This window comes from Hephaestia sp. MAHUQ-44 (assembly GCF_023806085.1).
GTDB lineage: Bacteria > Pseudomonadota > Alphaproteobacteria > Sphingomonadales > Sphingomonadaceae > Sphingomonas.
The window spans coordinates 1-57671 of record NZ_JAMSLX010000005.1 but is presented as its reverse complement, the minus strand read 5'-3'; the positions used below and the strand labels follow the sequence as shown (position 1 = coordinate 57671).

At 65.8% G+C, this 57671-nt stretch carries 53 protein-coding genes (1 of these 53 running past the window's edge); 36 read left to right on the top strand and 17 right to left on the bottom strand.

The window, feature by feature from the left end:
- The 6 genes from nagZ to tatC all read left to right on the top strand — a co-directional run.
- Nucleotides 1-828, top strand: partial view of a beta-N-acetylhexosaminidase gene (gene nagZ, locus NFE57_RS06910; RefSeq protein WP_252134849.1) — the 3' portion only. 186 nt of this gene lie to the left of the window's left edge; the window shows 828 of its 1014 coding nt (coding positions 187-1014); the start codon falls outside the window, past its left edge; it ends in the stop codon at nt 826-828.
- A gap of 212 nt (nt 829-1040) precedes the next feature.
- Nucleotides 1041-1766: a segregation and condensation protein A gene (locus NFE57_RS06905; protein WP_252134848.1), complete on the top strand. Its 726-nt coding sequence runs from the start codon at nt 1041-1043 to the stop codon at nt 1764-1766.
- Nucleotides 1763-2341, top strand: a complete 579-nt coding sequence (gene scpB, locus NFE57_RS06900; protein ID WP_252134847.1) for an SMC-Scp complex subunit ScpB — start codon at nt 1763-1765, stop codon at nt 2339-2341. The genes NFE57_RS06905 and scpB overlap by 4 nt, the downstream gene beginning before the upstream one ends.
- Before the next feature lie 27 nt (nt 2342-2368).
- On the top strand, nt 2369-2617 hold the full coding sequence (locus NFE57_RS06895) for a twin-arginine translocase TatA/TatE family subunit (RefSeq protein ID WP_252134846.1): 249 nt from the start codon (nt 2369-2371) through the stop codon (nt 2615-2617).
- 50 nt (nt 2618-2667) lie between these two features.
- The gene (gene tatB / locus NFE57_RS06890; protein WP_252134845.1) at nt 2668-3120 is read left to right on the top strand and encodes a Sec-independent protein translocase protein TatB; all 453 of its coding nucleotides are present in this window, start codon (nt 2668-2670) and stop codon (nt 3118-3120) included.
- Nucleotides 3117-3890, top strand: coding sequence for a twin-arginine translocase subunit TatC (gene tatC / locus NFE57_RS06885; protein ID WP_252134844.1), 774 nt, complete (start codon nt 3117-3119; stop codon nt 3888-3890). The genes tatB and tatC overlap by 4 nt, the downstream gene beginning before the upstream one ends.
- Nucleotides 3891-3974: 84 nt before the next feature.
- Here tatC and NFE57_RS06880 read toward each other — a convergent pair whose 3' ends face one another.
- From NFE57_RS06880 to NFE57_RS06870, 3 genes are all read right to left on the bottom strand, one after another.
- On the bottom strand, nt 3975-4109 hold the full coding sequence (locus tag NFE57_RS06880; protein WP_252134843.1) for an entericidin A/B family lipoprotein: 135 nt from the start codon (nt 4107-4109) through the stop codon (nt 3975-3977).
- Between the two features lie 298 nt (nt 4110-4407).
- Nucleotides 4408-5994, bottom strand: coding sequence for a sensor histidine kinase (locus tag NFE57_RS06875; protein ID WP_252134842.1), 1587 nt, complete (start codon nt 5992-5994; stop codon nt 4408-4410).
- 11 nt (nt 5995-6005) lie between these two features.
- Nucleotides 6006-6176: a NepR family anti-sigma factor gene (locus NFE57_RS06870; protein WP_252134841.1), complete on the bottom strand. Its 171-nt coding sequence runs from the start codon at nt 6174-6176 to the stop codon at nt 6006-6008.
- Between the two features lie 245 nt (nt 6177-6421).
- On the opposite strand from NFE57_RS06870, the gene NFE57_RS06865 reads away from it, so the two are divergent.
- The 3 genes from NFE57_RS06865 (at nt 6422) to NFE57_RS06855 (ending at nt 8151) form a co-directional block, all read left to right on the top strand.
- Complete coding sequence (locus NFE57_RS06865; RefSeq protein WP_252134840.1) at nt 6422-7228, top strand: response regulator; 807 nt, start codon at nt 6422-6424, stop codon at nt 7226-7228.
- Between the two features lie 50 nt (nt 7229-7278).
- The gene (locus tag NFE57_RS06860; RefSeq protein ID WP_252134839.1) at nt 7279-7416 is read left to right on the top strand and encodes a hypothetical protein; all 138 of its coding nucleotides are present in this window, start codon (nt 7279-7281) and stop codon (nt 7414-7416) included.
- Nucleotides 7417-7515: 99 nt separating this feature from the next.
- A complete protein-coding gene (locus NFE57_RS06855; RefSeq protein WP_252134838.1) occupies nt 7516-8151 on the top strand; it encodes a sigma-70 family RNA polymerase sigma factor in 636 nt (211 codons plus the stop codon).
- A 20-nt stretch (nt 8152-8171) separates the two neighbouring features.
- Here the strand turns inward: NFE57_RS06855 and NFE57_RS06850 are convergent, their stop codons facing one another.
- Nucleotides 8172-8357, bottom strand: coding sequence for a hypothetical protein (locus NFE57_RS06850; RefSeq protein ID WP_252134837.1), 186 nt, complete (start codon nt 8355-8357; stop codon nt 8172-8174).
- A gap of 86 nt (nt 8358-8443) precedes the next feature.
- Between NFE57_RS06850 and NFE57_RS06845 the strand changes: the two genes are divergently transcribed.
- The 6 genes from NFE57_RS06845 to xth all read left to right on the top strand — a co-directional run bounded on the left by NFE57_RS06845 (nt 8444) and on the right by xth (nt 14898).
- On the top strand, nt 8444-11119 hold the full coding sequence (locus NFE57_RS06845) for a bifunctional [glutamine synthetase] adenylyltransferase/[glutamine synthetase]-adenylyl-L-tyrosine phosphorylase (RefSeq protein ID WP_252134836.1): 2676 nt from the start codon (nt 8444-8446) through the stop codon (nt 11117-11119).
- Nucleotides 11119-11589, top strand: coding sequence for a peroxiredoxin (locus tag NFE57_RS06840; RefSeq protein ID WP_252134835.1), 471 nt, complete (start codon nt 11119-11121; stop codon nt 11587-11589). The genes NFE57_RS06845 and NFE57_RS06840 overlap by 1 nt, the downstream gene beginning before the upstream one ends.
- Entirely contained in the window at nt 11586-12383 is a 798-nt protein-coding gene (locus NFE57_RS06835) for a ferritin-like domain-containing protein (protein ID WP_252134834.1), read from the top strand. Before NFE57_RS06840 ends, NFE57_RS06835 begins: the two co-directional genes overlap by 4 nt.
- 108 nt (nt 12384-12491) lie before the next feature.
- The gene (locus tag NFE57_RS06830) at nt 12492-13685 is read left to right on the top strand and encodes a M23 family metallopeptidase (RefSeq protein ID WP_252134833.1); all 1194 of its coding nucleotides are present in this window, start codon (nt 12492-12494) and stop codon (nt 13683-13685) included.
- 67 nt (nt 13686-13752) lie between these two features.
- Nucleotides 13753-14079: an iron-sulfur cluster insertion protein ErpA gene (gene erpA / locus NFE57_RS06825; protein ID WP_252135056.1), complete on the top strand. Its 327-nt coding sequence runs from the start codon at nt 13753-13755 to the stop codon at nt 14077-14079.
- A 48-nt stretch (nt 14080-14127) separates the two neighbouring features.
- Complete coding sequence (xth, locus tag NFE57_RS06820) at nt 14128-14898, top strand: exodeoxyribonuclease III (RefSeq protein ID WP_252134832.1); 771 nt, start codon at nt 14128-14130, stop codon at nt 14896-14898.
- A gap of 48 nt (nt 14899-14946) precedes the next feature.
- Here the strand turns inward: xth and NFE57_RS06815 are convergent, their stop codons facing one another.
- From NFE57_RS06815 to NFE57_RS06805, 3 genes are read right to left on the bottom strand one after another with little or no spacing between them, the layout of a single operon-like run.
- Nucleotides 14947-15402 carry a cytidine deaminase gene (locus NFE57_RS06815; RefSeq protein ID WP_252134831.1) on the bottom strand — a complete coding sequence of 152 codons (456 nt, stop codon included), beginning with the start codon at nt 15400-15402 and terminating at the stop codon, nt 14947-14949.
- Nucleotides 15399-16076, bottom strand: a complete 678-nt coding sequence (locus NFE57_RS06810; RefSeq protein WP_252134830.1) for a glycoside hydrolase family 25 protein — start codon at nt 16074-16076, stop codon at nt 15399-15401. Before NFE57_RS06810 ends, NFE57_RS06815 begins: the two co-directional genes overlap by 4 nt.
- Before the next feature lie 4 nt (nt 16077-16080).
- On the bottom strand, nt 16081-16563 hold the full coding sequence (locus tag NFE57_RS06805) for a UPF0262 family protein (RefSeq protein WP_252134829.1): 483 nt from the start codon (nt 16561-16563) through the stop codon (nt 16081-16083).
- A 112-nt stretch (nt 16564-16675) separates the two neighbouring features.
- Between NFE57_RS06805 and NFE57_RS06800 the strand changes: the two genes are divergently transcribed.
- Entirely contained in the window at nt 16676-18193 is a 1518-nt protein-coding gene (locus NFE57_RS06800) for a replicative DNA helicase (protein ID WP_252134828.1), read from the top strand.
- 49 nt (nt 18194-18242) lie between these two features.
- Here NFE57_RS06800 and NFE57_RS06795 read toward each other — a convergent pair whose 3' ends face one another.
- The 6 genes from NFE57_RS06795 to NFE57_RS06770 form a co-directional block, all read right to left on the bottom strand.
- On the bottom strand, nt 18243-19004 hold the full coding sequence (locus tag NFE57_RS06795) for a phosphoadenylyl-sulfate reductase (protein ID WP_252134827.1): 762 nt from the start codon (nt 19002-19004) through the stop codon (nt 18243-18245).
- On the bottom strand, nt 18997-19422 hold the full coding sequence (locus NFE57_RS06790) for a DUF934 domain-containing protein (protein ID WP_252134826.1): 426 nt from the start codon (nt 19420-19422) through the stop codon (nt 18997-18999). The genes NFE57_RS06795 and NFE57_RS06790 overlap by 8 nt, the downstream gene beginning before the upstream one ends.
- Entirely contained in the window at nt 19415-21049 is a 1635-nt protein-coding gene (locus tag NFE57_RS06785; RefSeq protein WP_252134825.1) for a nitrite/sulfite reductase, read from the bottom strand. The genes NFE57_RS06790 and NFE57_RS06785 overlap by 8 nt, the downstream gene beginning before the upstream one ends.
- Nucleotide 21050: 1 nt before the next feature.
- The gene (locus NFE57_RS06780) at nt 21051-21347 is read right to left on the bottom strand and encodes a DUF2849 domain-containing protein (RefSeq protein WP_252134824.1); all 297 of its coding nucleotides are present in this window, start codon (nt 21345-21347) and stop codon (nt 21051-21053) included.
- Nucleotides 21344-22132: a uroporphyrinogen-III C-methyltransferase gene (cobA, locus tag NFE57_RS06775; protein ID WP_252134823.1), complete on the bottom strand. Its 789-nt coding sequence runs from the start codon at nt 22130-22132 to the stop codon at nt 21344-21346. Before cobA ends, NFE57_RS06780 begins: the two co-directional genes overlap by 4 nt.
- A 115-nt stretch (nt 22133-22247) precedes the next feature.
- Nucleotides 22248-23492: a TetR/AcrR family transcriptional regulator gene (locus NFE57_RS06770; protein ID WP_252134822.1), complete on the bottom strand. Its 1245-nt coding sequence runs from the start codon at nt 23490-23492 to the stop codon at nt 22248-22250.
- 167 nt (nt 23493-23659) lie between these two features.
- Here NFE57_RS06770 and NFE57_RS06765 point away from each other — a divergent pair, with 167 nt between their 5' ends.
- The 6 genes from NFE57_RS06765 (at nt 23660) to NFE57_RS06740 (ending at nt 30725) form a co-directional block, all read left to right on the top strand.
- Nucleotides 23660-24937 carry an acyl-CoA dehydrogenase family protein gene (locus NFE57_RS06765; RefSeq protein WP_252134821.1) on the top strand — a complete coding sequence of 426 codons (1278 nt, stop codon included), beginning with the start codon at nt 23660-23662 and terminating at the stop codon, nt 24935-24937.
- Nucleotides 24938-24971: 34 nt separating this feature from the next.
- Nucleotides 24972-26051 carry a Zn-dependent alcohol dehydrogenase gene (locus tag NFE57_RS06760; RefSeq protein ID WP_252134820.1) on the top strand — a complete coding sequence of 360 codons (1080 nt, stop codon included), beginning with the start codon at nt 24972-24974 and terminating at the stop codon, nt 26049-26051.
- A gap of 9 nt (nt 26052-26060) precedes the next feature.
- On the top strand, nt 26061-27116 hold the full coding sequence (locus NFE57_RS06755) for a phosphotransferase family protein (RefSeq protein WP_252134819.1): 1056 nt from the start codon (nt 26061-26063) through the stop codon (nt 27114-27116).
- A gap of 24 nt (nt 27117-27140) precedes the next feature.
- Nucleotides 27141-27938: an SDR family NAD(P)-dependent oxidoreductase gene (locus tag NFE57_RS06750; protein WP_252134818.1), complete on the top strand. Its 798-nt coding sequence runs from the start codon at nt 27141-27143 to the stop codon at nt 27936-27938.
- Between the two features lie 82 nt (nt 27939-28020).
- Nucleotides 28021-29151: a glycosyltransferase gene (locus tag NFE57_RS06745; RefSeq protein WP_252134817.1), complete on the top strand. Its 1131-nt coding sequence runs from the start codon at nt 28021-28023 to the stop codon at nt 29149-29151.
- A gap of 170 nt (nt 29152-29321) precedes the next feature.
- Nucleotides 29322-30725, top strand: coding sequence for an NAD(P)H-dependent flavin oxidoreductase (locus tag NFE57_RS06740; protein WP_252134816.1), 1404 nt, complete (start codon nt 29322-29324; stop codon nt 30723-30725).
- A gap of 134 nt (nt 30726-30859) precedes the next feature.
- Here NFE57_RS06740 and NFE57_RS06735 read toward each other — a convergent pair whose 3' ends face one another.
- A complete protein-coding gene (locus tag NFE57_RS06735; protein ID WP_252134815.1) occupies nt 30860-31855 on the bottom strand; it encodes a 2-hydroxyacid dehydrogenase in 996 nt (331 codons plus the stop codon).
- 131 nt (nt 31856-31986) lie between these two features.
- Here NFE57_RS06735 and NFE57_RS06730 point away from each other — a divergent pair, with 131 nt between their 5' ends.
- Complete coding sequence (locus NFE57_RS06730; protein ID WP_252134814.1) at nt 31987-32448, top strand: SH3 domain-containing protein; 462 nt, start codon at nt 31987-31989, stop codon at nt 32446-32448.
- A gap of 63 nt (nt 32449-32511) precedes the next feature.
- Entirely contained in the window at nt 32512-32907 is a 396-nt protein-coding gene (locus NFE57_RS06725; protein WP_286207715.1) for an endonuclease domain-containing protein, read from the top strand.
- An 87-nt stretch (nt 32908-32994) separates the two neighbouring features.
- On the opposite strand, the gene NFE57_RS06720 is transcribed toward NFE57_RS06725, so the two are convergent.
- A complete protein-coding gene (locus NFE57_RS06720) occupies nt 32995-34182 on the bottom strand; it encodes an acetyl-CoA C-acyltransferase (RefSeq protein ID WP_252134812.1) in 1188 nt (395 codons plus the stop codon).
- Nucleotides 34183-34447: 265 nt separating this feature from the next.
- Between NFE57_RS06720 and NFE57_RS06715 the strand changes: the two genes are divergently transcribed.
- The 7 genes from NFE57_RS06715 (at nt 34448) to NFE57_RS06685 (ending at nt 49050) form a co-directional block, all read left to right on the top strand.
- Nucleotides 34448-35857, top strand: coding sequence for a coniferyl aldehyde dehydrogenase (locus tag NFE57_RS06715; protein WP_382279982.1), 1410 nt, complete (start codon nt 34448-34450; stop codon nt 35855-35857).
- 209 nt (nt 35858-36066) lie between these two features.
- A complete protein-coding gene (locus NFE57_RS06710) occupies nt 36067-38208 on the top strand; it encodes an autotransporter assembly complex protein TamA (RefSeq protein WP_252134810.1) in 2142 nt (713 codons plus the stop codon).
- A complete protein-coding gene (locus NFE57_RS06705; protein WP_252134809.1) occupies nt 38208-42434 on the top strand; it encodes a translocation/assembly module TamB domain-containing protein in 4227 nt (1408 codons plus the stop codon). The genes NFE57_RS06710 and NFE57_RS06705 overlap by 1 nt, the downstream gene beginning before the upstream one ends.
- A gap of 165 nt (nt 42435-42599) precedes the next feature.
- Entirely contained in the window at nt 42600-44072 is a 1473-nt protein-coding gene (locus tag NFE57_RS06700) for a flavin-containing monooxygenase (protein ID WP_252134808.1), read from the top strand.
- Between the two features lie 527 nt (nt 44073-44599).
- The gene (locus tag NFE57_RS06695) at nt 44600-46036 is read left to right on the top strand and encodes an EAL domain-containing protein (protein ID WP_252134807.1); all 1437 of its coding nucleotides are present in this window, start codon (nt 44600-44602) and stop codon (nt 46034-46036) included.
- 35 nt (nt 46037-46071) lie between these two features.
- Nucleotides 46072-48591: an ATP-binding protein gene (locus tag NFE57_RS06690; protein WP_252134806.1), complete on the top strand. Its 2520-nt coding sequence runs from the start codon at nt 46072-46074 to the stop codon at nt 48589-48591.
- Nucleotides 48592-48657: 66 nt separating this feature from the next.
- The gene (locus tag NFE57_RS06685; RefSeq protein ID WP_252134805.1) at nt 48658-49050 is read left to right on the top strand and encodes a response regulator; all 393 of its coding nucleotides are present in this window, start codon (nt 48658-48660) and stop codon (nt 49048-49050) included.
- A gap of 36 nt (nt 49051-49086) precedes the next feature.
- Here the strand turns inward: NFE57_RS06685 and NFE57_RS06680 are convergent, their stop codons facing one another.
- Nucleotides 49087-49641 carry an HdeD family acid-resistance protein gene (locus tag NFE57_RS06680; RefSeq protein ID WP_252134804.1) on the bottom strand — a complete coding sequence of 185 codons (555 nt, stop codon included), beginning with the start codon at nt 49639-49641 and terminating at the stop codon, nt 49087-49089.
- Between the two features lie 112 nt (nt 49642-49753).
- Between NFE57_RS06680 and dnaE the strand changes: the two genes are divergently transcribed.
- The gene (gene dnaE / locus NFE57_RS06675; RefSeq protein WP_252134803.1) at nt 49754-53251 is read left to right on the top strand and encodes a DNA polymerase III subunit alpha; all 3498 of its coding nucleotides are present in this window, start codon (nt 49754-49756) and stop codon (nt 53249-53251) included.
- A 32-nt stretch (nt 53252-53283) separates the two neighbouring features.
- On the top strand, nt 53284-54876 hold the full coding sequence (locus tag NFE57_RS06670) for a long-chain fatty acid--CoA ligase (RefSeq protein WP_252134802.1): 1593 nt from the start codon (nt 53284-53286) through the stop codon (nt 54874-54876).
- 4 nt (nt 54877-54880) lie between these two features.
- On the opposite strand, the gene thpR is transcribed toward NFE57_RS06670, so the two are convergent.
- Nucleotides 54881-55438: an RNA 2',3'-cyclic phosphodiesterase gene (gene thpR / locus NFE57_RS06665; RefSeq protein ID WP_382279817.1), complete on the bottom strand. Its 558-nt coding sequence runs from the start codon at nt 55436-55438 to the stop codon at nt 54881-54883.
- 103 nt (nt 55439-55541) lie between these two features.
- Between thpR and NFE57_RS06660 the strand changes: the two genes are divergently transcribed.
- The 3 genes from NFE57_RS06660 to NFE57_RS06650 all read left to right on the top strand — a co-directional run bounded on the left by NFE57_RS06660 (nt 55542) and on the right by NFE57_RS06650 (nt 57439).
- Nucleotides 55542-56288: a Bax inhibitor-1/YccA family protein gene (locus NFE57_RS06660; protein ID WP_252134801.1), complete on the top strand. Its 747-nt coding sequence runs from the start codon at nt 55542-55544 to the stop codon at nt 56286-56288.
- 122 nt (nt 56289-56410) lie between these two features.
- The gene (locus NFE57_RS06655) at nt 56411-56674 is read left to right on the top strand and encodes a hypothetical protein (RefSeq protein ID WP_252134800.1); all 264 of its coding nucleotides are present in this window, start codon (nt 56411-56413) and stop codon (nt 56672-56674) included.
- A 225-nt stretch (nt 56675-56899) separates the two neighbouring features.
- Nucleotides 56900-57439, top strand: coding sequence for a hypothetical protein (locus NFE57_RS06650; protein ID WP_382279814.1), 540 nt, complete (start codon nt 56900-56902; stop codon nt 57437-57439).
- Nucleotides 57440-57671: the final 232 nt, after the last annotated feature.

Genomic DNA, 57671 nt, shown 5'->3' with positions numbered 1-57671 from the left:
GACCAGGAAGGCGGCCGTGTCGCGCGGATGCAGCCGCCCGAATGGCCGGCGTTTCCGGCCGGCCCGGCTTTCGACAAGCTCTACGATATCGCCCCGGTTTCGGGCATCGAGGCGGCGCGGGCCAATGCGCGCGCCATCGCGCTGACGCTGGCCGAGGTGGGGATCACGGTCGATTGTCTGCCGCTGCTCGATGTCGCGCACCCCGATACCACCGAGGCGATCGCCTGCCGCGCGCTGGGCCATGAGCCGATGCGCGTCGCCGCGATGGGGCGCGCGACGCTGGAGGGGCTGCGCGACGGCGGCGTGGTCGGGGTCGTCAAACATATGCCTGGCCACGGGCGCGCGCGCGTCGACAGCCATTACGATCTGCCGGTGGTCGAGGCGAGCGAAGAGGAACTGGAGATCGACCTCGCGCCGTTCCGCAGCCTTGCCTGGGCACCGATGGCGATGACCAGCCACATTATCTACAAAACGTGGGATGCCGAGCGCCCGGCGACATTGAGCCCGATCGTGATCGACGAGGTGATCCGCGGACGGATCGGTTTCGACGGCCTGCTGATGACCGACGATATCGACATGAAGGCCTTGAGCGGCAGCGCGGGCGACAAGGCCGCCGCGGCGATCGCTGCGGGATGCGATGTCGTGCTCGATTGCTGGGCGCGGATGGACGAGATGGTCGAGATCGCCGAGCGGCTGGGCGAGATGCCCGATCGATCGCGCGCGCGGCTCGACGCGGCGATGCACGGCGCGGGGACGCGGCGCGGGGATGGAGTCGATGACCTCGAGGCGCTGATCGCGCAGCGCGACGCCCTGCTGGCGCTCGCCTGAGGGGCGCGAAGTTGACAAAGTTTACAGTCGCGAAGGGGTAGCGCCGACGGCGGCGGATCGCTGCGGTGGAGGGGATCGGCGATGTCAAAGAACGGCATCACCCTGCCATGAACACGGGCTTGTAGGACAGCGGAAAAGGCACGCAGCCGCACAGCGGCGGGACGGAAACGAAGCGCTTCTGTCTCACGACGGTCTGTTCTACCATCGCGGCGATGGATGAGGACATTCTGACGATCGACGTGGACGGATGGGAGGGACCGCTCGACCTGCTGCTCGCACTGGCGCGGGCGCAGAAGGTCGATCTGCGGCAGATTTCGATCCTCGATCTCGTCCAGCAATATCTCGATTTCGTCGAGCAGGCGAAGCAGCTTCGGCTCGAACTCGCCGCGGACTATCTGGTGATGGCGGCGTGGCTCGCCTTCCTCAAATCGGCGCTGCTGCTGCCGCGCGACCCCGAGCAGGAGCCGAGCCCCGAGGAACTCGCGCTCCGGCTGCAATTGCGGCTCGAACGGCTCCAGGCGATGCGCGAGGCGGGCGCGCGGCTGATGGCGCATGACCGGATGGGGCGCGATGTGTTCACGCGCCCCGCGCCCGAGGGGCTGCGCACCGTGCGCAAATCGGTGTGGCAGGCCGAGATCTACGATCTGATCGCGGCCTATGGCCGGGTGAGCGCGCGCACGCGGCCGGTGATGCATATCGTCGCCGAACGCCAGGTGATGACGCTGGAGGCGGCGATCGAGCGTGTGTCGCGGCTGGTGGGCCAGCGGATCGAGTGGACGACGATCGAAAGTTTCCTGCCCGATGAGGCCACCGGGCCGCTGCGCAAATCGGCGCTGGCATCGAGCTTTCTCGCGGCGCTCGAACTCGCGCGGCGCGGCAAGGTCGAACTGCGCCAGCAGCGGGCGTTTGCACCGCTCTATCTGCGGCGGCCCGCATGAATCCGCCCGATGACAATGTTCGCGCGGTCGAGGCGGTGCTGTTCGCCGCCGAAGCGCCGCTGACGGTCGAGGCGATCCGTGCCCATGTCGGCGAGGGTATGGATGTGCGCGCGGCGCTGGCGACGCTCGAAGCCGATTATGCCGGGCGCGGCATCGAACTGGTCCGGCGCGGCGAGCGCTGGCACTTCCAGACCGCGGGCGACATGGCGCACGTGCTGCGGCGTGATCGGGAGGAGGCGCGCAAGCTCTCGCGGGCGGGGATCGAGACGCTGGCGATCATCGCCTATCACGAGCCGGTGACGCGCGCCGATATCGAATCGATTCGCGGCGTCCAGATATCCAAAGGCACACTCGACGTGCTGATGGAGGCGGGCTGGGTTCGCCCGGCGGGACGGCGCGATGTGCCCGGACGCCCGCTGACCTACGCGACGACGCCGGAATTCCTGAGCCAATTCGGGCTGGTAAGCCGGCGTGACCTGCCGGGAATCGACGATTTACGTGCGGCAGGCTTGCTTGATCCGGTCGATATTGCTTTTGAGCTGGCCGAGGTGGCGCCGGACGACGATGCTCACTAGATAGAGGCGGCGTTTAGGAGACGAATCATGGGTAGTTTTAGCCCGATCCATCTGCTGGTACTCGCCGTGGTGGCGATTTTGCTGCTGGGTGGGGGCCGCTTTTCGAGCCTGATGGGCGATGTTGCCAAGGGCGTGAAGAATTTCAAGAAGGGTATGGCCGAGGACGATGACGACAAGCGGAGCGGTCGTGACCGTATCGCGACCAAGAAAACCGCTGAGCCTGCTGCCGATTCAGCGTTCGATCGTGACGGCGACAAGGTTCACGAGGATCGTTGATCCCTTCCGCCTGTGCGCCGCCCGGCGCCCAGGCTAGTCAGGCTCGTTGAATGTTCGACATCGCGCCCACCGAATTGCTGTTGGTCGCGTTCATCGCGATCATCGTGATCGGTCCCAAGGATTTGCCAAAGGCGATGCGTTTCGTCGGCCATTGGGTCGGGCGAGCGCGTGGTGTTGCGCGCCAGTTCCGCTCCGGTTTCGATGCGATGGTCCGCGAGGCCGAGCTCGAGGAAATGGAGAAGCGCTGGAAGGAAGAGAATGAGCGCATCATGCGGGAGCATCCGTCGGACGATGCGCCGGCGTTGCCTGCGCCCGACGATGCGGCGGCTGCCGGAGACAGCGCTGCGGACGACGCCGTGGCGTCGGGTGAGGCCCCGGCGACCGGAAGCGCGTCGTCCAGCGAGGATGGAGCGCCGGTGATGGTGGAAAAGCCCGTGCTCGATCCCGCTTATGGCGACGTGCCCGGAACCTCCGACGACGACGACAACAAGGCCAGGCCGTGAACGACGACGAACTGCAGGACACGCGGGCGCCGTTGCTCGATCATCTGATCGAGCTGCGGCGGCGCTTGCTCTATTGCATCGCCGCTCTGGTGCTGACGTTCGGTGTCTGTTTCTACTTTTCCGAACAGATTTTCGGCTTCCTGCTCCAGCCGCTGCTCAAGGCCGGGCAGGCCAAGGTTATCTACACGCAGATTTTCGAGGCGTTCTTCGTCCAGGTGAAGGTTGCGTTCTTCGCCGCGATGATGCTGTCGTTCCCGATCATCGCCAACCAATTGTGGCAATTCGTGGCGCCGGGGCTGTACCGTAAGGAAAAGCGCGCGCTGCTGCCATTCCTGCTCGCCACCCCGGTGCTGTTCATCGCGGGCGCGGCACTCGCTTATTTCATCGCGGTGCCGATCGCGCTCCATTTTCTGCTGAGCTTTCAGGGCGATGTCGGCGGCGTCGAACGCGAGGCGCTGCCCGCGATCGGCAATTACCTCTCGTTCATCATGCAATTCCTGTTCGGGTTCGGCCTGTCGTTCCTGCTGCCGGTGTTGCTGATGCTGCTCGAACGCGCGGGGATCGTGACCCGCAAGCAATTGGTGAGCGCACGCCGCTATGCGATCGTCGGCGCGTTCGCGATCGCCGCGGTGCTGACCCCACCCGACGTCGGGTCGCAGCTATTGCTCGCGATTCCCTTATGCGGGCTGTACGAACTCGGGCTGATCGGGATCTGGTTGACCGAACGGCGCCGTCGCCGCGACGAGGAAGCAGAGGAAGCAGAGGCCTGACATCGACGCGGCTGGCCTGAACTCGCCCTCGCCCGGCGATGCAGGGCGAGGGCGGTGCCCGGTAGAGCAAAAGCGAAAGCGCGCCTATTTGGCGTCGTTGGCGGTGCCGGCGACGGTATCGCCAGCCGAAGACACGTCCTTGCCCATGCCCTCAACGGTGTTGCACGCACTGACCATGAATATCGTGGTCAACAATGCGACCCCAACAATTTTACGCATATCCGTCTCTCCTGACCGTAAGGGCGGCGGCGCCCTCTGGGAGAAACAGCGCGGCAACCGGTGAATCGTTCCCTCATGCGACCCGAATTGTCGGTCAAGCGGTCGGTGGCGATGTTATGAGGGGGCAGAATTTGGGCCCGAACACACTACCGGGGGGGGGGGATGGTGTGTGTTCGGGCCCATTGTCTTGGATAGCGAGAGCGGGGGGGCATTTAGTCACTATCCGAAGTGCAGAACGTCCGCCCGCACCCACGGTTCCCGTCGATTGCAAATTTTTATGCGTGCCACCGCGGGGCGATCAATCACGGCCAATGATGGCGATCGAGATTTCGAATGCGCCCGATAATTCTTCATGATGAAGCTGTGATCGCAACTGGCGCGACAGGCCTTCGAGCACGCGGCCATAGCGCTCGTCGAGCGCCTCTTGCAGCGCGGCGCAGGCGATCAGCCCGGGCGAGCTGAGGCGCAGGATCGCGCGGTCGTCGGCTGCGTCGGCGCGCGCCGAAATGCGGATTTGGGCATCGGGGATGCACAGCATCGCCAGCTCGACGATCTCGGTGATGATGAAGGCGACCGCGATCGCGACATCCTGATTGATCAGGAACGGTTCGACATCGAGCACGATTCCCATCCGCGCCGATTCGTCCGGGGCGGTCGCGCGGATGTTCGAGGCCAGCTCGCCGATCACCGCGCGCAGGCTGAGTCCGCGATTCTCTTCCATCTCGGCGAAATGGTTGCGATGGACCACCGCGAGCGCATCGACACGACGCTGGATCGACGCATAAGCGGTGACGACCTCTGCCGATCGTGCGCCGCGCGCGTGGAAATTGATCAGGCTGGCAATGATCTGGAGGTTGTTCTTGACGCGGTGATGTACCTCGCGCGTCAATCTGGTCTGGCGGACCAGCCCTTCGGCGAGATCGGCTTCGTGCAGCGCGACGGTGCGGCTGATGGTGCGGAAGGTGTCGCCGAGTTCACGGATTTCCTGCGAGGGGATCGAGCGGATCTCGCCCATGTCGATTTCCTCGCCGGGCCGATAGGCCGAGACGTTCGCACGCAACCGGCGCAGCGGATAGACCATCAGCCGGTCGACGACGAGCCAGGTGATCCCGGCGGCGGCGAGCCACATCACGATCGGCAGCAGCATCGCGATCAGCAGCGGCGACGAGATCGGCGCATTGCGCACCGACATTTCGAGGAACAGCTCGCCGATGCCGATCGATGCCCGCATCCGCTCGCGTCGATCGAGCGGACCGTGATCGGCAAGCGCCTGAAGGTTGAGCCGGTCGTCGTCGTGCTGAAGATCGGCCGCATAAGGTGGCGTGAACCCCGTCGGCCGGCCGATCGATGCCAGCATGCCGGTCGGGAAGAAGGCGCTCGCGGTCGTGACCCCGCTGGTGCCCGCCATCGACAAGACGATGCCGCGTGCCGGGAAGATGCGCGCCGAGATCGGCCCGGCCGCCGCAGGGGCGTCGAGCGCAAGCTCCTTGCCGAGATCGCTGCCGCACAGCACCCGTCCCAGCCGATCGGCGATCATGAACCGTCCGCCAGCGGCGAGCTGCTGGGCGAAAACGCCTTGTGCGCGGGCGCAACTGGGTGCGTCGCGCGCATCGATATCGAGCGCATTGAGCGCGACCCGCAATGCGGTCATGTCGCCGATCAGTTCGATGCCGAGCGCGCGCGAGCTTTCCGCGATCGCGACGCGCAATTGCGCGCGCGCCTCTTCATCGGCGGTACGGTTGGTCTGGAGCGTGGCGACGACGGCGATCAGGGCCAGCGGCAGCAGCGCAGCACTGAGGATCAGGAAGAGCTTGGCGCCGGTGGGCATTCTGGCGAGACGCGATGCGACGGCGCGGCGCTCGCGCCCGTCTCTGGAGGTGCGCATCGGCTCTGGGGTTATCCCAGCTTGTGCAGCAGGTCGAGCATCTCGGAGGGGACATCCTCTTCCACGGTGCGCCGATAGACCGAACGCAACGCGGCGCCCATGTCCTGCTTTTTTGTCTGCACCTTGGCTCGCAATCCCGGCTTGCCCGGTTTTCCTTTCGGCGCGCTACGGTCCGAACCCAACGTCATCCCCCTCAGGCTGCCGGCCCGGCGCCGGCCAGTGATCAATGTCAATCATGACGAACATAACGAACACAGGGCCGTCATGGTATGCACGCGGAGAACCATTGAAACCAAAAACCGTCTCGTTGGTTCCCGATCCGGCGCAAGTTTCGTAACCCAATCACCAACCGTGCGTCGAAACCGATTGCAATGGGGGAAGCTCACTCCCACAACAACAGTGTTTTTGCTAGGAGATTCCGCAGATCATGTCGCTTGGACAGCAACTCGCACCGCATCTCCCTTTCGTGCGGCGTTACGCCCGGGCACTCACGGGCAGCCAGAGCCATGGTGACAAATATGTCCGTGCCACGCTCGAAGCCATCGTCGCTGCCCCCGATCAATTTCCGCGCGATGTCGATCCGCGGCTCGGGCTCTATCGTACCTTCCAGGCGATCTGGGGGTCGGCCAACGGCGACGATGCGGTGGCCGACGATAGCGGCAGTGCCGAGGAAGCGGCGGAAGCCGTGGCGCGTGCCCGGCTGGCGCGGATGACGCCGCTTTCGCGGCAAGCGCTGCTGCTGACCGCGATGGAGGGCTTCACGCCCGAGGATACCGGCTATCTGATCGACGTCGCGCCCGACGAGGTGGAAAATCTGGTGGGCGAGGCGCTGGCCGAGATCGAAAAGCAGACCCGCGCGCGCGTGCTGATCATCGAGGACGAGCCGATCATCGCGATGGACATCGAAACGATCGTCCGCGACCTCGGCCACGACGTCACCGGCGTCGCGGTAACGCGCGACGAAGCGGTCGCGCTGGCGATGGGGGATCGGCCGGGGCTGGTGCTCGCCGATATCCAGCTTGCCGACGACAGTTCGGGGATCGACGCGGTCAAGGACATCCTGAGCGAATTTTCGGTGCCGGTGATCTTCATCACCGCCTTTCCCGAGCGCCTGCTCACCGGCGAACGGCCCGAGCCGACCTTCCTCATCACCAAGCCGTTCCAGCGTTCGACCGTCAAGGCGGCGATCAGCCAGGCACTGTTCTTCGATCAGGCGACGGTGCCCGCCGAATGACCGCGCGCTACCGATACGGAGCTTAAACGAGTTTCGGGCGTTGATCGGGGATGGCTGACCAAAATGACCCCATCCATCTCGATGGCGAGCAGGCCCGCGCGGGGGCCACGCCGCACGTAACGCGATACGTTCTCGGTATCTCGCTGGTGCTGCTGATTGCGATCTACGCCTGGATCGTGCTCGCCTGATCGCGCATCCCGCCTGGCACACGCCGCTGGCATTCGCTGCGGTATCATCCTACCCTTATCGCCGGATCACCGGCGGCGCGCTGCAACGAACGGACCTAGATGACTGATTCCGACAAGCGTGAGTCGATACAGGGGGAGGGCGAACATGTCGCGCTGTCCGATCCCGAGTTCAAGGACCAGCTTGCGTTGGTGATCCCGCATCTGCGGGCCTTCGGGCGGTCGCTGTCGGGCAATCGCGACGTTGCCGACGATCTGGTGCAGGAAACGCTGATGAAGGCGTGGGCGGCGCGCAAGCGTTTTCAGGCCGGCACCAATATGCGCGCCTGGACCTTCATCATCCTGCGCAACCTCTATCTCTCGCAGATGCGCCGGGCGCGCTTCAAGGGCGAGTGGGACGATCTCGTCGCCGATCGCATCCTTGCCGCGCCCGCGAGCCAGGATCGGCATGTCGAACTCGGCGACATGCAGCGCGCGCTGATGCATCTGCCCCAGCCGCAGCGCGAGGCGCTGATCCTCGTCGGCGCGGGCGGTTTCGCTTATGAAGAGGCGGCCGAAATCTGCGGGGTCGCGGTCGGCACGATCAAAAGCCGGGTAGCGCGCGGGCGCGTGGCGCTCGAAACGATCATGACCGAAGGCACGCTGTCGTCACGCCGCGATTATGAGAATGTGGGCGGCAAGAGTGCGCTCGATACGATCATGGGTGAAGTCGACGATCTCAGCCGCGACCGCGGTTGAAGCGCCGCGGGAAAGCGTGGTCAGGCGAGATGGTGCTGTCCGCTGCGGCAATCGAGCGATTGCAGTAACGCCTTCATATCGGGAGGGAGCGCTCCCATTTCGTCGCCGAACGCATTGCGCAACGCTTGGCCGACTCCATCGCCGGCACGCGGCCGCTGCACGGCATCGCCGCGCGACGCAATTGTCTTGCCGGGAAGGGGGCGCATCTTGTTCATGTCTGCGTAAACGGCCGATACGGCGGTTTGTTTCTTAGTTTTTGTCGGAAATCGGCCAGATGAACACGGAGTGTGGCATGAACGCATCGGGATCGATCGTCGGGGCGGTCGCGCGGGCGCGTGCCGATGCACCGTTTTTGTCGATGCTGCTCGATCGCGAACCCGTGCTCGCGGCGCAACTCGGCGAGGGCGGCTGGCCGGGGCTCGCCGCCTGGCGGGTCGAGGCGGACGACCTTTCGGTCGGCACGCGGTTGCGGATCGCGCGGCGTCGCCTCGCGCTGCTGGTCGCGATCGGCGATCTGGCGGGGATACTCGATCTCACGCAGGTGACCGGGGCACTGACGGCCTTTGCCGATCAAGCGCTCGATCTGGCGATCCGTACCGCGATCGTCGAGCGAACCCCCGATGCCGAGCCGGTGGGCTTCACCGCGATCGCGCTCGGCAAACAGGGGAGCCACGAGCTCAATTATTCGTCGGACATCGATCCGATCCTGTTGTTCGACCCCGAAACGCTGCCGCACCGCGCGCGCGAGGAACCGGGCGAGGCGGCCGTACGGATCGCGCGGCGCGTGATCGAATTGCTCCAGGCGCGCGATAGCGACGGTTATGTGCTGCGCGTCGATCTGCGGCTGCGGCCATCGCCTGAGGCGACGCCGATCGCGCTGCCGATCGACGCGGCGCTCGGTTATTACGAATCGCAGGCGCTGGCATGGGAACGCGCCGCGTTCATCCGCGCGCGTGCCTGCGCCGGCGATCGCGTGCTGGGGGAGCGTTTTCTCGATGGCGTGCGGCCGTTTGTGTGGCGCCGCGCGCTCGATTTCGGGGCGATCGGCGAGATCATGTCGATCTCGCGCCGGATTCGCGATCACCATGCGCAGGGCCAGGCCTTCGGGTCTGGTTTCGACCTCAAGCGCGGGCGCGGCGGAATCCGCGAGTGCGAATTCTTCGCCCAGATCCACCAGTTGATCCACGGCGGCCGCGATCCGGCGCTGCGCGTGCCCGCGACGCGCGATGCGCTGGCCGCGCTCGCCGCAGCCGATCGGATCGATGCCGATCAGGCGCAGATGCTGATCGATTCCTACACCGCGTTCCGCACGATCGAGCACCGCGTCCAGATGATCGACGATCGCCAGACGCACAGCCTGCCCACCGGCGAGGCGCTGGATCGCGTCGCGCGGCTGCACGGGTTGGGCACGGGTGACGCGTTGCTCGATCTGTTGCGCCCGCATGTCGAGGCGACCGCGCGCACCTATGATACGCTCGAGGCCGACGACACGCGGATGGTGCCGCGCGACCCGGAGCGCGTCGCCGAGCGGCTCGGCGCGCTGGGCTATCGCGACCCGCCCGAGGCGACGGCGCGGATCGAGCGCTGGCGCGCGGGCACCTATCCGGCGCTGCGCAGCCCGGCGGCGCGGCAAGCGCTTGAGGATGTGCTGGGCGGGCTGATCGAGGCACTGGGCGAGGCGCCCGATGCCAATGCCGCGCTGGCCCGGCTCGATACGATCCTGTCGCGGCTGTCGAGCGCGATCAATTTCTTCCGGCTGCTCGAAGCCCAGCCCGCGCTGGCGCGGCTGTTGGGGGCGATTCTGTCCCACGCGCCGCCGCTTGCCGAGACGCTGGGGCGCCGCCCGGAATTGTTCGACGGGCTGCTCGATGCCTCGGCGCTCGATCCGCTGCCCGATGTGCCGACGCTGGTCGCCGAGATGACCGCGCGCGAGACGGGGGACGATTACCAGCAATTGCTCGACCGCATCCGCCGGGTGGTCGGCGAACGCCGCTTCGCGCTCGGCACGCAGATCGTGGCGGGGGTGAGCGATCCGATCGAGGTGTCGGCGGGCTATGCGCGCGTAGCCGAGGCGGCGATCGAGGTCGGTGCGGCGGCCACGGTCGCCGAATTCGTCGCGCGCCACGGCCATGTGCCCGATAGCGAACTCGTGATCCTCGCGCTCGGGCGGCTTGGCGGCGCGGCGCTGACGCACGCATCGGATCTCGATCTGATCTATGTCTTCACCGGCGATTATGCCGCCGAATCCGATGGCGAGAAGCCGCTCGGCGCGGTGCATTATTACAACCGGCTGGCGCAGCGTATCTCGGGGGCGCTATCGGTGCCGACCGCGGCGGGGCCGCTCTATGAGATCGATACGCGGCTGCGGCCGTCGGGCAATCAGGGGCCGCTGACCGTCTCGCTCGACGGCTTCGCGCGTTACCAGCGCGAAAGCGCGTGGACGTGGGAGCATATGGCGCTGACGCGAATGCGGCCGGTGTTCGGATCGGCGGCGGCGCGGGCGGCGGTGATGGCGGTGGTGGCCGACGTGCTCGGCGGCGATCGGCCGTCGCGCGACATCGCCGCCGAGGCGGCGACGATGCGCAACGAGATGGCCGCGCACAAGCAGCCATTGGGGCCGCTCGACGCCAAATTGCTACCCGGCGGGCTGGTCGATCTCGAATTCGCGGTCCATGTCGAGCAACTCGTCCATCGCACCGGGTTCGATCCGCATCTCGGGGACGCGATCGATGCGCTGGCCGCGGCCGGGTTGATGCCGCCCGCGATGCGCATTGCGCACGATTTCCTCACCCGGCTGCTGGTGACGACGCGGCTGCTATCACCCGACGCGCAACCCCCGGCACCGGCCACGCAGGCATTGATCGCGCGCACGATGCGGCTCGACACCTGGGACGAGGTGGTTGCGACGCTGGAGACGACGCGGCAGGAGGTGCGTTCCTGTTGGCAATCGATCATTGGAGAAGCCTGATGGCGATCGAACCCGGTGCGGGCATCCCCGACGTGACACTGACGATGCCCGATGGCGGGCCGGTCAGGTTGCGCAATTTCGTCGGGGCACCCTTGGTCCTCTATTTCTATCCCAAGGACGATACCAGCGGCTGCACGCGCGAGGCGCAGGAATTCAGCGCGCGGCTCGACGCCTTCAAGGAGGCGGGCGCGGTGGTTCTGGGCGTATCGAAGGATAAGCCGGCAAAGCACCAGAAATTCATCGCAAAATATGATTTGACGGTGCCGCTGGCGTCCGATGAGGAGGGCGTCGCCCTCGCCGCGTTCGGGACGTGGATCGAAAAGTCGATGTACGGCCGCATTTATATGGGAATCGACCGCTCGACCTTTCTGTTCGATGCCGAAGGCGTGCTGGTGCGCGCATGGCGCAAGGTGCGCGTGCCCGGCCATGTCGAGGACGTGCTCGAGGCGGTCCGCGCGCTCGGGCGATGACCAGTTCCATTGCGCACGCCGCGCGTGCGGTGCTGCTGACGGCCGATCCCGCGGCGAAGGTGCGGCTGGCGCGTGCGACGGCACGGGCGTGGCGTCGGGGGCTCCTCCCGCACGATTTCGACGCGGCGATGCCCGATGTGCCGGCGCGGCCCGCCACACCCGAGCTGCTGCCGCCCAACCGGATGCCCAAGCGCGGCCGCGGTGGCTCCGTGCGGGGGCGGATCGCGTTCCTCCACGCGCTGGCGCATATCGAATTCGTCGCGATCGATCTCGCGTTCGACATGGCGGGGCGGTTCGGCGCCGAATTTCCGCGCGGCTTCGTCGATGACTGGATCGATGTCGGCGCCGACGAGGCGATGCATTTCGCGCTGCTCGATCGGCGGCTGAGGGTGCTGGGGAGCCATTACGGTGCGCTGCCCGCGCATGATGGCTTGTGGGAAGCGGCGCGCGACACCGCGCACGATGCGCTGGCGCGGCTGGCGGTGGTGCCGATGGTGCTCGAAGCGCGCGGGCTCGATGTGACGCCGGCCGCCATCGAGCGCTTTCAGGCAGCGGGCGATATCCCCAGCGCGCGCATTCTCGACCGGATCGTGCGCGATGAAATCCGGCATGTCGCGGCGGGGACGAGATGGTTCGAATCGGGGTGCGCGACGTATCGATTCGCCCCCGAAAAACATTGGCAGATGCTAGTCTCACAATATTTTCGTGGGGCCGTTAAGCCGCCGTTCAACGACTCAGCGCGTGGTGCAGCCGGTCTAACGCGGGATTATTACGAGCCCCTTGCCGATTTATAATACTTACGGGCAGTACTCTGCGTCGTTCACGGCAGGGCGGGGAACCGGTCGGAACACGAGGGAGCGGGTGCATCTCACCGCAGCCGCAACAACGGTCGCCGGGGAATAATGAACACGATTTCGACTACGTCCAACGCGGACTGGCGCGCCAGGTTCCGGACTTTCTTCACGACACGCGATTTCATCCTGCACGATGGGCGCGATTTGCGCCGGTTCAGCATCGGCGGCAAGACCCAGGCGGCGCTCGCCACGGTACTCGCGGTGACGCTGAGCTTTTCGGCTTATGGAGTCGCACAGGCGGGGATGTTTGCCGCCAGCGCTGCCGGGCTGGCCGATTCGACCTCGCCCGAAGCGCAGGTCGAGGCGATGCAGGCGAAGCTCGAGAAGATGAAGGCCGATGTCGCGGCGGTGAAGAGCGCGGCCCAGGCCCATGTCACCAAGGTCGAGCAGCGCCAGGAATGGATCGCGGCGGTGCTCGCGGGCCGATCGACCCCCGAGGAGATCGAAGCCGCGATGACCGGCAACGAGGAACTGGCAGCGCTTACCCCCGAATTGCGCGCCTCGCTCGGCCGCGTCGAGCAGCGCCAGGCCGCGCTCGCCGCACAGGCCGAGAAAGTGGCGGAACTCCGTTACAAGACGACCGCCGCGAAGCTGCGCAAGCTCGGCATCGATCCGCGCCGCTTTGCGGTGAAGGGCGACGCGATGGGTGGCCCCTATGAGCCCGTCGACGGCCGTGCCGCGAGTGCCGAGGCGCGCAGCGATGCGCAGTTCCGTTCGCTGTTCATGACCTGGAAGAAGCTCGATTCGCTTGAAAATGGCGTGATCGCGATTCCGTCGGTCCACCCCGTCAGCGCCGCCGACCTGCGCTTTTCGAGCTATTACGGCGTTCGCAGCGATCCGTTCCGCGGCAGCGCGGCGATGCACGCGGGCGTCGATATTCCCGGCCCCACGGGCACCCCGATCTACGCCACCGCCGACGGCATCGTCGAGCGCGCGGGGCGCGCGGGGGGATATGGCAATCTGGTCGAGATCGATCACGGCAAGGGGATCGAGACGCGCTACGGCCATCTCTCGAAGATCCTCGTCAAGCCCAACCAGCGCGTCAAGCGCGGGCAGGTCGTCGCGCTGATGGGCTCGACCGGGCGTTCGACGGGCAGCCATCTGCATTATGAGGTGCGCATCGACGGCCGCGCGGTCAACCCGATGCCATTCCTCCAGACCGCCGATTATCTGACCGCGCTTCAGGACAAGTCGCTCCATGCGATTCCGGCGGTGGCGGGCGGAGTCGAGATCGAGGATTGACGCCCCCTGCGGTGGGCGATCGGTTGCCGAGCCGCCCGCGACGCCCTATCTGCGGGGCATGACCAGTATATCCGATATCGCGCTCACGCCGGCGGCCGCGGCCCGCGTTGCGGCGATCGCCGAGCGGCAGGGCAAGCCGGCGGTCCTCAGGCTTTCGGTCGAGGGCGGCGGCTGCTCGGGTTTCCAATATCGATTCGGTCTCGCCGAGCAGATCGACGATGACGATATTCGCGTCGATACCGATGGTGCGGCGCTGGTGGTCGATCCGATCAGCCTCGATCTCGTGCGCGGCTGTTCGGTCGATTTCGTCGATTCGCTGGGTGGTGCGGCGTTCCGTGTCGAAAATCCGAATGCGGCGAGCGGCTGCGGCTGCGGTACCAGCTTCGCGGTTTGAGGCCTGTTTGAAACGGAGCGGGCCGGTGTCGATAATTGGACGAAAATCTTGAAAATCGTCACTTACAACGTCAACGGCATCAAGGCGCGGCTGCCGCGGCTGGTCGAATATCTGGCCGAGCAACAGCCCGATATCGTGTGCCTGCAGGAACTGAAATCGAGCGACGAGACCTTTCCCGAGGCGGATATCCGCGCGGCCGGTTACGGCGCGGTGTGGCATGGGCAGAAGGGGTTCAACGGGGTCGCGGTGCTCGCAAAGGGCATGGACCCGGTCGAGCGCCAGCGGGGGCTCGCGGGCGATCCCGAGGATGCGCACAGCCGCTATCTCGAGGTCGATATCGACGGGCTGACGGTCGCATCGATCTATCTGCCCAACGGCAATCCGCAGCCAGGGCCCAAGTTCGACTATAAACTCCAGTGGATCGATCGGCTGCGCGATCGTGCCCGTGCGCTGCTCGCCGAGGAACGGCCGGCGGTGCTGGCGGGCGATTACAATGTCATTCCCAATGACGACGATACCTATTCGGTGAGCGCGATGCAGGACGACGCGCTGATGCAGCCCGAAAGCCGCGCGGGTTATCGCGCCTTATTGGGACAGGGCTGGACCGACGCGCTCCGGACGCGGCATCCGGGTGGCGGGGTGTGGACCTTCTGGGATTATCAGGCGGGCGCGTGGCAGCGTGACGCGGGATTCCGCATCGATCATCTGCTGCTCAGCCCGCAGGCGGCCGATCGACTGGTCGATGCCGGGGTCGACAAGGAGTATCGCGGTCGCGAGCGTGCCAGCGACCATGCGCCGACCTGGGCGCGGCTGCGGTAGAGTTGATCGTCGTCATGCCGGATCGGTTCGATCAGAACCGGGCCGACTCTACCGATGCCCTTGACCGATACCGAGATCGGCGGGGCCGAAGGCGTGCGGGAGCAACGCGGACAGGAGGTGGGTTTCGATCGTCTCGCCGGTCATGCCCGCGCAATGGATCACGAGATCGCGGCCGCCCATCTGCGCGGCTTCGTTGAGGATCTGGCGGCAGCGACCGCAGGGACGGATCGGTGCAGTGCCTGTTGCGCCACCTTGTCCTATCGCGCCGCCGACGATTCCGATCGCGACCACATCGGCCAGCCGCCCCAGCGCGTTCGCGCTCGCCAGCGCGACGGTTTCCGCGCACAGCGACAAACCATAGCTCGCATTCTCGAAATTGGCGCCGGTGACGATGCTGCCGTCGGTGAGGCGCAGCGCCGCGCCCACCGCGAAGCGCGAATAAGGCGCGTGGGCGTTCGCAGCGACGGCGCGCGCGGCAGCGATCAGCGCGGCGGGATCGCTCATGGCGCGACCACATCCCACGTGACCGGCCCCTTGATGCCCTCGACCCGGCGGATGTCCGATGCCTGCCACACCCGCCACGGCCGGGGGCCGTAATCTGGTTCGAAGAAATTGCGCGCGCTCCAGATCGGCCGCGCGAACGAATTGGCGGGCTGATAGGCCTTGGCGACCGCCCTGGAAACCTTGAGCAGCATCGGTTCGCCTGTATGCGTTTCGGCGATGCGAAGGAAGGTTTCGAGCGCCGCGATCACCTCTGCGGGTTCGGGGCGGACGGCGCATTCGTCGGAGAAAGCGATGTCGAGTACCGCGGGCAGCGCGTCGGCGCTGCGCGGGAAGGTGGTGACGAAGGCATTGGCCTGCGCGCGTGCGGGGGTGCAGAACGACCAAAGATGAATCGCGCCGCGCCGCAGCCCGGCCGCCGCCGCACCGCGCCAATTGGCGGCAAAGCGCGGATCGCGCACCGCGCCGTCGGTGGCGCGGATATAGGCGAAATCGGCATCGTGCGCGGCGACATTGTTCCAGTCGATCTCGCCTTGTGCTGCGGAGACATGGAGGCCCTGGATCGGGTAGGTCTCGGGGCTTGGGCGCCAGTGGATCGCTTTGGTCCACGCGATCGTCGTGGCGATCGCCAGCACGATCAGAATCGCCCCGGCCCGCCCCACTCGGCTCTTGAGCACGCTCTTACCCCCTGATGTGCAGCACGCACAGCAGCGTGAACAGCCGCCGCGCGGTATCGAAATCGACCTCGATCTTGCCGCCCAGCCTCTCTCTCAGCAAGTCGGCGGCGTCGTTGTGGATCGCGCGGCGAGCCATGTCTACCGTCTCGATCTGCTGCGGGGTGGCGGCGCGGATCGCCTGATAATAGCTGTCGCAGATCGCGAAATAGTCGCGGATCGGGCGCTTGAAACGGCCGAGCGCGAGGACATGCGTTTCGAGATGGCTGCGATCCTCACGATCGATCCGGAGTGCGAGGCGCCCTTCCTCGACCGTGAGCGCCAGCCGGTACGGCCCCGCATAGCCGTCGGCATGCCGCTTCTGCGGCGCGAAATGATTGCCCTCGAGCAGATCGTAGATCGCGATCCGGCGTTCCTGCTCAACATCGGCGTTGCGCCACAGGATGGTACGCTCGTCGAGGTGCACGTCGATGATCCGGGGATCGGCCATGTCCCGCCTATCGGCGAGCGGGCGAGGGGAATCAATCGGTTCCACGTTATCCACAGCAGGGAGAACGCATCTTGGCTTTGAGAGCCTCGCCAATCGGGTTAGAGCGGTTGCCATGGCCACCATTGCTCTCGCCCCCCCGGCGCCCGCCGCCGACGGCCCCGCGCTGCCGCAAAATGTCGAGGCCGAAGCGGCGCTGCTCGGCGCGATGATGATCGACAATCGCGTTGCCGACGACGTGGTCGACCGACTCGAGGAGGAGCATTTCTACGAGCCCGTCCACGGTCGTATCTTCACCGCGATCCGCACGCTGCGCGCCAGCGACATGCTCGCGACGCCGGTAACGCTGCGGCCGCTGTTCGAGGCCGATGAGGGGATGCGCGAACTGGGCGGCCCGGCATATCTTGCGCAGCTCACCGGATCGGGGGCGGGACTGATCGGCGCCAAGCAATTCGCGCAGCAGATCTACGATCTCGCGATGCTGCGGGCGCTGGTCTCGGTGGGGCGGACGCTGGTCGATCGTGCGCTCGACACCTCGGAGGAGGTCAATCCGCGCGCGCAGATCGAACTCGCCGAGGAAGAATTGTTCAAGGTCGCCGCCGACGGCGGCGGCGCCAACGCGGCCAAGACTTTTGCGCAGGCGACGACGCTGGCGGTCAAGATGGCCGAACGCGCGCTCGATTCGGGCGGCAATGTGTCGGGGATCACCACCGGGCTCGATTCGGTGAACACCAAGATCGGTGGGCTGCATCGTTCCGACCTGCTGATCCTCGCCGGGCGCCCCGGCATGGGCAAGACCTCGCTCGCCACGAACATCGCCTTCAACGCGGCGCGGCGCTGGATGCGCGACATGGAGGACGGCATCGCCCCGGAGAAGTCGGTGGGCGCCAAGGTCGCGTTCTTCAGCCTCGAAATGTCGGCGGATCAGTTGGCCACGCGTATTCTGGCCGAACAGTCGCGGATCAGTTCCGAAGCGTTGCGCATGGGCAAGATCAGCCGGACCGAATTCGGCCAGCTCGCCGCCGCGGCCGCACAGCTCGAAAATCTACCGCTGTTCATCGACGATACCGCCGGCCTGTCGATCGGCGCGCTCCACACGCGGATGCGGCGGCTGCAACGGCGCAACAACCACGAAATCGGGCTGGTGGTGGTCGATTATCTCCAGCTTCTTTCGGGGTCGGGACGCAGCAGCAACGACAATCGCGTGCAGGAAATCTCCGAGATCAGCCGTGGGCTCAAGACGCTCGCCAAGGATCTCAACGTGCCCGTACTCGCGCTGTCGCAGCTCAGCCGTGCGGTCGAGCAGCGCGAAGACAAGCGGCCGCAGCTTTCGGATCTGCGCGAATCGGGATCGATCGAGCAGGATGCCGACATGGTGCTGTTCGTGTTCCGCGAGGATTATTACGTTGCCGCCAAGGAGCCCAAAATCCCGATGGAGGGCGATTCGGCCAAGGTCTTCGAGGATCACGCCGCCTGGGCCAACCAGATGCGCGAGATCGACGGCATCGCCGAGCTGATCGTCGCCAAGCAGCGCCACGGCGCCACCGGACGGGTACGGCTGCGGTTCGAGCCCGAGGTAACGCGCTTCAGCGATCTGGCGAGCGACGATTACCGGAACGCGCCGAGCTTTTGAGTAACCTACCGGGTACGCCGCTGCGCGTTGTGCCGGTCCGGGCTTCCGCCTAGAGGAAGGGTTCCTCACCCGGCTTGTCGGGAACGTGGATGCCGCATTCGACCTTTTCCCAGCCACGCCAGCGGCCCGCGCGGGGGTCTTCGCCGGGCTGGACCTTGCTCGTGCACGGCGCGCAACCGATCGAGGGATAGCCGTCGGCGACCAGCGGATGCGGGGGCAGCGCGTGCGTTTCGAAATAGGCGGCGATGTCTTGCCGCGACCAGCTTGCGAGCGGGTTGATCTTGAGCCGCCCGGCGGTGTCGGTGGTGTCGATCTCGAACCGGGGGAGGCCGGCACGGGTCGTCGACTGGAAGCCCTTGCGGCCGGTGAAGGTCGCGTCGAACCCGGCAAGCGCGCGCGCCAGCGGCCGAACCTTGCGAATCTCGCAGCAGCCGTCGGGATCGTACGACCAGCGCAGCCCGGTTTCGTCGCGCGTGGCGAGATCGGCCGGATCGGGGGTGAGGTTGACGAGATTGAGCCCCAATTGCCCGGCGAGCAGATCGCGATAGGCGAGCGTTTCGTCGAAATGCTTGCCGGTATCGAGAAACAGCACCGGCAGATCGGGTGCAATCCGGGTCACCAGATGCAGCAGCACCGCCGATTCGGCGCCGAACGACGAAATGATCGCGGCGTTGCCGATCAGATCGTCGGCGATCACGGCCGCCAGCATCTCGCCCGCGTCATGACCGCGGAACAGATTGTTGAGCCGGATCGCCTCGGCCTGGGTGAAGCGCGGGCCGGTATCGATGATGTCCAGCGCGCGGCTAGCCATGCCGCAATTTCCACACCGGCACCGCGTCGTCGGCGGCATGCTGATAAACATAAGGGTAGATCGTCAGCAGCCGCTCGACCGTTTCGGGATCGAGCGGGGCATCGGGGGCAAAGGCATCGAAGCCGCAGCGGCGCATGAACAGCAGTTCGTCGACCAGCACGTCGCCGGTCGCCCTGATCTCGCCGGTATAACCTGATTCGCGCAGGATGCGCGCCGACGAATAGCCGCGGCCGTCGCGGAAGCGCGGGAAATCGACTTCGACCAGCCGCACGCGATCGAGCACGGGGAGCAGCAGGCGAACGTCGTCGCCGGCCTCGATCCGCACCGAGACGGCGCCGTCCTGATCGAGGAACGCGTCGAGCGATACCGCCGGCTCTTCGGCGGGCTGATCGTCGCGGAAGCGCAGAATATCATCCATAAATGGCCTCCTTGAACGGCTCCATGCCGACGCGGCGGTAGGTATCGAGAAAGCGCTCGCCGTCGGTGCGCAGGCTGCGGTAGGTTTCGATCGCCTTTTCGACCGCATCGACCACGCCGTCCTCGTCGAAGCCAGGGCCGGTGATCTTGGCGAGCGTGGTATCTTCGGCCCCCGAACCGCCGAGCAGAAGCTGGTAGTTTTCGGTGCCCTTCCGATCGACCCCGAGGATGCCGATATGCCCGGCGTGGTGGTGTCCGCAGGCGTTGATGCAGCCCGAAATCTTGATCTTGAGCTCACCCAGATCCTGCTGGCGTTCGATGTCGGCGAAACGCTGGGCGATCTTCTGCGCGACCGGCGTCGAGCGCGCATTGGCGAGGCTGCAATAATCGAGCCCTGGGCACGAGATGATGTCGGTGACCAGATCGAGGTTGACGTCGCCCAGCCCGGCGGCGTCGAGCGCCTGCCAGACCGCGGGCAGATCGGCCTTGCGAACGTGCGGCAGAACGATGTTCTGGGTGTGCGCGACGCGCACCTCGCCCAGGCTGTAGCGCTCGGCGAGATCGGCCACCACGTCGAGCTGGTCGGCGGTGATGTCGCCGCCGATGCCCGCGATCGCCTTCAGGCTGATATTGACGATCGCATAACCCGGCGCCTTGTGCTCGGCGAGCTGGCGATCGACCCACAAAGCGAAATCGGGGTCTGTGCGATCGATCTCCTCGGACAGCCCGGTTTCGAACGCGGGCGGCGCGAAATAGGCGGCGATGCGATCGAATTCGGCGCGCGGCGGATCGGTGCCGAGCGTCGCGATATGCGCATATTCTTCCTCGACCTGACGTGTGAATTCCTCGACGCCAAGTTCGTGGACGAGGATCTTCATCCGCTGCTTGTGGATATTGTCACGCCGCGCGTGACGGTTCCACACCCGCAGGATCGCCTGGCAATAGCTGAACAGTCGATCGGCCGGGCAGAAGGCGCGGATCAACTCGGCGATGAACGGGGTGCGCCCCATGCCGCCGCCGGCATAGATTTCGAAACCCTCTTCGCCCGCCTCGTTGCGCACCAGGCGCAGCCCTACGTCGTGCCAGCGGATCGCGGCACGATCGCCGGGCGCGGCGGTGAAGGCGAATTTGAACTTGCGCGGCAGGTAGCTGAACTCGGGATGGAAGGTCGTCACCTGACGCAGCAACTCCGCCCAGGGGCGCGGATCGGCGATCTCGTCGGCCGCCGCCCCCGCATAATGATCCGCCGAGATGTTACGGATGCTCTCGCCCGAGGTCTGGATCGCATGGAGCTGGACCTTGGCGAACTCGGCCAGAATATCGGGCGTCTGTTCGAGCTTGATCCAGTGGAACTGGATGTTCTGGCGCGTGGTGAAATGCCCGTAGCCGCGATCGTAGGTGCGTGCGACATGGCCGAGCATCCGCACCTGATCGGGGTTGAGCGTGCCGTACGGAATCGCGATCCTGAGCATATAGGCGTGGAGCTGGAGGTAGAGCCCGTTCTTGAGCCGGAGCGGCTTGAACTGGTCCTCGGTCATGTGGCCGGCGATGCGGCGCTGCACCTGATCGCGAAATTCCTCGACGCGGGCGTCGACGATTTGCTGGTCATATTGGTCGTAACGATACATGTCAGATCACCCAGTTGCCGGCCTGCGGGTCAGCGGGCTTGAGCGTGAGATCGGGGCGCACGGTGGGCCCCAGCGCCCGAATGCGATGCTTGATGTGCGCGGGGCGGGGCCCTTGCGGGGTCGCCTCGGCATCGATGACGACGGGGCCGTTGACGCGGCGCGCGCCTTCCTCGGCGGCGGCGATCGCATCGCCTTCTTCGCCGACATCGACGGCATCCTCGATATGGATCGACCAGTCACTGCCGGTCCACCAGGTGACCGCGCCGGTGCGCAGATCGTTGCCGGTAAGGAGCTTCACGCTACAGTCTCCGCGATACGTGCCCAGCGGGCGAGTTTGTCCTGCGCGTCGGAAAGCTCGACGACCTCGCCGACGACAATGATCGCCGGGCTCTCAACCTGCTCGCGGGTCACCATCGCGCCCAGATCGGCAAGCAAGGTCTTGAGCGCGCGGGCGCCGTCAAGCGTGCCCTTTTCGAGCACCGCGACCGGCATGTCGGGGGCAACGCCGTCCGCCATCAATTTGTCGGCGATGTCGCCCGCGGTGGCGACGCCCATGTAGATCACCAACGTGCGGCCTTGCCCGGCGAGCCCCGACCAATTCTGGTCGGTGAGCCCCTTGCACTGGCCCGCGACGAAGCTGACCGCCGAGCTGTAATCGCGATGCGTGAGCGGCAGCATCGCTTCGGCGGCGCAGCCGAGCGCTGCCGACACGCCGGGGATCACCTCGACGCGAAGCCCCGCCGCGCGGACCGCTTCGACTTCCTCGCCGCCGCGGCCGAAGACGAACGGATCACCGCCCTTCAGGCGCACCACGATCGACCCCACGCGGACATGCGCGACGATCAGCGCATTGATCGCGTCCTGCGACAGCGTGTGGCGCGCGCGTTTCTTGGCGACCGAAATCCGCTGCGCCGACGCCGGGGCGAGATCGAGGACGCGCGGGTCGATCAGTCCGTCATGGACGACGACATCGGCTGATTGCAGCGCATCGACCGCACGCACGGTGAGCAGGCCGGGATCACCCGGACCGGCACCGACCAGGATGACGCGCCCACGCGCGCCGGGATCGAGGAGACTAACCATGGTGCAGCATCTGGCGTGCGCGGCACCGGACCACAATTCATGCTTGCTTGGGGCAGGGGTAGCGGAGCTTTCGCGGGCGTGGCGGCCTGGGTTGACAATGTGGTGAAGCGGCCCCTCAGGCCGTCAGCACCCGATCGTCGAACAGCCCGAAGGCGAGCGTCGACGCGTAGAGCGCGACCGCGCGATCGCGGGGCATCGTCGAGGCCCATTTGCGCATGTCGAACGCGGCATTTTGCAGCGCCATCAGCGTCTGCGCCGCGATCAGCGGATCGATCGCGCGCACCGATCCGCCGGCGATGCCATCGGCGATGGTGCCGGCATAGCGGCGCGCGATCCGGTTCGAGCGATCGACCATCGCCTGTCGCACCCCCGGCGGAAGGCCGTGCAGCGCCGTGGTGCGCAGCAACGGCCCGCGTTCCGAAAATTGGACGTCGAGCAGCGTCGCGATGATGCTCGACAACCGATGCCACTGCGCACCGCCGCGCTGATCGGCGAGCCGCTGCGTTGTGGCGATCGTATCGAAGCTGCGCTTGTAGCAGGCGATGACGAGATCATCTTTGGCATCGAGATGATGGTAGAAACTACCCTTGGTGACGTTCAATTCGCTCGCGATCCGCTGCACCGAGGCGCCGCGATAGCCGAGTTCGTTGATGAGGCGCGTGGCGGCACGCAGGAATTGCTCGCGCCCCGGCTCGGCCTGATCGTGTTCGAGGTCGATCAGATCGGGGGCCCATTGCTCGTCCGACGCGGCGATCCCGTGCGCGAACACCTCCATCAGCCGCTGCTCGACGCGATCATATTGATCGGGATCGTAGCGATCGAGCCAGACCGGAAGCCAGAAGGTGTTCTCGAGCAACACGTGCGCGCGCGCGCCGAACAAATCGTGCCGCGCCTTGTCGGTGACGTTGCCCCATAGCGCGCGCGTCTTGCGGAACACCTCGCGCCAGCCCGCGAGCAGCGGTTCGCGATACGGTTCCTCCATCGCCCGCAGATCGGACAGCACCGCGAACGCGGTCTCCTCGCCGCGCTCGATCCGGCCGAGGCGCGCCATGTTGATCGCGAGATAGCGTGAGACGCGGGCCTCGGGGGTCGGCTCTTTGTGCGCCTCGTCGAGCATCGCCATCAGCGTGTCGAGCGTATGCTCGAAACAGGCCGCGGCGAGATCGTCCTTGCGTTTGAAATAGTAAGTGACGCTGGTGGTGTTGAGCCCGACCCGCCGCGCGACATCGGCGAAGGTCATCCCCTTCGCGCTCTGGGCGTTGATCGTCTCGGCGGCGGCGGCGAGAATCGCATCGCGCTTGGCACGAAATCGCTTCGTGCCGCCATCGTCGCTCTGTGATACCGGTTGCGCCCCGTGCATGTTGCTAGATTACCAGCTTCGTTTCGAAGGAACAGTAGCTTTTTGCGCCGAGGCGAGATCGTGGCGCTTGAAGGTCAGAGGCGACGCTGAAGGGCGGTGAGAGCGCTTTACCGAATATCGGGTATGGACTAGGCTGAAGCCGAAGCGACACGGGAAGGGATGGCGGTATGGATTTCACGCTTTCGGACCGCGAGACGCACTGGCGCGATCGCGTGCGCGATTTCATCGATCGCGAGATCCGTCCGCGGCAGGCCGAACACGATGCCGAGGCGGATGATGGCGAGCGCTGGAAAGTGCTTGGCGTCATCGAAGAGGTCAAGGCGAAGGCGAAAGCCGCGGGGCTATGGAATTTCTTCATGCCGCCGCAATCGGGCCGCGTCCATGTCGACGATTCGTTCGTGTTCGAGGGCGAACAGCTCACCAATCTCGAATATGCGTTATGTGCCGAGGAAATGGGCAGGATCGGCTGGGCGAGCGAGTGTTTCAACTGCTCGGCGCCCGATACGGGCAATATGGAAGTGTTCCACCGCTACGGCACGCGCGCGCAGAAGGAACGCTGGCTCCGCCCGCTGATGAACGGCGAGATCCGCTCCGCCTTCCTGATGACCGAGCCCGCGGTCGCCTCGTCCGACGCCACCAATATCCAGACCAGCATGGTGCGTGACGGCGACCATTATATCGTCAACGGCCGCAAATGGTGGTCGAGCGGAGTCGGCGATCCCCGCTGCAAGGTCGCGATCCTGATGGGCAAGACCGACACGCAAGCCAGTCGCCACACCCAGCAATCGATGCTGATCCTCGAGATGGAGACGCCCGGGGTCACGATCGAGCGGATGCTGTCGGTCTATGGTTATGACCACGCCCCGCACGGCCATGGCGAAGTGCTGCTCGAAAACGTCCGTGTGCCGGTCGAGAATATGCTGCTCGGCGAGGGGCGCGGCTTCGAGATCGCGCAGGGGCGCCTCGGGCCGGGGCGCATCCACCATTGCATGCGCACGATCGGGGTGGCGGAAGCCGCGATCGAGGCGATGGCCAAACGGCTGCTGACCCGCGTCGCGTTCGGCAAGCGCATCGCCGATCATTCGGTGTGGGAACAGCGGATCGCCAAGGCGCGGATCGATATCGAGATGACGCGGCTGTTGTGCCTCAAGGCCGCCGACATGATGGACAAGGCGGGCAACAAGGCGGCGCAGCAGGAAATCGCGATGGTCAAGGTGGCGGCGCCGACGATGGCGCTCCAGATCCTCGACGATGCGATCCAGGCGCATGGCGGCGGCGGGGTGAGCCAGGATTTCGGGCTTGCGCACGCCTGGGCTGCGATGCGGACGCTGCGTTTCGCCGACGGCCCCGACGAGGTTCACAATCGCGCGATCGCACGGCACGAATTCGGGAAATATGCCGATCTGCCCGATGCGGTGGCAGCGAAGGAAATGGTGCGGCGCTAGTCGGCAATCGGTTACGGACGTTGGAGGTAGGCTCTTGAAAGCAGCGGTTCTTTTTGAAGCCGGTCAACCACTCCGAATCGAGGAGGTGGCGATCGCCAAACCCGGCCCGCACGAGGTGCTGATCCGCACCGCCGCGGTCGGCGTGTGCCGATCCGATCTGCATTTCGTCGATGGCGCCTATCCGCATCCGATGCCGACGATCCCGGGGCACGAGGCGGCGGGCGTGGTCGAAGCGGTGGGCGACGAGGTGCGCACGGTGAAGCCCGGCGATCACGTCGTTTCCTGTCTGTCGGCCTATTGCGGACATTGCGAATTCTGCGTCACCGGCCGGATGTCGCTGTGCGTCGCGCCCGACACCAAGCGTGCCAAGGGCCTGCCGCCGCGGCTGAGCATGGGCGACCAGATTATCCACCAGATGCTCAACCTGTCGGCTTATGCCGAACAGATGCTGATCCACGAACATGCCTGCGTGGCGATCGATCGCGACATGCCGCTCGATCGCGCAGCGATTCTGGGCTGCGCGGTGACGACGGGCGCGGGGGCGGTGTTCAATGCCACCGACGTGACGCCGGGCGAGAGCGTGTGCGTCGTCGGCTGCGGCGGCGTCGGGCTGGCGGCGATCAACGCGGCGAAGATTGCCGGCGCGGGCAAGATCATTGCGGTCGATCCGGTCGCCGACAAGCGTGCGCTCGCGACGAAACTGGGCGCGACGCACGTTGTCGATGCGCTGTCGGAAAACGCGGCCGACGAGGTGATCGAGATCACGCGCGGCGGCGTCGACCACGCGATCGAGGCGGTCGGGCGGCCGCAATCGGCGGCGACCGCGGTCAAGGTGCTGCGCCGCGGCGGCACCGCGACGATCCTCGGGATGATGCCGCTGGCCGAGACGGTGGGCCTGTCCGCGCTCGACCTGCTGTCGGGCAAAAGGTTGCAAGGCGCGCTGATGGGGGCAAACCGCTTTCCGGTCGAGATTCCGCGGCTGGTCGATTTTTATCTGCGTGGGGCGCTCGATCTCGACACGATCATCGCCGAGCGGCTGCCGCTCGACCGGATCAACCACGCGTTCGACGAACTCCGCAAGGGCGACGCGACCCGATCGGTGGTGGTATTCTGAGGGGGCGTTATGACCGGCGAGATCAACATTGTCGCGGTCGGTGAGAAGGATCGGCTCGACGAGGCGAGGCTGACCGCGTGGATGGAAGCCAATGTCGCGGGGTTCCGCGGGCCGCTCACCTACGCCAAATTCGCCGGGGGGCAATCGAACCCGACCTATCGCATCGACAGCCGCTCGGGCAGCTATGTGCTGCGGCGCAAGCCGTTCGGGCCGTTGCTGCCTTCCGCGCACGCGGTCGATCGCGAATATCGACTGATCGCCGGGCTGCACCCGACCGGTTTTCCGGTCGCGCGGCCTTATGGGCTGTGCACCGACGAGAGCGTGATCGGGGCGATATTCTATGTGATGGGCTATGCCGACGGGCGTAATCTGTGGGACGGGACGCTGCCCGATTATGGGCCTGCCGAGCGCACCGCGCTCTACCATGCGATGGGCGATACGCTGGCGGCGCTGCACGGCACCGATTACGTGCGCGTGGGGCTGGGCGATTACGGCAAGCCGGGCAATTATTTCGAACGCCAGGTCGCGCGCTGGACCAAGCAATATCGCATGAGCGAAACCGAACACATGCCCGAGGTCGAGCGGCTGATCGACTTTCTCGCCGCGACGATCCCGCCGCAGACGCGGACCGGAATCGTCCACGGCGATTACCGCATCGACAATATGATCTTCGCGAAGGAGGCGCCCGACGTCATTGCGGTGCTCGACTGGGAATTGTCGACGCTGGGCGATCCGCTCGCCGATTTTTCGTATTTTCTGATGAGCTGGGTGACCGCGCCCGAGGGGCGATCGGGGGTCATGGGGCGGACCGGGCCCGAGACCGGCATCCCGACGATCGAGGCCATGACCGAGCGCTATTGCGCGGCAACGGGACGCGACGGAATGCCCGGTCTGGATTGGTATTTCAGCTACAATCTGTTCCGCCTGACGGGCATCGTCCAGGGGATCAAGAAGCGGATCGTCGACGGCACCGCCTCGAGCGCGCAGGCCGAAAAATCGGCAGCGCAGGTCTATCGGCTGGCGAAGGCGAGCTGGGATTTCGCGGTCAGGGCGGGGGCGGAATAACGGCCCGTGCGAACGGAGGTGACCATGCGTTTCGAGGGCAAGTCGATCATCGTCACGGGGGCAGGTTCCGGGATCGGGCGAGCGACCGCGCGCCTGTTCGCGGGCGAGGGCGGGCAGGTGATCGTCGCCGATCGGACCGAGGGTGCCGATGAGACCGCGGCGATGATCGTGCAGGATGGCGGCACCGCGCAGGCGATCCGGATCGATGCGGGCAACGAGGATGATGTGGCGCGCGCCGTCGCGCTGGCCTGTGAGCGGTTCGGCGGGCTCGACGTGGTTTATGCCAATGCCGGGATCGCCGGCGGTATTCCCGGCCTGTTCGAGGATACGCCTGAGACGTGGGCGGAGGTATTACGAGTCAATCTCATCGGCCCGTTCCTCGCAATCAAGCACGCCGCGCCCCGGATCGTCGAGCGCGGCAAGGGAGCGATCGTGTGCACGGCGAGCGTCGCGGGCTTGCGATCGGGCGCGGGCGGCCCGGCCTATTCGGCCTCGAAGGCGGGCGTCATCAGCCTCGTCCAGCTTGCCGCGCAGCAATTGTCGGGCTCCAATGTCCGCGTCAACGCGATCTGCCCCGGCTTGATCGAGACCGGGATGACGAAGCGCGCCTACGACTATGCCCGCGAGCAGGGCAAGGAGGACCGGATCGGCCGCCTCAATCCGCTGCGGCGCGGCGGCGAGCCCGAGGAGATCGGCCGGGTCGCGCTGTTCCTTGCCTCGGACGAGGCGAGCTACATCAACGGGCAGGCGATCGTCGTCGATGGCGGGCTGTCGTCGAGCCATCCGGTGACGCGACAGGAATTCGGCAAGACCGCCGTGTGACCATGCGATCGGGCACGATGGCTGCAGGCGGAGGTCGAACGGGATGACGCCGCCGCCGAATCGGGCTAAGCGCGCCACCCACATGCCGGTCAATATCCTCCACCTCCACTCCGCCTTCGATCTCGGCGGCAAGGAAGCGCGCGCGGTGCGGCTGATGAACGCGTTCGGCGATGCGGCGCGGCATACGATCGTGTCGGGGGTGCCCGACGCGCTATCGGCACGCGACGCGATCGCGCCGGGCATCAAATACGAGATCGCGCAGGACCCGCCGGCGTTGACCGGCCGGCCATCGGTCGCGCGGTTCGAGGCGCTGGCGCGCTACATGCGGCGGTTCGATCTGGTGCTGACCTATAATTGGGGCGCTGTCGACGGGGTGATGGCGCGCCGCGCCTTTTCCAAGGGCGCGCCGCCGCTGATCCACCACGAGGACGGTTTCAACGCCGACGAGGCGGATCATCTCAAGATCGAACGCAACATGTATCGCCGGATCGCGCTGGGCGCGGCGGCGGCGCTGGTGGTGCCCTCGGTTCTGCTCGAAAAGATCGCGACCCAATATTGGAAGCAGCCCGCCGCCAGGCTGCACCGCATCCCCAACGGCATCCCGACCGGGCTCTATGCGGCCAGGCCCGATCCCAGGGCGATCCCCGGCTTTCGCCGCAAGCCGGGCGAGTTGGTGGTGGGATCGCTGGCCGGGCTGCGGGCGGTGAAGGATCTGCCGATGCTGCTGCGCGCGTGCGCGGGCGTGCCGGGCAAGCTCAGGATCGTGATCGTTGGCGAAGGCCCCGAACGCGCGGCGATCGAAAACGCGGCCGCGCTGGTCGGGCTCGGTGACCGCCTGCATCTGCCGGGCTTTCTGCGCGAGCCGCATCGTTTCGTCGGGCTGTTCGATATTTTCGCGCTGTCTTCGAAAAGCGAGCAATTCCCGATCTCGGTGATCGAGGCGATGGCGGCGGGGCTGCCGATCGCGTCGCCCTCGGTCGGCGATGTCGGCCAGATGGTATCCGAAGCCAATTGGCCGTATATTGCGCCGCATGTCGATGCGGTGGAACTGCGCGACATGATCACCATGCTGGCCGGCGACAAGGCGACGCGCGTGGCGGTGGGCGCTCACAATCGGGCGAAAGCGCAGGCGATGTTCGACGAGAATGTGATGATCGCGCGTTATGCCGCGCTCTATGCCGACTCGATCGGGCGGCCCGGTATTTTCGGCTAGCGCATCGTCCGAAAAAATGGGACGCGATTTTTCGCAAACAGCGATGCGATAACAAGGGATTAGAGCAAGCTTCCCGAGTCGGGTCCAACCTAGCTTGCGTCAGGCGGCGAAAGTGTTCGCGTCGCGGCGGCGCGCCGTTATAAGCGGCGTCGATTCAATTGGAGGTATGCGTGTTCAAAGGCGTGAAGCCCATCGTCTACAACGGCCGCGAAGTCTGGCCGCTGATCGAGGGGGGGAAGGGCGTTTCTGCGACGAACCATGCCAGTACCGGCGCTTGGGCGGCGGCGGGCGGGATCGGGACGATCTCGGCGGTCAACGCCGACAGCTATGATCCCGACGGCAAGATCATCCCGCAGGTCTACAAGGCATTGACCCGGCGCCAGCGGCACGAGGAGTTGGTTGAATACGCGATCGAAGGCGCGGTGCAGCAGGTGCAGCGTGCCCACGAGATTGCGGGAAACCGGGGTGCGATCAACATCAACGTGCTGTGGGAAATGGGGGGTGCGCAGCGCGTGCTCCACGGCGTGCTTGAACGGACGCGCGGGCTGGTCGCGGGGGTAACCTGCGGCGCGGGGATGCCGTACAAGCTGTCCGAGATCGCGGCGTCGTACAACGTCAATTATCTCCCGATCGTCAGTTCGGCGCGCGCCTTTCGCGCGCTGTGGAAGCGTGCCTATTCGAAGGCGTCCGAGTGGCTGGCGGCGGTGGTCTATGAAGATCCGTGGCTCGCGGGGGGGCATAACGGCCTGTCCAACGCCGAAGACCCGCTGAAGCCCGAAGACCCGTATCCGCGCGTCAAGGCGCTGCGCGAGACGATGCGCGAAGGCGGGATTTCGGACGATGTGCCGATCGTGATGGCGGGCGGCGTCTGGTATCTGCGCGAGTGGGAAAACTGGATCGACAACCCCGAATTGGGCACGATCGCCTTCCAGTTTGGCACCCGCCCGCTGCTGACCAAGGAAAGTCCGATCCCGCAAGGGTGGAAAGACAAGCTGCTCGAGATCGAGCCCGACGAGGTGCTGCTGCACCAGTTTTCGCCGACCGGTTTCTATTCGAGCGCGGTGCGCAATCCGTTCCTCCGCAATCTCGAGGCGCGCTCGGAACGGCAGATCCCGTTCTCGACGCAGGAAGCGGGCGACCACACCTTCCAGCTCGATGTCGGCGTGAAGGGCAAGAATTTCTGGGTGACGCGCAACGACCTGCTGCGCGCGCGGACGTGGTTCGGCGAGGGCTTCACCGAGGCGCTCAAGACCCCCGACAACACGCTCGTCTTCGTCACCGATGCCGAGAAGAAAGACATCCGCAAGGATCAGGCCGATTGCATGGGCTGCCTCAGCCAGTGCCTGTTCTCGTCCTGGGCCGATACCGACACCAATTCGACCGGCCGGCTGGCCGATCCGCGCAGCTTCTGCATCCAGAAGACCCTGCAGGATATCGCGCACGGCGGCCCGGTTGAAAACAATCTGATGTTCGCCGGCCATTCGGCATCGAACTTCAGGCGCGATCCCTTCTATTCGAACGGGTTCGTGCCGACGGTGAAGCAACTCGTCGATCGAATCCTGACCGGGGATTGATGATGGGGGCGGGGGCTTCGCCGGGAGCCCCTCAGAGTCGATCCGGTTCTCATTGAACCGGACCGTCCCTGGATTATCTTTTGTTTGCTGTTATTTCCGAGCCGCCGGATGATTCCATCCGGCTCGAAATCACGCTAGATCCAGCCTTCGAGCACCTGATCGGGGGGGCGGTGGCCATCGACCCAGACGCGGATGTTGGCGATGACCTTGTCGCCCATCGCCGCGCGGCCCTCGATCGTGGCTGAGCCCATATGCGGGAGCAGCGTCACGTTGGGGAGCGCCACTAGGCGTGGATCGAGCGCGGGTTCGTGCTCGTAGACGTCGAGCCCGGCGCCGGCGAGTCGCCCTTGTTCGAGCGCCGCGATCAAGGCGGTCTGATCGATAATCTCACCGCGCGCCGTATTGATGATATACACATGCTCGCCGAGCAGCGCGATCCGCCGCGCGTCGATCAGATGCTCGGTCTGCTCGGTATGCGGGGCGTTGATCGAGACGATGTCGGCGATGCGCAGCATGTCATCGAGATCGGCGTGCCAGATCGCGCCCAATTGCGCTTCGAGCACCTGCGGCAACCGGTGGCGGTTATGGTAATGGACCGACAGGCCGAAAGCGCGTGCGCGCGCGGCGACCGCCTGGCCGATCCGGCCCATGCCGACGATTGCCAGTTTCTTGCCGCCGATCCGCCGCCCGAGCATCCCGCCGGGGCTCCAGCCCTTCCAGTCGCCTGAGCGGATCAGCTTCTCGCCATCGACCAGCCGGCGCGGCACCGCGAGGATCAGCGCCAGTGTCATATCGGCGGTGTCCTCGGTGAGCACGCCGGGGGTGTTGGTGACGATGATGTCGCGCGCGCGCGCGGCCTGCAGCGCGATATGATCGACCCCCGCGCCGTAATTGGCGATCAGCCGCAGGCGTTCGCCCGCGCCTTCGATCAGCCCTGCGTCGATCACGTCGGTGACAGTGGGGACGAGCACGTCGCACGTCGCCATCGCCTCGGCGAGCTGACCGCGCGTCATGGGCGTGTCGGTGCGGTTGTTGGTGGTGTCGAACAGCGCCTCCATCCGTTCCATCACCGCATCGGTGAGTTCGCGGGTCACCACTACCTTGGGGCGGGCTTGTCTCGTTTCGGGCATGGCATCGGCTTGGCGCGCGTGAGCGCTTGCGTCAACGGTGGTTGAAGGCGCACGAGGCTTCGGCCTAGGGTTGCCGCGGTATGCGGTTCAGGGGACGACGAATGCGATTGTGGGCCTGGTGCGTTTTTTTCGTGACGGCGCTGGGCCTTGCCGTGGTCGCGACCGAGGATGTGAGGGCGCAGAAGCGGGAGACGCCGTATTATGCGTCGATCGCGGCGAGCAAGGCGCGGATGCGCACCGGGCCCGCGCGCACCTATCCGGCGACATGGCTCTATGTGCGCGCCGATCTGCCGATCAAGGTGGTTGCGATCTATCGCGACTGGCGCAAGGTCGAGGACCCCGACGGCACGCAAGGGTGGATGCTTGTCAGTTTGCTGTCATCGCAGCGTACCGCGATTGTCCGCGATACAATCGTTGAACTGCGCGCAGCGCCCAATGCCGGCGCGGCGGTCAATTGGCGCGCCGAGCCCGGCGTGGTCGGCCGGATCAGCAAATGTAGCGAAAGCTGGTGCTGGTTCGCTGTCGGCCGCCGTGGCGGTTTCGTCGAGAAGGCGCATTTGTGGGGCGTTGATCAGAGCGAAGCGGTGGATTGAGGGATGGTGTGAGCCTGATCCTCCCCCGCCAGGGGGAGGTGGCAGTCATCGCATGAGCGAGGGCTGACGGAGGGGGAGGACGGCGGTGCGGCTGGAGGGGCGGCGTTCAATCGACGCAACGCCAAGCGCCTGCGCCGCGAAATGACGCCGCCGGAGATCGCCCTCTGGCTGGCGCTGCGGCAAAATGACGCTGGCCTGCGTTTCCGTAAGCAATATCCGGCCGGTGATTACGTGCTCGATTTCTACTGCGCTCCTGCGCGATTGGCGATCGAGGTCGACGGCGAAGCTCATTCGCGCGGCGATCAGCCGGCACGGGATGCGCGGCGCGATGCCTGGCTCGCAGTGAAAGGCGTGGCTGTGTTGCGCTATCCGGCGCGCGACGTGTTGTCGCACCTCGACGATGTGGTCCGTCAGATCGTCGCGATCGCCCTCGATCGACGAGAGCAGCCGCAGGGTTAGCCGCTATCCTCCCCCTCCGTCAGCCTTTGGCTGCCACCTCCCCCTGGCGGGGGAGGATAAAGCGGTTCGAAACCGTCGGCATTCGCTTCAATTCACCAATTCCACCGCCATTGCGGTCGCTTCGCCGCCGCCGATGCAGAGCGAGGCGAGGCCGCGCTTGCTGCCGGTATTTTCGAGCGCGGCGAGCAGCGTCGCGAGGATGCGCGCGCCCGAAGCGCCGATGGGGTGACCCAGCGCGCACGCGCCGCCGTGGATGTTGAGCACGTCATGCGCGATGCCGAGATCGCGCATCGCGATCATCGCGACGCACGCGAACGCCTCGTTGACCTCGAACAGATCGACGTCGCCGACCGACCAGCCGGCCTTGTCGAGCGCCTTCTGCATCGCCGCGACGGGGGCGGTGGTGAAGCGGGCAGGGGCGTGCGCGTGGGCGGCGTGGCTGACGATCCGCGCGACGGGCTTGATCCCGAGCCGATCGGCGACCGACTGGCGGGTCATCACCAGCGCCGCCGCACCGTCCGAGATCGACGAGGCGTTGGCGGCGGTGATCGTGCCGTCTTTCGCGAAGGCGGGCTTGAGCGTCGGGATCTTGGCGGCGTCGGCCTTGGCTGGCTGTTCGTCGAGCGTGATGCTGGCGATACCCTTGCGGGTGGCGATGTCGACGGGCACGATCTCGCGGTCGAACGCGCCGGTTTGCTGCGCCTGCTGCGCGCGTTCGAGGCTTCGAATCGCGAACGCATCCTGATCGGCGCGGGTGAATTGATAGTTGGCGGCGCTCTCTTCCGCGAAACTGCCCATCAGCCGGCCGGGCTCATAGGCATCCTCGAGCCCGTCGAGGAACATGTGATCCTTGAGCACGTCGTGGCCGAGCCGCGCGCCCGAACGGTGCTTCATCGAGAGATAGGGCGCGTTGGTCATGCTCTCCATGCCGCCCGCGATCAGCAGATCGACCGATCCGGCGGCGAGCGCGTCGGCGGCCATGATCGCGGCCTGCATCCCCGATCCGCACATCTTGTTGACCGTCGTCGCCTCGACATGCTGCGGCAGCCCGGCGTTGAGCGCGGCCTGTCGTGCGGGGGCCTGACCGAGCCCGGCGGGAAGAACGCAGCCCATATAGATGCGCTCGATCGCCTGCGTGTCGACCCCGGCACGCGCGACCGCCGCGCCGACGGCCGTCGCGCCGAGCGTAGTCGCCGAGGCGCCGGCGAGGCTGCCCTGAAAGCTGCCCATCGGGGTGCGGGCGTAGGACAGGATGACGATCGGATCGGTGGGCATCGGCGGCTCCATATATGATCTGTTGCGCGCGATTTAGGGGTGTGCGGCGGCGTTTACAAAGGTTCCTCTTTCGTCAGGCCGGACGTGTTCCGGTATCCAGCCCTCGACGAGCGCCAGCGTTTGAGGCGCGTTGGCCCCCGGAACCAGTCCGGGGTAATGGAAACCGCGTCATCGGCGTGGACATTGATGTGAGAATCCAGCCTGGCCGGACGTCGATCTCGTGCTAACATCGATGTCAGCAACGGAGAGGCGAGCGATGATCGGGATGCGCGACCTGCTGACACGGCAACGCACGGCGTTCATGGATGAACTGCCGGTGGGGATCGCGGTGCGCAAGGATCGGCTGAAACGCGCGGCGGCGATGATCGCGGACCATGCGACGCGGTTCTGCGATGCGCTGAGCGAGGATTTCGGTCATCGCAGCCGCGAGCAATCGCTGGTGACCGACATCGCGGGATCGGTGGCGCCGATCAACCACGCGATCAGGCATGTCGAGGCCTGGGCGGCGCGCGAGAAACGGAAGGTGCAATTCCCCTTAGGCCTGCTGGGCGCGCGGGCGTGGGTCGACTATCAGCCCAAGGGCGTCGTGGGGGTGATCGCGCCGTGGAACTTCCCGGTCAATCTGGTGATGAGCCCGCTCGCCGGGGTGCTCGCGGCGGGCAATCGCGCGATGGTCAAGACCAGCGAATATACGCCGCGCGTCGCCGCGCTTTTCGAAGAATTGGCCGGGCAATATTTCGCACCCGAGGAACTGGCGTTCGTCTCGGGCGGGCCCGAGGTCGGCAAGGCGTTTTCGGAGCTGCCGTTCGATCATCTGCTGTTCACCGGCGCGACGGGGATCGGGCGGCACATTCTCCACGCTGCGGCGGATAATCTGACTCCGGTGACGCTCGAACTCGGCGGCAAATCGCCGGTGATCGTGGGGCGCTCGGCCGATCTCAAACAAGCGACCGAGCGCGTGGCGCTGGGCAAGATGCTCAACGCCGGGCAGATCTGCCTTGCGCCCGATTACATGCTGGTCCCGACCGAGGAGGAGCCGCGCGTCGTCGCGGGGCTCAAGGCCGCGGCCTCGACGATGTATCCGAGCTTGCTGGCCAATCCGGATTATACTTCGATCGTCAACGACCGGCATTTCGAGCGGCTGTCGTCTTGGCTCGAGGACGCGCGCGCCAAGGGCGCGACGATCGAGACGGTCAACCCGGCAGGCGAGGATTTCGGCGGCACCAACGCGCGCAAGATGCCGCTTCATATCGTGCGCGACGCGACCGACGACATGATCGTGATGCAGGAGGAGATTTTCGGCCCCATCCTGCCGGTGCGGCGCTACGATACGATCGACGACGCGATCGGCGAGGTCAATCGCCGCGCACGGCCGCTGGGGCTCTATTATTTCGGGCGCGACGAGACCGAGCGCCGCCGCGTGCTCGATCGCACGATTTCCGGCGGGGTGACGCTCGATGACGTGGTGTTCCACGTCTCGATGGAGGATCTGCCGTTCGGCGGCGTCGGGCCGTCGGGGATGGGGGCGTATCACGGCCGCGACGGGTTCCGCACCTTCAGCCATGCCAGGGCGGTGTTCGAACAGGCGCGGCTCGATGTCGCCAAACTCGCCGGGATCAAGCCGCCTTACGGGCCGGGGACGATCAAGGCCGCGCGGCGGCAGATGAAAGGATGAGGGGTAGAACGCTTCTTCCGCCGTTCGGGGCGACGGAGATTCGTATGGCGTTCTGACGTCCCCCGGTTTCTCATCCGCGTGCGGCGCGGGAGGAGCCGATTTCAACGTTTTGCACTTGCCTGAGGAGCGAAAACACGCTTCGCTCGTTGCAGGCGCGAACAGGGATTGGTCGCGTGCGCGCGGGCCGCTGGCGGCAAAATGGAGCAAGCGTGGGGTTCAGGGGTTTCGCGATTACAGCGTTGGCGGGCGTGTCGATGGTCCCGATGGCGGCGTTCGCGCAGGTCAGCCCCGATCGCGTCGATTCCGGCCGAGCGCCCCCGGTCGCGGAGACCACGCCCGAGGAAGGTGCCCCACAGGCGACCGCCCCGATCATTCCCGACGCCACGTTCGAGGACGCGCTGCCGCCGCTGTCGGACGATCTGAACGCGCCGCTCGAGGCAATGCCCGCGCTCGACGAACCGCAGGCGCAGGCGCCGGGGACGGTCGCTACCGCGGGGCAGGGCGATCTCGGCACGGCGCCCGCGCAGGATTCCGAACTGGCCCAGCCGCTGCCGCCGCTTGCGGTGTTCGATGCGACCCCGCCGGCCGAGATTGCGGGCGAGGGCGGCGATCGGACATCGGCCGGGATTCCTTACGATATGGTTGTGCAGGGACTCGACGAGATCGACGCCGAGAGCGAATTCCGCGGGCTTTCCGCGCTCAAGGAGGGCGGTGGCAAGGCTGCCAACGGGGCAATGATCGCGGCGCGCGCGCGCGAGGATGAGGCGCTCGCGGTCCGGATCATGAAGGCGCGCGGTTATTACGATGCCAGCGCGATCGCGACGATCGGCCAGGTGCCGAGCACGCCGGGCCGCGTGCTGGTGACGCTGTCGGCGACGCCGGGGCCTCTCTACAAACTGGGCGCGATCACGGTGAAGGCCGAACCGACGGTGCCGCCCGACCTGATCCGCGCCAATCTGCCGCTCAAGACGGGCGATCCGATCGAGGCCGATCGGGTGCAGGGCGCCGAGGCCAATGTCAGCCTCAAACTGCCGCAGATGGGGTATCCCTTCGCCAAGATCGGCACGCGCGATATCCTGCTCGACGACGAGACCTATCTTGGCGACTATACGCTGCCGGTCGATACCGGGCCGCGATCGTCGTTCGGGACGATTTCGACGCGCGGCGATCTCGCGTTCGATGCCGCTCATGTCGACCTGCTCAAGCGGTTCGAGACGGGCGAGCTTTACGATAGCCGCAAGGTCGACGATCTGCGCGATGCGCTGGTGGCGACGGGGCTGTTTTCGACCGTGTCGGTAATCCCGCGGCGCAGCCACGAGGCCGGTCCTGACGGCACCGAACGGGTCGATCTGCTCGTACGGCAGAATGCCGGGCCGCCGCGCACGCTGGCGGGGGCGATCGGTTACAATACCGGCGAGGGTTTCCAGATCCGCGGGAGTTGGACGCACCGCAACCTGTTCCCGCCCGAAGGCGCGCTGATCGGTGATGGTATCCTCGGCACGCAGCAGCAGGGCGCAGGCCTCACCTTCCGGCGATCGAACGCCGGGCAGCGCGACAAGACCTTTTCGCTGATCGCGCGGGCGGACCATTCCAATTACGATGCGTTCGACGCGTTCACCGGCACGCTGTCGGCGCGGTGGAGCTACGATTCGACGCCGATCTGGCAGAAGCGGCTGACCTATTCTTATGGCGTCGACCTGATCGGCACCAACGAAAGCGTGTATAATTTCAACGTCGGCGAGCGGAAGCGTGGCACCTATGGCATCCTCGCGCTGCCGGGGCAGGTGGAGTTCGATACCTCGAACGATCTGATGAACCCCACGACCGGCTACCGCCTCAAGCTGAGCCTGAGCCCGGAGACGTCGGTGCGCGGGGCGGTGCGGCCCTATGCGCGTATGCTGATCGAGGCGAGCACTTATTATCCGGTGACCGACAGTTTGACGATCGCGGGGCGCGTGCGCGCGGGATCGATCCAGGGGATCGATCGTGACGACCTCGCGCCCTCGCGGCGCTATTACGGCGGCGGCGGCGGATCGGTGCGCGGTTACGGCTATCAGCGGCTGGGGCCGTTCGATCCCAATGGCGATCCGGTGGGCGGGCGCAGCATCAACGAATTCGCGCTCGAGGCGCGCTATCGGTTCGGCAATTTCGGGATCGTGCCGTTCGTCGATGCGGGCAATGCCTATGAAAGCACCTTCCCCAAGGGGTCCGACCTGCGCTTCGGCGCCGGGATCGGCGCGCGTTATTATACCAATTTCGGGCCGCTCCGGATCGATGTCGCAACGCCGCTCAACCCACGGCCGGGGGATGGCCGGATCGCGCTCTATATCTCGATCGGGCAGGCGTTCTGATGGCCGGCGACGAACCGATCGACGATGGGGGGGCGACCGAACCGGTGGTCGTCGGGAAACGGCCGCTGTGGGTGCGCGTGCTTAAGTGGATCGCGATCCCGGTGCTGGGGCTGCTCGCGCTGGCGGCGGCGATCGTGTTCGGGCTCAATACCGGGCCGGGCAAGCGCTTCCTCGTCAACCAGATCGGCGCCTATACCACCGCGACCGGGCTCAACGTGCAGGTCGGGCGGATCGAGGGCTCGATCTACGGCCGGATGGTGCTGCGCGACGTGCGCGTGCGCGATCCCAAGGGCGTGTTCATGACCGCGCCGCGGCTCGCGATCGACTGGCGGCCGTTCGCCTATCTGAACAATCATATCGATGTGCGCGCATTCACCAGCCCGCTGGTGACGTTGCAGCGATCGCCTGAGTTCATCGTGCAGCCGACGCAGGAAAACGCGCCGCTGCTTCCCGACATCGATATCGACGTCGATCGCTTGAAGATCGATCGCTTCGTGCTCGCGCCGAGCTTCACCGGTGCCAAGCGCGTCCTGCGTGTCGCCGGTGACGCGCATATCGCCGATCGGCGCGCGCAGTTGAACGTCGATGCCGCGACGCTGAACACCGCCGATACGGTGGGGGGCGACCGGCTCAAGGTCGTGCTCGATGCGGTGCCCGACGCGAACCGGCTGGCCGCCGACGTGCGGCTGGTCGCCCCCGCCAACGGGGCGGTTGCGGGCTATACGGGCGTCAAGAAACCGCTGACCTTCACGCTTTCCGGGCGCGGCGACTGGAAAGCGTGGGCCGGCAAGGCGGTGGCGACGCTGGACGGCGCGTCACTGATCGACCTCGACCTCGCGTCGCGCGAGGGGGCGATCAAGGTGCGCGGCAATGCGCATCCGGGGCTCTACATGGCGGGGCCGGTCGAGCGGCTGACCGCGCCGCAACTCGATATCGCGCTCGATACCACGCTCAACGAACGCAAGGCCGATACGCAGATGCGGCTGCGCTCGGACGCGCTGGCGGTGGCGGGGCAGGGGCTGATCGATTTCGGCAACAGCCGGTTCGACAATGTCCGCGTCGATGCGCGACTGCTGACGCCGGGGGCGATCGCGGAGAATCTGCGCGGCCGCGATGTGATGGCGAGCCTCGCGCTTGACGGGCCGATGGCGACGCCCACCGTGAACTATGTCGTGCGTGCCGCGGCGGTCGGCTTTGGCGATACCGTGGTCGAGCAGGTCTATGCCAGCGGGCTGGCGCGGGTCGATGCCGATCGCATCCTGATCCCGATCGATGCGCGCGCGAAGCGGGTGAGCGGGCTCAACGCGGCGGCGGGCGGGCTGCTTACCAACGTGCGGGTCAATGGCGATCTTGCGATTACCGGGCCGCAGATCCTGTCGGACAATCTCAAGATCCGATCGGACAGGATCGACGCGACCGCGATCATCGCCGCGAACGTTGCGACCGGGCGCTATACCGGCGCGCTCAAGGGCCGCGTCAACGATTACCGGATCGAGAGCATTGGCATCGTCAACCTGACGACCGATGCGCATCTGGTGCCCGGTGCCAAAGGCGGGTTCGGGATCGCAGGGCGCGTGGTGGCGCGGACCTCGCAGATCTTCAATGAAGGGGTGCGGGGCTTCCTGGGCGGCAATGCGACCGTGGCGACCGAATTGGGGTACAGCCCCGAAGGGATCGTCACTTTCGAGCGGCTGCGATTGAACGCGCCGCAATTCAGGATCACCTCGGGCAGCGGACGGTACGATCCGGCGGGCGGCATTCTGTTCAATGCCAATGCGATGTCGACCCAGTACGGACCGATCACCGCGCGCGTGACGGGAACGGTGACGGCGCCGCTGGTGCTGCTGCGTGCGCCGCGGCCGGGGGTGGGCGTCGGGCTGGTCGATCTCGAGGCGCGGGTGCGCGGGACGGGCAATGCTTATGCGGTGAGCGCGGCCGGGGGGACCGATTATGGCCCGTTCAGCGCCGATGTGCTGGTGCGGCCGGGCAACGCGCTGACGGTGGACGTCAACAAATTGCTGTTCGCGGGCGTCGATTTCCACGGCCGCGTCCAGCAGACACCGGCCGGGCCGTTTGCGGGGGCGCTCGACTTTGCGGGCTCGGGGCTGAATGGGCGGGTGCAACTCGCCGCGGCAGGGGATGTCCAGCGCGCCGATCTCAACGCGCGCGCTTATGCCGCGAAGATTCCCGGCGCGGTCGATTTCACGATTGGGCGCGCGATCGTCACCGGCACCGCGATCCTTTATCCCGCAGCGCCGTCGATCGTTGCCGACGCGCAGGTCGCCGATCTTCGTTACGGGGTGACGACGATCGCGGCGGCGCGGGCGAAGATCAATTATCGCGGGGGCAACGGCACGGCGCAGATCGTCGCCAATGGGTCGAACGGCGTGCCCTTCCGGATCGCGGCCAATGCGCGGTTGAAGCCGAACGATTATGTCGTCGCGCTCAAGGGGATGGCGAGCGGGATCGACTTCGCGACCGCCAATCCGGCGCATATCACCGCGACCGGCGGCGCCTATCGGCTGGCGCCGACGCGGGTCGATTTCGACAAGGGCTCGCTGCGGCTCGCGGGCACCTATGGCAAGGGGATGGCGGTGCAGACGCGGCTCGATCGGCTCGATCTGTCGATCCTCAACGCCTTTGTGCCCAATCTGGATATCGGCGGTGCCGCCACGGGCAGCTTGGATTTCAGCCAGCCCGATGCAGCGACCTTCCCCGCGATGGATGCGCGGCTCAACATCACCAATTTCACGCGATCGGGGATCGCGACGGTCTCGACACCGGTCGATATCGTGTTCAACGGCCGGTTGTTGCCCGAAGGCGGCGACGCGCGCGCGCTGTTCAAGCGCGGCCCGACGACGATCGGCCGGATGGTCGCACGGCTCTCCCCGTTGCCGCCGGGTGCGGGATCGTGGACCGAGCGGCTGATGGGCGCGCCGCTATCGGGCGGCCTCCGCTATAGCGGACCGTCGGGGATGCTGTTCAGTCTTGCCGCGCTGCCGGGGCAAAGGGTGACGGGGCCGATCGCGGTTGGGGTCGACTTCTCGGGGCGGCTGCGCGCGCCCGAGGTCAACGGCATCGTGCGCGCCGATAATCTGACGTACGTCAACGACACCTACGGCACGCGGCTGACCAATATGAAGCTACAAGGTCGCTTCACCTCGAGCCGGCTCGAGATCACGACGTTGCAGGCGCGCGCGGGTGAGGGCAGCGTTCAGGCGCAAGGATCGGTGGGCTTCGCGGCCGACAGCGGCTTCCCGATCGACATCACCGCCCGGCTCGACAAGGCCGAGCTCGCCGAGAGCGACGCGCTGGGCGCGACCGCGACCGGCACGCTGCATATCACCAATACCGCCGCCAATCGCGGGTTGATCGAGGGTGATCTGACGATCCCCGAGGCGCGCTACAAGATCATCCGGCAAGGCGCGGCCGAGGTGCCCGAGCTTCAGGGCGTGCGCCGCAAGGGGGCGCCGCCGCACGTCGCGGATACGGGCCAGACCGGCGTGCCCAGCCGTTTCCGCCTGCGGATCAACGTCAAGGCGGATAACCGCATCTTCGTTTCGGGGATGGGGCTCGAATCCGAATGGAAGAGCAATGTGCAGGTGCGCGGGACCACCGCCAATCCGCGCATCACCGGGACGCTGGAAATCGTGCGCGGCACCTATTCGTTTGCCAGCAAGCGGTTCGATGTCGATCACGGCATCGTCCGGTTCGAGGGGGGCGCATGGACCAACCCGCAGATCGACATCGCCGCGACCACCGAGCAGGAGGACATCAACGCGACGATCGCGATCACCGGCAGCGCGCAGGACCCGCATATCGCCTTCACCTCGACCCCGGCGCTGCCGCAGGACGAGGTGCTGAGCAGGCTGCTGTTCGGCAGTTCGCCGGAAAATCTGTCGGCGACCGAGGCGATTCAGCTTGCCGCGGCGCTCAACTCGTTGCGCGGATCGGGCGGCGGGCTCAATCCGCTCGGTACGTTGCGCTCGGCGACCGGGATCGACCGGCTGCGGATCCTCGGCGCGGATGAGGCGAGCGGGCGCGGGACGGCGCTCGCGGCGGGCAAATATCTGACCGACGATATCTATATCGAGATCATCACCGACGCGCGCGGCTTCACCGCGACCCAGCTCGAGATCGCGCTGACGAAAGCGCTGAGCGTGCTGTCGCAGACCGGGTCGTTCGGCGGGTCGAACGTGACGGTGCGGTACAAGAAGGATTATTGATACGACGTCACCCCGGCCTTGCCTGCCCCTGCGTAAGCAGGGGTTTCGGGGTTCAGCGCGCCCCAATCGGTAACGTTCGTGGCTGGTTGGATGCCGGAACGAGTCCGGCATGACGAGGGGCCGATTGGCTTTGCGTTGCACATCAAAACTGAATATACGGTATGGATGGCTAGCGAACATGTCGATGTGATCATTGTCGGCGCCGGGCTTTCAGGCATCGGCGCGGCCCGCCATCTTCAGGCGAATTGTCCTGGCCGGACCTATCGTATCCTCGAAAGTCGCGGCGTGATCGGCGGGACGTGGGATCTGTTCCGTTATCCGGGTATCCGATCCGATTCGGACATGTACACGCTCGGCTATGCCTTCAAGCCGTGGACCGAAGCCAAGGCGATCGCCGACGGGCCGTCGATCCTCAACTATATCCGTGAGACCGCGCGCGAGAACGCGATCGACTCGCACATCCGGTTCGACACCCATGTCGAGGCGGCGTCGTGGTCGACCGTGGATGCGCGCTGGACGCTGAAAGCCCGTGGGCGCGAGGGCGAGGCGATCGAATTCACCTGCAATTTTCTCTTCATGTGCGCGGGCTATTATAATTACGCGCGTGGCCATACGCCCGAACTGGCCGGCACCGATCGCTTCCATGGCCGTATCGTCCACCCGCAATTCTGGCCCGACGATCTCGATTATGCGGGCAAGCAGGTGGTGGTGATCGGATCGGGCGCGACCGCGGTGACGCTGGTGCCCGAACTGGCGAAGCAGGCCGCGCACGTGACGATGCTCCAGCGCTCGCCGACCTATGTCGTGTCGCGCCCCGCCGAGGATGGGCTGGCTAACTGGCTGCGCGCCAAATTGCCCGCCAAGCTCGCTTATGGGCTGGTGCGCTGGCGCAACGTGCTGTTCGGCATGTATTTCTACAAGCTTGCGCGCCGCAAGCCCGCCAAGGTCAAGGCGCGGATCATCGATATGGTACGGAACGAGCTTGGCGCCGATTACGATGTCGGCACGCATTTCACGCCGCGCTACAATCCGTGGGATCAGCGGCTGTGCCTGGTGCCCGATGCCGATCTGTTCGTTGCGATCCGCGAGGGGCGTGCATCGGTTGCGACCGACACGATCGAAACTTTCACCGAGACCGGGATCAGATTGGCCTCGGGCGCCGAGATCGCGGCCGATATCGTGGTGACCGCGACCGGGCTCGAAATGCAATTGTTGAGTGACATCGCCTTCACGATCGACGGCGTACCGACCGACATCGCGAAGACGCTCAATTACAAGGGCATGATGTTCTCGAACGTGCCCAATCTGGCGTCGTCTTTCGGTTATACCAACGCCTCCTGGACGCTGAAGGCGGATCTGACCGCGGGCTATGTCTGCCGGCTGCTCAACACGATGGCGGCGCGCAAGGTGCGGCAGGCGACGCCGCGGATCGGCGAGGAGGTGGGGGAAGTGCCCTTCCTCGATTTCACCTCGGGCTATGTCCAGCGCGCGCTCGATAAATTGCCCAGGCAGGGCGATCGCAAGCCGTGGAAGCTCCATCAGAATTACGCGCTCGATCTGATGGCGCTCAAATTCGGATCGGTCGATAGCTCGATGGAATTTTCGAACCCCGAACCCTCATCCGTGGTGGCCGACTGAACAGCCACGCCGATTGTTGAGCGACACGCTCGACGACACGCTCCGCCAGCCGGAGATGGGGCGCTGACGCCTGCCGGCGCGCAACAACCGTCCGCGCGATCGTTACCAGTCGCGCGGCAATATTCATAAATTACGAAAAAATCCTCTCGGTATCGAGAGGAACGAATCGGCGACATCAGCCAGCAAAAACGCGTCGGAAAATCTTCCGGGCGGGTGGCGACCCGTGCGTTGACGGGGCCGAAAGGTTGATCCGGGAGCGCCTGAAACGCTGAAAATCGGCTGAATCAAGCGCTTCCCGGATCAGAACTGGTTACCAGGGACGAATGTCTTCGCCGTGCGTGACCACAAAAAACATGCTCGCCATTGTGAAATCTCCCTTCAGATTCACGCTCAACGGAGCGTTAGGAATCGTTACCGGAATTTTAACGATAGCGCAATCAGAAGGATGGAGAAGGCTTTCGGCGCCACGCCGGTGGCCATTTTTGCGGTTAAAGGTTCCTTTAGAGATGGGTCGATAGGTTGCCAGGATGATCCGCTCGCACGCCCGCGAATCGACCCTCGCCGCTACGGCGCGTCGCAAGCATGCTCTGCTGGCGTCGGCAGCGCCGACCGCCGCGGAAACGGACGCTGCGCCGGCGGCGCGATCGCGGCGCCCGCGTTATTCGGGCATCTGCCTGTCGCCGTCGCGCGGCATGACCCGGGACAAGATGATCGACCTGCCGTTCGTCGGCTGGCGGCTGCTGTGCCTTGGCGACATCACCAATTTTGCGGCGCTGCGTCGCCTGGTCGGCACACCGCGCGCCGATCGCCTGATCGATGATCTGGTCGAGCGGGTCTCGATCCGCATCGACGGCGCGCACGCCGTGGCGGTCGGGCGCACGCTGATCGAGGTCACGGTCGATGTGTGTGGGCTGGCCGAGGCCGAAGCCGTGCTCGCCGATCTTGCGGCGGCGTTTGAGGCGCCCGTGGTCGTCGATGGCGAGCCGCATCGCGTCGATCTGCTGTGGGGCGCGGCGATGGGGCAGGTGCGCCATCTCGAAGAAACCCGGCTGATCGAGGAAGCCGAAGAGGCGCTTGCCGTCGCGCGCGCCGAGCAGCGCATGGTGCTGCGCGATCTGTCGCGCGGCACGCCGGCGTTCGACCGGCTGACGTTGACCCGCGAACTCAAGGACGCCCTCGCGCGCGGCGAGATGTTCCTGCAATATCAGCCCAAGCTCCATCTGCGGCGTCAGCAGGTCGCTGGCGCCGAGGCGCTGGTACGCTGGCAGCATCCGACCCGTGGGCTGATCCTGCCCGGCGATTTCATCGAAGTGGCAGAGGAAGCGCGCGAGATCGGAGCGCTGACGCTGTGGACGCTGCGCCAGGTGATCGAGGACCAGCAACGGCTGGCGCGTCATGGGCACGATATCGTGCTGTCGATCAATATTTCGGGGCAACTCCTCGCCGATACCGCGTTCGTCGAGGAAGCGTGCGAACTGGTGTCCGAATCGGGCGCGCGGATCGGGTTCGAGATTACCGAAACCTCGGTGATCCGCGATCCCGACACCGCGATCGGCCATTTGCGGCGCTTCGCCGAGATCGGCATTCCGATTGCGATCGACGATTATGGCGCCGGGCTCTCGTCGCTCGCATATCTGAAACAATTGCCGGCGCGCGAGCTCAAGATCGACAAGATGTTCGTGCTGCAGCTTACCAGCAGCAACCGCGATCCGCTGATCGTCCGCTCGACGATCGATCTCGCGCACGCGCTTGAGATGGAAGTGACCGCCGAGGGGGTTGAATCGCAGGCCGCGCTGGCGTTGCTGTCGGTGATGGGGTGCGACATCGCGCAAGGCTTCCTGATCAGCCGGCCGATCGCCTTCGACGCGCTGCGCCAATTCCTCGACGGCGGCAACGACCCCGAGCGACTGGTCGACCCCCGCGATACCTTCGTTCGCCCCGCCAGCTTCTGGAAACGCGCCTGACGCGACGCCTTCTTAGCGAGGAGTTAACGCTCGTCGTGGCAATCGAGGGTATGCGCGGTCATTCGCTTCGTCTCACGCTGGTGCGTGTGCTGGGTGTGCTCGCCCTGTTGGGGTGTGCGCTTCAGCCTGCGCTCGCCGCCGACGCACCGCCCGCCGAGCATAGCGGGAGCGCGGCGTTTGACGCGGTGATCGCCGACGCCAAAGCCAATATGCTGTCGAGTCCGCATCGCACGGTGGAACTCGCCCGGACGGCGGAGACGCTGGCCGCGCAAGACCCGGCCATCCGCGATCGGGTGATCGCCAAGGCAACCGCTTATTGGCTCGCGGGCGAAGCCTATGTCCGGCTCAACGAAATCGATCGGGCCAAGCCGATGATCGACCGTGCCTGGCTGGCGGTCGGGCGGCGCAGCGAGCCGACCAAGCTGCAGGGCGACATCCAGCTATCGCGCGGCGGGATCGACACCGCCATTCCCGACGTCGCCGCGGCGCTGGCGGCCTATCACAACGCCTATCGCATCTTCCACGCCATCGGCGAACAGCGCAGCCAGGCGATTGCCTTGCTGTCGATCGCCTCGCTCTATCGCGAGGCCAACGATAATGAGACCGCGCTACGCTATTACGATCAGGCGCTGGATGCCTATCAGGCCGATCCCAGCCTGCTGCTCGCGATCTACAACAATCGCGCCAATGCACTGAAACAGATGGAGCGCGGTGCCGAAGCGCTGGCGCAATTCCAGCAGGCGCTGACGCTCGCCGAGAAAATGGAAAGCCGGTCGCAACAGGGCCGCATCCTGCGCAACATGGCACGCACCGAAATCGAACTGGGCGATCTGGACGCCGCGGCGCGCGCGATCGAGCGCGGGCTTGCGCTGGCGGGTTCGGACGGCGATGCGGTTGCACGCGCTCAGTTTCTGGGCATTTCGGCGACTTTGGCGCAGCGGCAGGGCCGTCTCGATCGCGCGCGGCGGTTGATCGATCAGGCGCTCGCCAAGGTCGATCGCGACAGTTCGACGCTGGCCTATCGCGATCTCCACGAGACCGCGTACCGGATTTACAAGGCCGATGGCGACGAGGCCCGCGCGCTCGACCATCTCGAGGCGCTGAAGCGGCTCGACGACCAGACCGCGCAACTCGCCGCCTCGACCAACACCGCGTTGATGGCGGCGCGGTTCGATTATACCAACCAGAACCTCCGGATCACGCAGCTCAAGGCCGAGGAACTCAGGCGCAGCGTTCAATATGAACGCGAGAGCGCACGCTTTCAGCGGATCATCTTCGTCGGCGTCGCGGTGGCGACGCTGATCCTGTTGGCGGTGCTGTCGATCAGTCTGATGACGATCCGCCGCAGCCGCAATCAGGTGCGCGCGGCCAACGTCGATCTGGCGCAATCGAATACTGCGCTGGCCAAAGCACTCGTCGCCAAGACCGAATTCCTGGCGACGACGAGCCACGAGATCCGTACCCCGCTCAATGGCATCCTCGGCATGACGCAGGTGATGCTCGCCGATCGCGAACTGAGCGATGAGATGCGCGACCGGATCGAGGTCGTCCATGGCGCCGGAATCACGATGCGCGCGTTGGTCGACGATATTCTCGATGTTGCCAAGATCGAAACCGGTCACATGACGATCGAGCAGGCCGAGATGGATATGCGCGCCGCGCTGCGCGATGTGGCGCGGGTGTGGGAGGACCAGGCACGCGCGAAGGGCGTTGATTTCGTGCTCGATCTGAACGGTTGCCCGGCCTTCGTGATCGGCGACGCCGCGCGGCTGCGCCAGATCGTGTTCAATCTGCTCGGCAATGCGTTCAAATTCACCGCGCAGGGTCGGATTGTCCTGGCAACGCGGGTGACCGGCGTGGGAGAGGATCGTCGCGTTCTGATCGACGTCAGCGATACCGGGATCGGAATCGAACCCGACGTGATGGGCACGATCTTCGAATCGTTCCGTCAGGCCGACGCATCGACGACGCGGCGGTTCGGCGGCACCGGGTTGGGGCTGGCGATTTGCCGCAACCTCGCACGCGCGATGGGCGGCGATGTGCGGGTCGAAAGCGTGCCCGGCGAGGGATCGACCTTTACCGTCGATCTGCCGCTGATCGAAGCCGAAGCGCCCCCGGCCGCAGCCTATGCCGAGGAACATGAGCACGGGCTGCTGATCGTCGAGCGCAACCCGATCACGCGCAGCATGATGCGCACCCTGTTCGAACCGTGCGTGCCGTGGGTCGAGGTTGCAGGATCGATCGCCGATGCCGAGCGGCTGCTGGCCACGCGGCCGATCGGCCTTGCGATCGTCGATGACGATACCGCTGCCGATGCCGGGCCGCTCGCGGCAGTGCTCCGCGGCTTCAGTGCCACCGCGATGTCGCATCGAACCAAGACGGCGCTGCTTCGGCGTGCTAATGATTCCACGAAGCTGGTGTGCAGCGAGATCGGAGTTGATACAGTCATTGACAAGCCGATCGCCGGAACCGCACTGCGCGATCGCCTGTTCCCCGCCTCCGGGCGCCTTGAAACCGATATCCGCAAGGGGACTATTGTGTCCCACGCGGCATGAGAAGATAACGCTCGCAGCAATGAGTTCAGTACCGAAACAATCCGCCCGTGGCTTGGACGGAAGCGCATGAACGTCCTCTTCATCGAAGATGACGCGATGAATCGTCGCGTCGTCAAGGACATGCTTGATGTGGCAGGCGCCGAAATGATCGGTGCCGAGGATGCCGAAGCGGGCCTCGCGCTGGTCGAACAACATGATTTCGATGTCGCGCTGGTCGATCTGCGGATGCCGGGCATGGACGGGCTGAGCGCCATTCGCCACATTCGGGCCCGCGACGATGCCAAGGCGACGATCCCGATCATCGTCGTCACCGCCGATACCGCCCCCGATCTGCGCGCGCAGTGCATCGAGGCGGGCGCCGACGAAGTATTGTTCAAGCCGGTTGCGATGGATTCGCTGTTCGAAGCGATCGGCCGGCTGATGGCCCGCGGTGCGCCCGACGGCGGGGTGATCGGCTGAAGGGGATTTGTTCCGGTGCCGTAACCGAAACAAACCCTAAAACGTCTGCGCGTGCGCGCGGTGGGCGCGAGCACGGGCGATTTCGACGATCCCCGCGATCAGGAAGCTCAGCCCGAGGATATAGCCCGGCAGCGTCATCGCCGACCATGAAATTGTCGCCAACACCAGCAGCGCGAGCAGCAGGTTGACGAGGCCGAGCGCGATCATCCAGCCGCGATGCGCGGACATCCTGATTCCCCAGACGAGTTCGAGCAGCCCGCGTACGCCGAGCCAGAACACCACCAGCAGCGTCAACGACAGCGCGCCCGTCATCGGCTCGAACGCCATGATCGCCCCGATGATCAGCGAGACGAGGCCGAACGCGATCGCATAGCCGCGCCCGTCGCGCACGCCGCCGAAAATCCCTGCGCCGATCGAGACCAGCCCGGCGGCCATGAAGAAGGTGCCCACGATCAGCGTCGCCGCGATCGTCGCCGAAAAGGGCCAGATGAACGCCATCACGGCCAATGCCAGCGACAGGATGCCATAAGCGAGCAGCCATCCCCAGCCCGCGCTCGTCGGCATTTTGCCCTGTGCCATCGTCTCGGTCATCGCGCATCGCTCCTTACAGAGCGCCAACGATACGGATCATCCAGCGGTTCCACGGCATGAAAGACGCCGAAGATGGTTCCCCGAATCGGCCCCAGCCTGCATAGTGACGGCCATGCCTCATTCCGCGTTCGTCCCGCTTCGAATCTTCTCGTCCTATACGATGCTCGATGGAGCGATCGAGCCCAAGCAGATCGCCAAGCGCGCGCAGGAAATGGGCTTTCCCGCCGCCGCGCTGACCGATCGCAACGGGCTGTATGCGGCGATGGCGTTTTCGGACGCGTGCAAGGCATCGGGGGTGCAGCCGATCATCGGTGCGATGGTGGGGGTGCGCCGCCCCGACATGCCCGAAGGTGTGGAAGCGCCGCTCGACTGGCTCGCGCTCTATGCGCAGGACAAGGCGGGGTATGACAATCTCTGCGCGCTCGTCAGCCGCGCGCATCTCGACCGCCCGATCGAACTGCCCGCGCATGTGTCGTTTGCCGATCTCGAAAGCCATAGCGACGGGCTGATCGCGCTCACCGCGGGCCGCGAAGGCGCGCTCGCCCGCCTGTTCGCCGAGGAACAGTTCGATCGCGCCTATGCCTATGCCGATCGGTTGCAGGCGCTGTTCGGCGATCGGCTTTATGTCGAACTGACGCGGCGGCTCGACGACGTCGAAGGCCGTGCCGAGCCGCTGTTGCTCGATCTCGCCTACGATCGCGGCTTGCCGCTGGTTGCGACCAATCCGTGCTGCTTTGTCGACAGGGATTTCGGCGAGGCGCATGATGCGCTGCTGTGCATCGCCAGTTCGAGCTACGTCGCGAGCGAGGATCGGCCGCGATCGTCGCCCGATGCGTGGATGAAGCCCGCGCGCGATATGCGCGAACTGTTCGCCGACCTGCCCGAGGCGATCGCCAACACGATGGTCGTCGCGCAACGCTGCGCGGTCGCGGCGCCGAAGCGCAAACCGATCCTGCCGAGCCTCGCGGGCGATCGTGAGGGGGAGGCGGCCAAGCTGCGCGAGGATGCGCGCGCCGGGCTTGAGAAGCGGCTCGCCAAGATCGAGGCGCTCGCGGGCCAGCCGCTCACCGATGAGCAGCGCGAGGCGTATCGCACGCGGCTCGAATTCGAACTCGGCATCATCATCCAGATGGGCTTTCCGGGTTATTTCCTGATCGTTGCCGATTTTATCAAATGGGCGAAGGATCACGATATTCCGGTGGGGCCGGGGCGCGGCTCGGGGGCGGGCTCGGTGGTTGCCTGGTCGCTCACGATCACCGATCTCGATCCCTTGAAGCTCGGGTTGCTGTTCGAGCGGTTCCTGAACCCCGAACGCGTGTCGATGCCCGATTTCGACATCGATTTCTGCGAAACGCGGCGTGGCGAGGTGATCCGCTACGTCCAGGAGAAATACGGCCGCGATCAGGTCGCGCAGATCATCACGTTCGGAAAGCTGAAGGCGCGCGCGGTGCTCAAGGACACCGGCCGCGTGCTCCAGATGAGCTACGGCCAGGTCGATCGGCTCGCCAAATTGGTGCCCAACCTGCCGGCCGATCCGTGGACGCTCGAACGCGCGCTCAACGGCGTGAGCGAACTGGCGGCGGAATATAAGGGCGACGAGGGGGTGCGGCGCCTGCTCGACCTCGCGATGAAGCTCGAGGGGCTGCCGCGCCACAGCTCGACCCATGCCGCGGGCGTCGTGATCGGCGATCGCCCGTTGAGCGAGTTGGTGCCGCTCTATCGCGATCCGCGCTCGGACATGCCGGTGACGCAGTTCGACATGAAATATGTCGAGGGCGCGGGGCTGGTGAAGTTCGACTTCCTCGGGCTCAAGACGCTGTCGGTGCTCAAGATGGCGGTCGAACTGCTCGCCAGACGCGGGGTCGCGGTCGATCTCGAGGCGCTGGCATGGGACGATGCCAAGGTGTTCGAACTGCTCCAGCGCGGCGACACGGTGGGGGTGTTCCAGGTTGAATCGGAGGGGATGCGGCGCACGCTGTCGGCGGTGAAGCCGACGGTGTTCGAGGACATCATCGCGCTCAACGCGCTCTATCGGCCGGGGCCGATGGACAATATTCCGATGTTCGGCCGCCGCAAGAACGGCCATGAGGAGATCGAATACCCGCACGCGCTGCTCGAAGGCATCCTCAAGGAAACCTACGGCATCTTCGTTTATCAGGAACAGGTGATGCAGGCTGCGCAGATCCTGGCGGGCTATTCGCTCGGCGGCGCCGACCTGCTGCGCCGCGCGATGGGCAAGAAGATCAAGGCCGAGATGGACGCGCAGCGCGCGATCTTTGTCGAGGGATGCGCGAAAACCAACAATATCACGGCGCACAAGGCCAACGAATTGTTCGATTTGATCGACAAGTTCGCCGGCTATGGCTTCAACAAGTCGCACGCCGCGGCCTACGCGCTGCTGACGTACCAGACAGCGTGGCTCAAGGCGCATCACCCGGCCGAATTCTACGCCGCGTCGATGAGCTTCGACATGGCGCTGACCGACAAATTGAGCGTGTTCGTGGACGATATGCGCCGGCTGGGCGTCGCCTGCCTCGGCCCTGATCTCAATGCGAGCGAGGCCAATTTTTCGGTCGAGCCGCACGATGACGGCTATGCAGTGCGCTATGCGCTCGCCGCGCTCAAGGGGGTGGGCGAACGGGCGATGGAGGAACTGGTCGCCGAACGCCGCGCGGGCGGGCCGTTCGCGTCGTTGAGCGATCTCGCGCGTCGCGTCGATCCGCGATTGCTCAATAAACGCCAACTCGAAACGCTGGCCGCGGGCGGCGCGTTCGATACGATCGTTGCCAACCGGCCGGGCATCGTCGCGGTGGTCGAGACGGTGCTTGCCACCGCGGCCCGGCTCCACGAGCAGCGCGCGAGCGGGCAGGGCGGGTTGTTCGGCGGCGAAGGCGCGGTCGAGGAAGCCGCGATCACGCCGCTGGCGAGTGCGCATTGGACGCTGGCCGAACGGATGGAGCAGGAAAAGGAAGGCTTCGGCTTCTATTTCTCGGCACATCCGGTCGATCGCCACCGGCTGCTCGCCCGGATGCACGGCGCGCGCGATTATGCCGCGCTTGGCGACTTGCCGATTGCCGAAGGGCAGCGCACCGGCGCGACGATGGCGGCGCTGGTCGAGGATGCACGCTGGCGCACCTCGGCGCGCGGCCGGCGCTATCTGATGGCGACGCTATCCGATTCGACCGGGCAGTTCATCGCGACCTGTTTCGACGATGCGGTTGCTGCCGATCTCGAGGCCGCGGCCAAATCGGGCGCGTGCGGGCTGCTGACGGTCGAGCTCGACCGTCGCGCGGGCGAGGAAACGCCGCGCGTCACCGTCAAGCGCCTTCAGCCGTTCGAGGGGCTGGCGACGGCCGCGCGGATGGTGATCGATTGCGCGGTCGACGATCCCGCCACGGTGCGTCAGATCGCGGCGCTGGTGGCGGGCGCGCGGGGTGGGCGCGGCGAAATCCGGTTGCGCGCCAGCCTGCCCGATGGCGGTATGGCGACAGTGGTGCTCGGCAGTGACTTCCTGCTCGATGCCGAGCTTGCGGGCGCGCTCGAAGCAATGCACGGTATCACCGGGTTCGCGTTCATGCCCGCAGAAGTGAGGCGCGCGCGGGCAGGATAGCCTCTCGCCGACGAGGGGCGGGAGGGGAGAAGATGCTGGGAGAGATGCAGGATTTCGAGCTGCGCGTGCCGCGCCTGCTCGATCATGCCGCACGCGAACACGCGCGACGCGAGATCGTGACCCGCTGGGCCGATGGCAGCGAAAGCCGCACCGACTGGGCCGGAATCGCTGCCGATGCGCGCAAGCTTTCCCAGGTGCTTGAACGGCTGGGCTGCAACGCCGGTGATCGGATCGCGACGCTGGCGATGAACCACGGCCATCACCTCGCCGCCTGGTACGGTGCGATCGGGATGGGCGGGATCATCCACACCATCAACCCGCGTCTGTTCGATGACCAACTGGTCTATATCGCCAACCATGCCGAGGATCGGGTGCTGCTCTACGATCGCGCCTTTCAGCCGATCGTCGATCGGTTGCGGTCGCGCTGGACATCGATCGAGCATTATATCGTCATGGATGGCGACGGCGCGGACGGATTCCGGACGCTCGTCGATGCCGAAACCGGGGATTATGCGTGGATCGAGGGCGGCGAGCGCGACCCGTGCATGCTCTGCTACACCAGCGGGACGACGGGCAACCCCAAGGGCGTGCTCTATTCGCACCGCTCGTCGGTGCTCCACGCGCTGGTCGAGATTCAGCCCTCGGTATTTGATATCGACATGCGGTCGGTGGTGCTGCCGGTGGTGCCGATGTTCCACGCCGCCGCCTGGGGCCTGCCGTTCGCCGGGGCGGGAGCGGGGGTCAAATTCGTCTTTTCCGCGGTCAACGACGCGCAAGTACTGTGCGATCTGATGAACGACGAAAAGGTCACCCATTCGGCGGGCGTGCCAACGGTGTGGATGGCGATGTTCCAGCATATCGACGCCACCGGCCGCGCGCCGGAATATCTCGATCTGGTGACGATCGGCGGATCGGCGGCGCCGCGCGCGATGATCGAGCGGTTGATGCGGATGGGGGTACGCGTCAACCACGCCTGGGGGATGACCGAAACCTCGCCGATCGGCACGATGGGCGCGCGTGGCGCCGATTGGGACGATCTCTCGTTCGAGCAGCAGCTCGATCAGGTTTCCAAACAGGGGCGGGTGCCGTTCGGGGTAGAATTGCGCGTGGTCGATGATGCGGGTGTCGTGCTGCCGCGCGACGGCGTGAGCGCGGGGCGGCTTGAAGTGCGCGGGCCATGGGTCATCAAACGCTATTTTCAGGACGAGGGCGGCGATTGCCTGTGCCCCGAGGGCTGGTTCGACACCGGCGACGTCGCGGTACTGCACCCCGACGGCACGATGCAGATCACCGATCGATCGAAGGACGTGATCAAATCGGGCGGCGAATGGATCAGTTCGGTCGAGCTCGAAAATGCCGCGGTCGGTTGCCCCGGCGTTGCCGAGGCCGCGGCGATCGGCGTCGCGCACCCGAAATGGGACGAGCGACCGCTGCTGGTCGTCGTCCGCGCCAAGGGGAGCGACGTGACGAGCGTGCAGATCCGCGAGCATCTGGCCGCGAGAGTCGCCAAATGGTGGCTGCCCGACGACATCGTGTTCGTCGACGATCTGCCGCACACCGCGACCGGCAAATTGCTGAAAACCGCGCTGCGCGAGCAGTTCAGGGAGTATCGATTCGCGACCTGAGGCGTCAGCCGAGCGGCCAGCGTTCGATCGGGGTGTAGCGCGCGCCGTCGTGCCCGAGGTGGCTTTCGAACAAGGTCAGGTGGGTAAAGGCGAACGGCGCGCTCGCGAGGCCCGCGTACCGATCGAGAAAACGGACGATGTCGGGTGTATCCGTGGCTGAACGCGGCAGACGGGCCAGCGTGATGTGCGGCCGGCAGGCGCGGCGTTCGGGTTCCAGCCCCGTGCGGACCAGCGCATGATCGACCTTGGTGTGGAGCGCCGCCAGCGGATCGTTGGGCGCCAGCCCGGCCCAGAGCGCGTCGGTGCGGCCGCGCGTTTCAAAACAGCCGACGCCCGAAATCGTCGCAGAAATCGCGGGAGCATGAACCGCGTCGAGCGCCGCGACGACATCCTCGGCGACCGGGCGATCGACCGCACCGATGAAGCGCAGCGTAAGATGAATCTGGTCGTCATCCTGCCAGTGCGCGCGCTGCACGCCGCCCATTGCCGCGCGCAGATCGGCGCGGATGTGCGGGGGCGGACGGAGACCGACGAACAGGCGATGCATGGTCCGCCCGAGCATAGGGCGCCGTTATGCCGGGACAACCGGTTTTGCTTGAAAAGCGGCCGCCGACCGACGATATTCGACACATCCGGCCTCTATGCCGGGCAAAGGAGTTTTACGAATGGCAAACTGGTCCGACCCCCGGCAGAGCGCCGCGCCCTACCGGACGGCCGCCGGTGTCCAGACCGATGTGTATGATGCGGGTCTGCGTTCATACATGCTGTCGGTCTATAACTATATGACCTCGGGCGTGTTGCTGACGGGCATCATCGCGATGCTGTTCGCACGCGGTGGGGTCAATTCGCCGGCGGCGAATATTATCATGAATGGCGGGCCGCTGGCCTGGGTCATCATGCTTGCCCCGCTGGGCTTCGTGTTCGCGATGAGCTTCGGCCAGGCGCGGATGCGGACCGGCACGCTGCAGCTGATGTTCTGGGGCTTCGCGGTGGCGATGGGTCTGTCGCTCTCGACCGTATTCCTTCAGTATTCGGGTACATCGATCGCGCAGGCATTCTTCGCCACCGCCGCGGCGTTCGCCGGGCTGAGCCTGTACGGCTACACGACCAAGAAGGACCTGTCGGCGATGGGGACGTTCCTCATCATGGGGCTGGTCGGCCTGATCGTCGCGATGCTCGTCAACCTGTTCCTCCAGTCGAGCGCGCTCGATCTGGTGGTGAGCTTCGTTGGCGTGCTGCTGTTTGCCGGCCTGACGGCATATGACACGCAGCGCACCAAGAGCATGTACGCGCAGGTCGCGGGCACCGAGATGGAAGGCCGCGTTGTCATCATGGCCGCGCTCAGCCTGTATCTCGACTTCATCAATATGTTCCTGTTCCTCCTTCGTCTGTTCGGCAGCAACCGCAGCTGATCGGTCAGGGAATGAGACAAGGAAGGGCCCGGCAGGCGACTGCCGGGCCCTTTTCGTTGCGCCCGGGGCGAGGAACGCCGCTCGTCCCCGCTCGTTCTTGGGGTAGTATCAGGAGAGTAGCGATGAGCGACGACACGACCGGCACCAAGGCAGGCGGCAGGCCGCCGCATCCTCAGGCCGACGCCGGGCAGGACGAATCGATCGCGCGCCGGCTCAAACGCAATCCCGAAAGCAAGGATGCCCGGCTCGATACCGCGCTCGATCAATCGATGGACGCCTCCGATCCGCCATCGTCGACCCAGCCCGTCCACAGCCACGAACCGGCGCCGTCGTCGGGCTATGACGCAGAGGCCGAGCACAAACGCGCCAAAGGCAAAGACCAGTAAGCCCGCCGTCACGCGCTCTGGAGGCGTCGGCTGTTGCGCGTTGGCCGCAGCGACCGGGTATTTCCGCCCCCGATCCGCTATCTGTCGCAACGATCGTTGCCACGGTGCGGCTTCTGTGATTCCTTTCTGAACACTGGCCGACGCGTGCGTTAAGGGGCCTGTTAACCATGAGCGCGCATGATCGACCGGTAATTGATCGGGCGGGGTGACGCTATGGGATCGCAGATGAAGCAGGCCAGAGGCGCGATGGCGCTGGCGGAAATGAAGGAATTCGCGGGCTTCAGCGCGGCGACCCAGCGCTATGTGCGGCGCGCGCTCGATATCGGGCTCGATCGCGAGGATGCGCTGGCGCGCTGGTCGCGCGACATCGTCGAGGCAGCGAGCATTCGCGCACAGGCGCGGCTCTACGAGCGGCTTGCCGAATTGCGCTTGATGATCCCCGAAGATAGCGGCCTCGATGCAGTCGAGCCGTTCATGGCGCCGTTGGTGACGGTGAGCGCATTCGATCTGGGGCAGGGGCGGTTGACGGGTTTTTCGGCCTATCGCTTCCTGTATGAGCGGTTGCTGGGCGCCGATGTGCGGCCGTGGCTGCCCGCGGCGTTCTGCGCGGCGGCGACCTTGCCGCACCTCCACCCCGATCTGCGGCGGACGCTGTTGCAGTCGATCAGCGAAGCCGCCGCAACCGCGTCGGGCTGGTCGACGCGGGCACCGGCCTTCTTCCCGAGCTGGGTCGAGAAAATCGACACCGCACCGCTCGCCAACTGAGCGGCTGGCCGCCGGGCGGTTGGCGTGATTTCGAGCCGGATGGAATCATCTGGCGACTCGGAAATGCCAGCAAAAAAAGGATAATCCAGAGTCGGCCCGCTTCTATTAGAGCGGGATGACGTGGGATTGAATCGATAGGGGATTCACGAGGGCGTATAGATGTGATTCAAGATGCTGGCTGGGCATGGAGGCCAGCGAGCATGGCGCGACCTTATTCGATGGACCTGCGTGA

Coding starts and splice junctions, on each gene's coding strand:
- NFE57_RS06905 (WP_252134848.1), top strand. CDS start 1,041: ATGGATGAGGACATTCTGACGATCGACGTGGACGGATGGGAGGGACCG.
- scpB (WP_252134847.1), top strand. CDS start 1,763: ATGAATCCGCCCGATGACAATGTTCGCGCGGTCGAGGCGGTGCTGTTC.
- NFE57_RS06895 (WP_252134846.1), top strand. CDS start 2,369: ATGGGTAGTTTTAGCCCGATCCATCTGCTGGTACTCGCCGTGGTGGCG.
- tatB (WP_252134845.1), top strand. CDS start 2,668: ATGTTCGACATCGCGCCCACCGAATTGCTGTTGGTCGCGTTCATCGCG.
- NFE57_RS06880 (WP_252134843.1), bottom strand. CDS start 4,109: ATGCGTAAAATTGTTGGGGTCGCATTGTTGACCACGATATTCATGGTC.
- NFE57_RS06875 (WP_252134842.1), bottom strand. CDS start 5,994: ATGCGCACCTCCAGAGACGGGCGCGAGCGCCGCGCCGTCGCATCGCGT.
- NFE57_RS06865 (WP_252134840.1), top strand. CDS start 6,422: ATGTCGCTTGGACAGCAACTCGCACCGCATCTCCCTTTCGTGCGGCGT.
- NFE57_RS06860 (WP_252134839.1), top strand. CDS start 7,279: ATGGCTGACCAAAATGACCCCATCCATCTCGATGGCGAGCAGGCCCGC.
- NFE57_RS06855 (WP_252134838.1), top strand. CDS start 7,516: ATGACTGATTCCGACAAGCGTGAGTCGATACAGGGGGAGGGCGAACAT.
- NFE57_RS06850 (WP_252134837.1), bottom strand. CDS start 8,357: ATGCGCCCCCTTCCCGGCAAGACAATTGCGTCGCGCGGCGATGCCGTG.
- NFE57_RS06845 (WP_252134836.1), top strand. CDS start 8,444: ATGAACGCATCGGGATCGATCGTCGGGGCGGTCGCGCGGGCGCGTGCC.
- NFE57_RS06840 (WP_252134835.1), top strand. CDS start 11,119: ATGGCGATCGAACCCGGTGCGGGCATCCCCGACGTGACACTGACGATG.
- NFE57_RS06835 (WP_252134834.1), top strand. CDS start 11,586: ATGACCAGTTCCATTGCGCACGCCGCGCGTGCGGTGCTGCTGACGGCC.
- NFE57_RS06830 (WP_252134833.1), top strand. CDS start 12,492: ATGAACACGATTTCGACTACGTCCAACGCGGACTGGCGCGCCAGGTTC.
- NFE57_RS06815 (WP_252134831.1), bottom strand. CDS start 15,402: ATGAGCGATCCCGCCGCGCTGATCGCTGCCGCGCGCGCCGTCGCTGCG.
- NFE57_RS06805 (WP_252134829.1), bottom strand. CDS start 16,563: ATGGCCGATCCCCGGATCATCGACGTGCACCTCGACGAGCGTACCATC.
- NFE57_RS06800 (WP_252134828.1), top strand. CDS start 16,676: ATGGCCACCATTGCTCTCGCCCCCCCGGCGCCCGCCGCCGACGGCCCC.
- NFE57_RS06795 (WP_252134827.1), bottom strand. CDS start 19,004: ATGGCTAGCCGCGCGCTGGACATCATCGATACCGGCCCGCGCTTCACC.
- NFE57_RS06790 (WP_252134826.1), bottom strand. CDS start 19,422: ATGGATGATATTCTGCGCTTCCGCGACGATCAGCCCGCCGAAGAGCCG.
- NFE57_RS06785 (WP_252134825.1), bottom strand. CDS start 21,049: ATGTATCGTTACGACCAATATGACCAGCAAATCGTCGACGCCCGCGTC.
- cobA (WP_252134823.1), bottom strand. CDS start 22,132: ATGGTTAGTCTCCTCGATCCCGGCGCGCGTGGGCGCGTCATCCTGGTC.
- NFE57_RS06770 (WP_252134822.1), bottom strand. CDS start 23,492: ATGCACGGGGCGCAACCGGTATCACAGAGCGACGATGGCGGCACGAAG.
- NFE57_RS06765 (WP_252134821.1), top strand. CDS start 23,660: ATGGATTTCACGCTTTCGGACCGCGAGACGCACTGGCGCGATCGCGTG.
- NFE57_RS06755 (WP_252134819.1), top strand. CDS start 26,061: ATGACCGGCGAGATCAACATTGTCGCGGTCGGTGAGAAGGATCGGCTC.
- NFE57_RS06750 (WP_252134818.1), top strand. CDS start 27,141: ATGCGTTTCGAGGGCAAGTCGATCATCGTCACGGGGGCAGGTTCCGGG.
- NFE57_RS06745 (WP_252134817.1), top strand. CDS start 28,021: ATGCCGGTCAATATCCTCCACCTCCACTCCGCCTTCGATCTCGGCGGC.
- NFE57_RS06735 (WP_252134815.1), bottom strand. CDS start 31,855: ATGCCCGAAACGAGACAAGCCCGCCCCAAGGTAGTGGTGACCCGCGAA.
- NFE57_RS06720 (WP_252134812.1), bottom strand. CDS start 34,182: ATGCCCACCGATCCGATCGTCATCCTGTCCTACGCCCGCACCCCGATG.
- NFE57_RS06715 (WP_382279982.1), top strand. CDS start 34,448: ATGCGCGACCTGCTGACACGGCAACGCACGGCGTTCATGGATGAACTG.
- NFE57_RS06705 (WP_252134809.1), top strand. CDS start 38,208: ATGGCCGGCGACGAACCGATCGACGATGGGGGGGCGACCGAACCGGTG.
- NFE57_RS06700 (WP_252134808.1), top strand. CDS start 42,600: ATGGCTAGCGAACATGTCGATGTGATCATTGTCGGCGCCGGGCTTTCA.
- NFE57_RS06695 (WP_252134807.1), top strand. CDS start 44,600: ATGATCCGCTCGCACGCCCGCGAATCGACCCTCGCCGCTACGGCGCGT.
- NFE57_RS06685 (WP_252134805.1), top strand. CDS start 48,658: ATGAACGTCCTCTTCATCGAAGATGACGCGATGAATCGTCGCGTCGTC.
- NFE57_RS06680 (WP_252134804.1), bottom strand. CDS start 49,641: ATGACCGAGACGATGGCACAGGGCAAAATGCCGACGAGCGCGGGCTGG.
- dnaE (WP_252134803.1), top strand. CDS start 49,754: ATGCCTCATTCCGCGTTCGTCCCGCTTCGAATCTTCTCGTCCTATACG.
- NFE57_RS06670 (WP_252134802.1), top strand. CDS start 53,284: ATGCTGGGAGAGATGCAGGATTTCGAGCTGCGCGTGCCGCGCCTGCTC.
- thpR (WP_382279817.1), bottom strand. CDS start 55,438: ATGCTCGGGCGGACCATGCATCGCCTGTTCGTCGGTCTCCGTCCGCCC.
- NFE57_RS06660 (WP_252134801.1), top strand. CDS start 55,542: ATGGCAAACTGGTCCGACCCCCGGCAGAGCGCCGCGCCCTACCGGACG.
- NFE57_RS06655 (WP_252134800.1), top strand. CDS start 56,411: ATGAGCGACGACACGACCGGCACCAAGGCAGGCGGCAGGCCGCCGCAT.
- NFE57_RS06650 (WP_382279814.1), top strand. CDS start 56,900: ATGAAGCAGGCCAGAGGCGCGATGGCGCTGGCGGAAATGAAGGAATTC.